At 65.5% G+C, this 56,565-nt stretch carries 50 protein-coding genes and 3 pseudogenes; 14 read left to right on the top strand and 39 right to left on the bottom strand.

Features of this window, described 5'->3' with window-relative positions; all coding sequences use genetic code 11:
• Nucleotides 1–186: pseudogene (locus AC5P9I_RS18195) on the top strand (hypothetical protein); the annotation flags it as partial.
• A gap of 13 nt (nucleotides 187–199) precedes the next feature.
• On the opposite strand, the gene AC5P9I_RS18200 reads toward AC5P9I_RS18195, so the two are convergent.
• Both AC5P9I_RS18200 and AC5P9I_RS18205 read right to left on the bottom strand, forming a co-directional pair.
• On the bottom strand, nucleotides 200–865 hold the full coding sequence (locus tag AC5P9I_RS18200) for an Ivy family c-type lysozyme inhibitor (RefSeq protein ID WP_049470839.1): 666 nt from the start codon (nucleotides 863–865) through the stop codon (nucleotides 200–202).
• Between the two features lie 133 nt (nucleotides 866–998).
• The gene (locus tag AC5P9I_RS18205; protein WP_130768354.1) at nucleotides 999–6,596 is read right to left on the bottom strand and encodes a putative Ig domain-containing protein; all 5,598 of its coding nucleotides are present in this window, start codon (nucleotides 6,594–6,596) and stop codon (nucleotides 999–1,001) included.
• A gap of 289 nt (nucleotides 6,597–6,885) precedes the next feature.
• Between AC5P9I_RS18205 and AC5P9I_RS18210 the strand changes: the two genes are divergently transcribed.
• The 4 genes from AC5P9I_RS18210 to AC5P9I_RS18225 are packed head-to-tail and all read left to right on the top strand — an operon-like array spanning nucleotide 6,886 to nucleotide 9,053.
• The gene (locus AC5P9I_RS18210; RefSeq protein ID WP_049470832.1) at nucleotides 6,886–7,389 is read left to right on the top strand and encodes a phage tail protein; all 504 of its coding nucleotides are present in this window, start codon (nucleotides 6,886–6,888) and stop codon (nucleotides 7,387–7,389) included.
• A 14-nt stretch (nucleotides 7,390–7,403) separates the two neighbouring features.
• Nucleotides 7,404–7,934: a phage tail protein gene (locus AC5P9I_RS18215; protein ID WP_049470828.1), complete on the top strand. Its 531-nt coding sequence runs from the start codon at nucleotides 7,404–7,406 to the stop codon at nucleotides 7,932–7,934.
• Between the two features lie 31 nt (nucleotides 7,935–7,965).
• A complete protein-coding gene (locus AC5P9I_RS18220) occupies nucleotides 7,966–8,499 on the top strand; it encodes a phage tail protein (RefSeq protein WP_049470826.1) in 534 nt (177 codons plus the stop codon).
• A complete protein-coding gene (locus tag AC5P9I_RS18225) occupies nucleotides 8,496–9,053 on the top strand; it encodes a GNAT family N-acetyltransferase (protein ID WP_049470823.1) in 558 nt (185 codons plus the stop codon). Before AC5P9I_RS18220 ends, AC5P9I_RS18225 begins: the two co-directional genes overlap by 4 nt.
• Here the strand turns inward: AC5P9I_RS18225 and AC5P9I_RS18230 are convergent.
• Nucleotides 9,046–9,339 (bottom strand): DUF6916 family protein, encoded by a 294-nt coding sequence (locus AC5P9I_RS18230; RefSeq protein ID WP_049470820.1) that lies wholly within the window; start codon nucleotides 9,337–9,339, stop codon nucleotides 9,046–9,048. The two genes, AC5P9I_RS18225 and AC5P9I_RS18230, sit on opposite strands and share 8 nt — an antisense overlap.
• Before the next feature lie 135 nt (nucleotides 9,340–9,474).
• Between AC5P9I_RS18230 and AC5P9I_RS18235 the strand changes: the two are divergent.
• A pseudogene (locus AC5P9I_RS18235) lies at nucleotides 9,475–9,935 on the top strand (YybH family protein).
• A gap of 100 nt (nucleotides 9,936–10,035) precedes the next feature.
• Here AC5P9I_RS18235 and AC5P9I_RS18240 read toward each other — a convergent pair.
• The 5 genes from AC5P9I_RS18240 to AC5P9I_RS18260 form a co-directional block, all read right to left on the bottom strand.
• Complete coding sequence (locus tag AC5P9I_RS18240; protein WP_021204061.1) at nucleotides 10,036–11,061, bottom strand: NAD(P)H-dependent glycerol-3-phosphate dehydrogenase; 1,026 nt, start codon at nucleotides 11,059–11,061, stop codon at nucleotides 10,036–10,038.
• A gap of 20 nt (nucleotides 11,062–11,081) precedes the next feature.
• On the bottom strand, nucleotides 11,082–11,600 hold the full coding sequence (gene secB, locus AC5P9I_RS18245; RefSeq protein WP_005407596.1) for a protein-export chaperone SecB: 519 nt from the start codon (nucleotides 11,598–11,600) through the stop codon (nucleotides 11,082–11,084).
• A gap of 100 nt (nucleotides 11,601–11,700) precedes the next feature.
• A complete protein-coding gene (locus AC5P9I_RS18250; RefSeq protein WP_005420930.1) occupies nucleotides 11,701–12,138 on the bottom strand; it encodes a rhodanese-like domain-containing protein in 438 nt (145 codons plus the stop codon).
• Nucleotides 12,139–12,195: 57 nt separating this feature from the next.
• A complete protein-coding gene (locus AC5P9I_RS18255) occupies nucleotides 12,196–12,621 on the bottom strand; it encodes a hypothetical protein (protein ID WP_049470818.1) in 426 nt (141 codons plus the stop codon).
• A gap of 32 nt (nucleotides 12,622–12,653) precedes the next feature.
• On the bottom strand, nucleotides 12,654–13,121 hold the full coding sequence (locus tag AC5P9I_RS18260) for a YiiD C-terminal domain-containing protein (protein ID WP_049470815.1): 468 nt from the start codon (nucleotides 13,119–13,121) through the stop codon (nucleotides 12,654–12,656).
• A gap of 35 nt (nucleotides 13,122–13,156) precedes the next feature.
• On the opposite strand from AC5P9I_RS18260, the gene AC5P9I_RS18265 reads away from it, so the two are divergent.
• The 3 genes from AC5P9I_RS18265 (at nucleotide 13,157) to AC5P9I_RS18275 (ending at nucleotide 16,350) form a co-directional block, all read left to right on the top strand.
• Entirely contained in the window at nucleotides 13,157–13,966 is an 810-nt protein-coding gene (locus AC5P9I_RS18265) for a uroporphyrinogen-III synthase (protein ID WP_049470812.1), read from the top strand.
• A 104-nt stretch (nucleotides 13,967–14,070) separates the two neighbouring features.
• A complete protein-coding gene (locus AC5P9I_RS18270; protein WP_049470809.1) occupies nucleotides 14,071–15,048 on the top strand; it encodes a uroporphyrinogen-III C-methyltransferase in 978 nt (325 codons plus the stop codon).
• A 6-nt stretch (nucleotides 15,049–15,054) separates the two neighbouring features.
• Nucleotides 15,055–16,350: a heme biosynthesis HemY N-terminal domain-containing protein gene (locus tag AC5P9I_RS18275; RefSeq protein ID WP_049470806.1), complete on the top strand. Its 1,296-nt coding sequence runs from the start codon at nucleotides 15,055–15,057 to the stop codon at nucleotides 16,348–16,350.
• A gap of 108 nt (nucleotides 16,351–16,458) precedes the next feature.
• Here AC5P9I_RS18275 and AC5P9I_RS18280 read toward each other — a convergent pair whose 3' ends face one another.
• Nucleotides 16,459–17,754: an acetyl-CoA C-acetyltransferase gene (locus AC5P9I_RS18280; RefSeq protein WP_005420942.1), complete on the bottom strand. Its 1,296-nt coding sequence runs from the start codon at nucleotides 17,752–17,754 to the stop codon at nucleotides 16,459–16,461.
• 93 nt (nucleotides 17,755–17,847) lie between these two features.
• Here AC5P9I_RS18280 and AC5P9I_RS18285 point away from each other — a divergent pair, with 93 nt between their 5' ends.
• A complete protein-coding gene (locus AC5P9I_RS18285; RefSeq protein WP_049470803.1) occupies nucleotides 17,848–18,735 on the top strand; it encodes a hypothetical protein in 888 nt (295 codons plus the stop codon).
• 492 nt (nucleotides 18,736–19,227) lie between these two features.
• Here the strand turns inward: AC5P9I_RS18285 and AC5P9I_RS18290 are convergent, their stop codons facing one another.
• From AC5P9I_RS18290 to AC5P9I_RS18345, 12 genes and pseudogenes are all read right to left on the bottom strand, one after another.
• Entirely contained in the window at nucleotides 19,228–19,854 is a 627-nt protein-coding gene (locus tag AC5P9I_RS18290) for a superoxide dismutase family protein (RefSeq protein WP_049439226.1), read from the bottom strand.
• A 37-nt stretch (nucleotides 19,855–19,891) separates the two neighbouring features.
• Nucleotides 19,892–20,461: a superoxide dismutase family protein gene (locus AC5P9I_RS18295; RefSeq protein WP_049466304.1), complete on the bottom strand. Its 570-nt coding sequence runs from the start codon at nucleotides 20,459–20,461 to the stop codon at nucleotides 19,892–19,894.
• Between the two features lie 93 nt (nucleotides 20,462–20,554).
• Nucleotides 20,555–21,997, bottom strand: coding sequence for a nitrogen regulation protein NR(I) (gene ntrC / locus AC5P9I_RS18300; protein WP_049466302.1), 1,443 nt, complete (start codon nucleotides 21,995–21,997; stop codon nucleotides 20,555–20,557).
• The gene (locus AC5P9I_RS18305; protein ID WP_053462608.1) at nucleotides 21,990–23,051 is read right to left on the bottom strand and encodes a two-component system sensor histidine kinase NtrB; all 1,062 of its coding nucleotides are present in this window, start codon (nucleotides 23,049–23,051) and stop codon (nucleotides 21,990–21,992) included. Before AC5P9I_RS18305 ends, ntrC begins: the two co-directional genes overlap by 8 nt.
• Nucleotides 23,052–23,347: 296 nt before the next feature.
• Nucleotides 23,348–24,309, bottom strand: a pseudogene (locus AC5P9I_RS18310) (IS5 family transposase).
• A gap of 351 nt (nucleotides 24,310–24,660) precedes the next feature.
• Nucleotides 24,661–26,022, bottom strand: coding sequence for a GlcNAc-transferase family protein (locus AC5P9I_RS18315; protein ID WP_187756880.1), 1,362 nt, complete (start codon nucleotides 26,020–26,022; stop codon nucleotides 24,661–24,663).
• 142 nt (nucleotides 26,023–26,164) lie between these two features.
• Complete coding sequence (locus AC5P9I_RS18320; RefSeq protein ID WP_080355537.1) at nucleotides 26,165–27,199, bottom strand: aldo/keto reductase; 1,035 nt, start codon at nucleotides 27,197–27,199, stop codon at nucleotides 26,165–26,167.
• Between the two features lie 512 nt (nucleotides 27,200–27,711).
• Nucleotides 27,712–28,947 carry a radical SAM protein gene (locus tag AC5P9I_RS18325; protein ID WP_049466298.1) on the bottom strand — a complete coding sequence of 412 codons (1,236 nt, stop codon included), beginning with the start codon at nucleotides 28,945–28,947 and terminating at the stop codon, nucleotides 27,712–27,714.
• A complete protein-coding gene (locus AC5P9I_RS18330) occupies nucleotides 28,944–30,572 on the bottom strand; it encodes a gluzincin family metallopeptidase (protein ID WP_130768352.1) in 1,629 nt (542 codons plus the stop codon). Before AC5P9I_RS18330 ends, AC5P9I_RS18325 begins: the two co-directional genes overlap by 4 nt.
• Nucleotides 30,565–32,715 carry a peptidase domain-containing ABC transporter gene (locus AC5P9I_RS18335; RefSeq protein ID WP_088476003.1) on the bottom strand — a complete coding sequence of 717 codons (2,151 nt, stop codon included), beginning with the start codon at nucleotides 32,713–32,715 and terminating at the stop codon, nucleotides 30,565–30,567. Before AC5P9I_RS18335 ends, AC5P9I_RS18330 begins: the two co-directional genes overlap by 8 nt.
• Before the next feature lie 13 nt (nucleotides 32,716–32,728).
• Nucleotides 32,729–33,934, bottom strand: coding sequence for an HlyD family secretion protein (locus tag AC5P9I_RS18340; RefSeq protein WP_239669062.1), 1,206 nt, complete (start codon nucleotides 33,932–33,934; stop codon nucleotides 32,729–32,731).
• A gap of 1,571 nt (nucleotides 33,935–35,505) precedes the next feature.
• Nucleotides 35,506–35,730, bottom strand: coding sequence for a hypothetical protein (locus tag AC5P9I_RS18345; RefSeq protein ID WP_130768351.1), 225 nt, complete (start codon nucleotides 35,728–35,730; stop codon nucleotides 35,506–35,508).
• A 41-nt stretch (nucleotides 35,731–35,771) separates the two neighbouring features.
• Between AC5P9I_RS18345 and AC5P9I_RS18350 the strand changes: the two genes are divergently transcribed.
• Nucleotides 35,772–36,086, top strand: coding sequence for a HigA family addiction module antitoxin (locus tag AC5P9I_RS18350; RefSeq protein WP_407617854.1), 315 nt, complete (start codon nucleotides 35,772–35,774; stop codon nucleotides 36,084–36,086).
• Here the strand turns inward: AC5P9I_RS18350 and AC5P9I_RS18355 are convergent.
• The 9 genes from AC5P9I_RS18355 to glnA form a co-directional block, all read right to left on the bottom strand.
• On the bottom strand, nucleotides 36,067–36,381 hold the full coding sequence (locus AC5P9I_RS18355) for a hypothetical protein (RefSeq protein WP_049466292.1): 315 nt from the start codon (nucleotides 36,379–36,381) through the stop codon (nucleotides 36,067–36,069). The genes AC5P9I_RS18350 and AC5P9I_RS18355 overlap by 20 nt on opposite strands.
• A 107-nt stretch (nucleotides 36,382–36,488) precedes the next feature.
• Nucleotides 36,489–37,655, bottom strand: a complete 1,167-nt coding sequence (gene mltA, locus AC5P9I_RS18360; protein ID WP_130768350.1) for a murein transglycosylase A — start codon at nucleotides 37,653–37,655, stop codon at nucleotides 36,489–36,491.
• Between the two features lie 67 nt (nucleotides 37,656–37,722).
• Nucleotides 37,723–38,469, bottom strand: a complete 747-nt coding sequence (locus tag AC5P9I_RS18365) for an N-acetylmuramoyl-L-alanine amidase (protein ID WP_049466290.1) — start codon at nucleotides 38,467–38,469, stop codon at nucleotides 37,723–37,725.
• A gap of 67 nt (nucleotides 38,470–38,536) precedes the next feature.
• Nucleotides 38,537–39,025, bottom strand: a complete 489-nt coding sequence (locus AC5P9I_RS18370; RefSeq protein WP_049466288.1) for a hypothetical protein — start codon at nucleotides 39,023–39,025, stop codon at nucleotides 38,537–38,539.
• A 51-nt stretch (nucleotides 39,026–39,076) separates the two neighbouring features.
• Entirely contained in the window at nucleotides 39,077–39,235 is a 159-nt protein-coding gene (locus AC5P9I_RS18375; RefSeq protein ID WP_160314610.1) for a hypothetical protein, read from the bottom strand.
• 138 nt (nucleotides 39,236–39,373) lie between these two features.
• Entirely contained in the window at nucleotides 39,374–39,964 is a 591-nt protein-coding gene (locus AC5P9I_RS18380; protein ID WP_214609810.1) for a hypothetical protein, read from the bottom strand.
• 80 nt (nucleotides 39,965–40,044) lie between these two features.
• A complete protein-coding gene (gene amt / locus AC5P9I_RS18385; protein ID WP_049466284.1) occupies nucleotides 40,045–41,475 on the bottom strand; it encodes an ammonium transporter in 1,431 nt (476 codons plus the stop codon).
• A gap of 22 nt (nucleotides 41,476–41,497) precedes the next feature.
• Nucleotides 41,498–41,836 carry a P-II family nitrogen regulator gene (locus tag AC5P9I_RS18390; protein WP_004134334.1) on the bottom strand — a complete coding sequence of 113 codons (339 nt, stop codon included), beginning with the start codon at nucleotides 41,834–41,836 and terminating at the stop codon, nucleotides 41,498–41,500.
• A gap of 346 nt (nucleotides 41,837–42,182) precedes the next feature.
• Nucleotides 42,183–43,592, bottom strand: coding sequence for a type I glutamate--ammonia ligase (gene glnA / locus AC5P9I_RS18395; protein ID WP_019661939.1), 1,410 nt, complete (start codon nucleotides 43,590–43,592; stop codon nucleotides 42,183–42,185).
• 222 nt (nucleotides 43,593–43,814) lie between these two features.
• On the opposite strand from glnA, the gene AC5P9I_RS18400 reads away from it, so the two are divergent.
• On the top strand, nucleotides 43,815–44,609 hold the full coding sequence (locus AC5P9I_RS18400) for an undecaprenyl-diphosphate phosphatase (RefSeq protein ID WP_057493697.1): 795 nt from the start codon (nucleotides 43,815–43,817) through the stop codon (nucleotides 44,607–44,609).
• A gap of 73 nt (nucleotides 44,610–44,682) precedes the next feature.
• Nucleotides 44,683–45,513 (top strand): META and DUF4377 domain-containing protein, encoded by an 831-nt coding sequence (locus AC5P9I_RS18405; RefSeq protein WP_057493698.1) that lies wholly within the window; start codon nucleotides 44,683–44,685, stop codon nucleotides 45,511–45,513.
• 157 nt (nucleotides 45,514–45,670) lie between these two features.
• On the opposite strand, the gene AC5P9I_RS18410 is transcribed toward AC5P9I_RS18405, so the two are convergent.
• From AC5P9I_RS18410 to AC5P9I_RS18450, 9 genes are all read right to left on the bottom strand, one after another.
• Nucleotides 45,671–46,282, bottom strand: coding sequence for a YbhB/YbcL family Raf kinase inhibitor-like protein (locus AC5P9I_RS18410; protein WP_049466278.1), 612 nt, complete (start codon nucleotides 46,280–46,282; stop codon nucleotides 45,671–45,673).
• Between the two features lie 10 nt (nucleotides 46,283–46,292).
• Nucleotides 46,293–48,362, bottom strand: a complete 2,070-nt coding sequence (locus AC5P9I_RS18415) for a tetratricopeptide repeat protein (protein WP_130768349.1) — start codon at nucleotides 48,360–48,362, stop codon at nucleotides 46,293–46,295.
• 56 nt (nucleotides 48,363–48,418) lie between these two features.
• A complete protein-coding gene (locus tag AC5P9I_RS18420; protein WP_049466306.1) occupies nucleotides 48,419–49,408 on the bottom strand; it encodes a YheT family hydrolase in 990 nt (329 codons plus the stop codon).
• Between the two features lie 52 nt (nucleotides 49,409–49,460).
• On the bottom strand, nucleotides 49,461–50,252 hold the full coding sequence (locus tag AC5P9I_RS18425; RefSeq protein WP_049466274.1) for a lysophospholipid acyltransferase family protein: 792 nt from the start codon (nucleotides 50,250–50,252) through the stop codon (nucleotides 49,461–49,463).
• Nucleotides 50,253–50,370: 118 nt separating this feature from the next.
• Nucleotides 50,371–50,805 (bottom strand): hotdog fold thioesterase, encoded by a 435-nt coding sequence (locus AC5P9I_RS18430; RefSeq protein WP_049466272.1) that lies wholly within the window; start codon nucleotides 50,803–50,805, stop codon nucleotides 50,371–50,373.
• A 10-nt stretch (nucleotides 50,806–50,815) separates the two neighbouring features.
• Complete coding sequence (locus AC5P9I_RS18435) at nucleotides 50,816–52,864, bottom strand: phospholipase D family protein (RefSeq protein ID WP_049466270.1); 2,049 nt, start codon at nucleotides 52,862–52,864, stop codon at nucleotides 50,816–50,818.
• Nucleotides 52,861–53,478 (bottom strand): YceI family protein, encoded by a 618-nt coding sequence (locus AC5P9I_RS18440; protein WP_049466268.1) that lies wholly within the window; start codon nucleotides 53,476–53,478, stop codon nucleotides 52,861–52,863. Before AC5P9I_RS18440 ends, AC5P9I_RS18435 begins: the two co-directional genes overlap by 4 nt.
• 4 nt (nucleotides 53,479–53,482) lie before the next feature.
• Entirely contained in the window at nucleotides 53,483–53,959 is a 477-nt protein-coding gene (locus AC5P9I_RS18445; protein WP_049466266.1) for a SixA phosphatase family protein, read from the bottom strand.
• A gap of 39 nt (nucleotides 53,960–53,998) precedes the next feature.
• Nucleotides 53,999–54,628, bottom strand: a complete 630-nt coding sequence (locus tag AC5P9I_RS18450) for a nucleotide-binding protein (protein WP_005420986.1) — start codon at nucleotides 54,626–54,628, stop codon at nucleotides 53,999–54,001.
• 123 nt (nucleotides 54,629–54,751) lie between these two features.
• Between AC5P9I_RS18450 and AC5P9I_RS18455 the strand changes: the two genes are divergently transcribed.
• Nucleotides 54,752–56,236 carry an AAA family ATPase gene (locus tag AC5P9I_RS18455; RefSeq protein ID WP_049466262.1) on the top strand — a complete coding sequence of 495 codons (1,485 nt, stop codon included), beginning with the start codon at nucleotides 54,752–54,754 and terminating at the stop codon, nucleotides 56,234–56,236.
• Nucleotides 56,237–56,565: the final 329 nt, after the last annotated feature.

Here is a 56,565-nt window from a genome sequence, read left to right on the forward strand (position 1 = left end):
CTGGCCGATGCGGACTGTGCACTGGCCGGCCAACGCGTGACGCTGGAGCTGCTGCTGGCGGCCGAGCGCGTGCGTCAGAACGGCGCGGAGGCCGAGTACGTGGGCGACCGGGTGATGGAAGGGCTGATCCTGGCGTGCCTGACCATGAACGCACAGGCCAGCGCGCGCATGCAGCCCGAAGGATGACGCGGGCACCACCTCACTCGCAAAGCGCGCTGTCTTCCTTCAACGCGGCATCCTGCAGTGGCTGGCGCAGTTCGATCTGCGCACGTTGTTCCGCCGTCGGTTCGCCCAGCCACCACACGCGGCAGCGTGCGGTAAGACGGCCGACCATCTTCGCTTCCGTCGGCGAATACAGCATCGCCAACGCGGTGCCGGGGCAGTCGTGGGCCTGGCAGGCGGTGTAGAACCACCACGGCTCACCCTGCAGCATCACCCGCTCGCCGGGCCCGCTGGGGCCGCTCAACAGCCGTTGGCGCAGCGAGGGAATCTCCTTGTCAGCGGATTCGGTTGCCGCAGTGCCCTTCATCAGGGTATTGAAGGCCGCCAGCACCTTCGGGTCCTTGCGACCGCAGTCGTCCACGGTGTTGCCACCGACCAGGGTGAAGAAGTGGGTCGCCAGCGGATTGTCCGCGCAGGTCAGTTCGCCGCCGGTGCTCGGGTCTTCCGGTTCGCCTTCGTTGTCCCACACCGCTGGGTCCACGCCGTCTTCGGTGGACGGTTCCTTCTCGGCCGCCGTGGCCGTGGCCGCAGGTGCTTCGGCAGTCGGTGCCGGTGCCGCCGGTGCTGCGGCCGGTGCGGGTGCCTGCCCGCAGGCAGCCAGCAATGCGACCGTCAGTGCCATCCCTGTGATTCGAATCTTCATTCCCTATCCTGTTCCATCCATTCGGGTTCCACGCCAGGTGCGGTCAGTGCACCTGCCGGGTCTGCGATTGTATGGGTGCCGGGTTGCGCCGCAGCACGCGGTGGCGGCACAACGGCCGCCATCGCGGGCACGGTCACGGTGGCAGGGTTTTCTGCACGCTGATCTGGATGCCCTGGTTGTCGCGGCTGCTGCTGTCGAACTGGCTCTGGTATTCGGCGCGCAGCGACCAGCCCTTCAGCGTCTGCAGGCCGATACCCGCGCCCAGCAGCGTGTGGTTGCGCGACTGCCGGCCCAGGGTGGTGCGATAGACCGGGCCGGACATCAGGTCGGCGTAGCGCATGAAAGCCTCGCTGGAGCCCTGCATGTCATGGCCGAACTCGGCGCGCAGCTGCGGCGTCCACATGCCGTAGTCGCGCTTCACCCACCACTGCGCCAGCACACCTGCGGTGGCGGTGCTGGTGTTCACCGTCTGCTTCCCGTAGTCGAGCGCGTACACCGCATCGCCGCGCTCGCGATAGCCATCCAGCGTTGCGCGGGCCAGGTCCAGGCGCCCGTACGGGGTCAGCAACAGGTTGTCCAGACGGTGCTGGAAGCCGGTGGAGAACGAGGCGAACCACTGCCTGCCATCGCGGCTGCCATAGGCGGTATTGCCGTTGTCGGTGATGAAGCGACGTGCATCGAAGGTCAGCCACTGATAGCCAAGCAGGCCATCCACATAGAACCCGCCTTCTGGATGGAAGCTGGCATAGCCGGCGATGCTGTAGCCATCGACCGTGCTGCGGCTGCCATTGCGACCGATATCCGACGCGTCGTGGCCATAGCCGATGCCCGCGCCCAGGCTCAACGACGGACCCAGCTGGCGGTCCGCACCCAGGCTGACGCCGGAGGTGGTGAAGTCGATGCCGTTGCTGCCTGCACCCGGCTTCAGCGTGCCGATGTTCACCGCACCGCCGGTCCAGAACGCGAAGCCATCGGCCGGGGTGGCCGCAGGCGCGGCATCACCCTGCAGCGCCGGTTCCTCGACCATCGACAGTGCCTCGCCGGTGGCGCCGATGCCCTTCTGCAGCAGCTCGGTCTGCTGCGCACGGCGCTGGCTGCTGGCCGAGCTGAAGGTGATGCCGTTGCTGAAGCCACTGCGGCCGCCGCCGGCGCGCAGGCTTTCCAGGCGCCGCTGGAAGTTGCCGATCTGGCCGATCGCCATGCGCCGCGCACCCTCCACCTGTGCGTCGAGCACGCCCAGCACTTCAGCATCGCGTGAGGGATCGCTGCGCGGCTTGACCATCACATCCACTGTGCCGGGCGCCGAGGTGGCGAAGGCATTGCTCAGCGTGTAGGTGATGCGCACCGCACCCCCGAACGTCGCCGCCGCGGTGAAGGCCAGCGTGTAGCCGGTGCCGCTGGCGGAGATGCTGGCGGTACCCGCTTCGGCCGGCGAGACCGACACCACGTTGGCGGCGGTGAACGGTCCGCCGCGTGCGGTCGTGGTCAGGTCCACGTTGACCACGGTGCCGGCAATCGCCGAAGCGTTCAGTGCCGGTGCCACGGGGCGTGGATTGACGTTGATGCTGATCCGCGCCGGGGCCGATGCGCCGAACGGGTTGCTGAGCGTGTAGTCGAAATCGACGACACCGGACGCATCGGCAGCGGCGTTGTAGACGATGCCGGTGCCCTGCACCACCGCAGTGCCTGACGATGGTGCCCGGGTAATGGTCACTGCTGTGAAGGGACCATTGGTCCCCCCGGCCTCGGCCTGCACGGTGACCGATTGCCCGGCCAGCACGGTGGCGCTGTGCGTCGCCGCCACCGGCACCGCCAGCGGCGTGACGGTGATGCTCACCGTGGCCGCCGTGGAAGTACCGCCGGGGCCGGTGGCGGTGTAGGTCAGGCTGTCGTTGCCGAAGTAACTGGTGGCCGGGGTGTACACCACGTCCAGCCCGCTGACCACCGCCGTGCCATGCGTGGGCGCCTGCACGATCGCGATGCTGGTGATCGGCCCGGTGTCGTTGGCGGAGACGTTGATGCTCACGGCCGCATTGGCCGGCGTGCTGGCCGCATCGTTCACCACCACCGGCACCGGCTGGTTGATGCCCAGCGTGTACGCCTGGCTGCCGGTAAAGCCGAAGGAATCGGTGGCGGTGACGGTGAAGCTGAAGTTGCCGGCAGTTGCAGGCACGCCGCTGAGGATACCGGCGCTGCTCAGCGCGATACCGGGAGGCAGCGCGCCTGTGGCCAGGCTGTAGGTGAAACTGCCACTCCCGCCACCGGCACTCACTGTCTGGCTGTAGGCCGTTGCGACCTGGCCACCGGGCAGCGTGGTCTGGATGAAGACAATGGCCGGTGCATTCACCGCCACCGTGTAGGCCTGGCTGCCGGTGAAGCCGAAACCATCGGTCGCGCGCACGGTGAAGGTGTAGCTGCCGACGGTGGTCGGTGTGCCACTGATCACGCCGCCACTGCTCAGCGCGATACCCGGTGGCAGCGCACCTGCAGTCAGGCTGAAGGTGTAACCGCCGTTGCCACCGCTGGCGGTCAGTGTCTGGCTGTAGGGAGTGCTGCCCGCCGCCGCAGGCAACGTGGCCGGCGTGAGCGTGATCGCCGGCGCAGTGACTGTGAAGCTGTAGGTCTGGCTGCCGGTGAAGGCGTGGCTGTCGATCGCAGTGATCGTGAAGGCGTAGGTGCCAGGGGTGGTGGGTGTACCGGACACAGCGCCAGCGCTGCTCAGGCTGATGCCCGGCGGCAATGCGCCGCTGGACAGGCTGTAGGTGTAGCCGCCGGTGCCTCCGATGGCACTGATGGTCTGCGCGTAGAGCTGGCCGCCAGTGGCTGCCGCCAGCGAGGAAGGCGCCAGCGTGATCGTCGGTGCCAACACGACAAGCGTGTAGCTCTGGCTGCCAGTGAACGGTGCACCGGTACCGGTACTGCTGTCGGTTGCCCGCACGGTGAAGTTGAACGTGCCCGCCACGGTCGGCGTACCGGACAACACGCCGGCGCTGGACAACGACAGGCCTGCGGGCAATGCCCCGCTCAGCAGCACGTAGGTATAACCCGGTGTTCCGCCACTGGCGGAGAAGCTGTGGTTGTAGGCGGTGCCGGCGCTGGCATCGCCCAGGCTTGCCGCCGGCAGCACGACGACACCGCCCGCCACGGCGCCCGAATAGGACTGGCTGCCGGTGAATCCGCCGCCATCGGTGGCGCTGATGGTGAAGCTGAAGGCGCCCGCCTGGGTGGGCGTGCCACTCAGCACTCCGGTGCTGGGGTTCAACGACAGGCCTGCCGGCAGCACACCCGCGTTGACGCCATAGGTGAACGTGGCCGGATGACCTTCCGAAGCCACGAACGTCTGGCTGTACGCGATGCCGATCGTCGGCGCGGGCAAGGTTGCCGGCGACAGCGTGATGGTGGGCGCGGCCACCGACAGCGTGTAGCTGCCCGACACAGTGAAGGGAGCGCCTGGACCGCTGGAACCATCGGTGGCGGTGAGGGTGAAGGTGAAGTTGCCGGTGGCACTGGGCGTACCCGACAGACTGCCGGTGGAGGCCAGGGTGACGCCAGGTGGCAATGCGCCCGCGGTGATCGCGTAGCTGTACGGTGCGGTGCCATTGGCGGCAGTGAAGCTCAGTCCGGTCACCGCTGCGCCGGCGGTAGCGTTGAGCACGCTGCCCGGTGTCGGTGTCAATGTCAGCGTGGGTGCGCCCACGGTGATCGCGTACGCTCGGGTGCCGGTATACGGGCCCGTGCCCGTGCTGCTGTCGGTGGCGGCAAGCGTGAAGTTGTAGGTACCGCCTGCAGTGGGCGTACCGCTGAGCACGCCGCCACTCGACAGGCTCAGGCCCGGCGGCAGGGACCCGGCGGTGACCGCGTAGCTGTAGCCGACGGTGCCGCCGGAAGCGGTCACGGTCTGCGAGTAGGCCGCGGCCACGGTGGCATTGGGCAGCGAGCTCGGCGCGATCAGGATCGTCGGGGCGTTCACGGTCAGTGCCAGCGCCGCGCTGCTCGCACTGAAGGGTCCGGTGCCACCGCTGCTGTCGGTGGCGGTCACCGTGAAGGTGAAGGTACCGCCCGCCGTCGGCGTGCCTGCCAGGCTGCCATTGCTGGTCAGCGTGATGCCCGCCGGCAGGCTGCCCGAGGTGACCGCATAGCTGTAGGGCGCGGTGCCGCCCGCTGCGCTGGCCAGCGAGCCACTGTACGCCGTGCCGACCGTTGCGGCAGCCGGATTGCCCGGTGCATAGGTGACGGTCGCGGCAGCGATGTTCAGTGTCAGCGTGCCGCTGGTGGCACTGAACGGGCCGGTGCCGGTGCTGCTGTCAGTGGCGCGGACGGTGAAGGAGAAGCTGCCGTTGGCGGTCGGCGTGCCGGACAGGCTGCCGTTGCTGGCCAGGGTCAACCCAGGCGGCAGGCTGCCCGAATTGAGCGTGTAACTGTACGGCGTGGTGCCGCCACTGGCACCGGCCAGTGACTGGTTGTACGCCACGCCGACGGTTCCTGCGGGCGGGTTGGCGGGTGCGTAGGTGATCGTTGGCGGCGAGACCGTGAGGGTCGCGGTCGCCGGGCTCGAGGTCCCACCGGCATTGGTGGCGGTATAGGTGAAGCTGTCCGGCCCCGCATAGCCCGGCGTGGGGGTGTAGGTGATCGAGGTTCCCGAGGCGGTTGCAGTGCCATGCGCGGCCTGGGTACCGACCGCAACCGATGCCGGGACGCCACCGGTGATGTTCAAGGTGATCGGGTTGCTGGTACTGCCGTAGGCAACCGTCGCGCTGACCGGATTGGCGACCGGCGGCACCACGTTCTGCACGTTGATCGACAGGTTGGTCGCCGAGAAGAAAGGCGTAGGCGTGCTGCTGTCGGTGACGCGCACGCTGAAGTTCGTCACCCCCAATGCGGTGGGCGTACCTGAGATGGCCCCGTTGCTGGCCAGCACCAGTCCGGTCGGCAAAGTAGTACCGGCGTCGAGCGCAAAGCTGTAGGGGCCATTGCCACCACTGGCGGTCAGCATGAAGGAGTACGGCGTATTGATGGCTGCTGCGGAAGGCACATTGGTGACCGTGATGGTCGGCGCAGCAACGCTGATCGAGTAGCTCGCCGTGCCCGTCAACGGTGTGCCGGCACTGTCGGTGGCGGTCACCGAGAACGCGAACGTTCCCTGCGTGGTCGGCGTTCCGGACAGGAGGCCAGTGCCACTCAACGTCATTCCGGCCGGCAGTGCACCGGAAGTGACGGCATAACCGTAGGGCGCGGTGCCACCGCTGGCGCTGAGTGTGACACCTGCATAGGACACGCCCACCGTTGCGCCGGGCACGGTGGCCGGCGAAATCGTGATCGGCGAGGCCGCTGCCTGGATGTACACGGTGACCTGCACATTGTGCGAGCCGGTGCCATCATCGAAGGCGAAGGTATCGATCGTCGATCCGTTGCCGCTGTGGGCATAGGAGATTCTCGAGGCCGCATGGCTGGTGATGGTGGCAGTACCGTTGCCGGCCGGCGTGGTCACATTGCCGATGCCGAAACCGGGCACGCCCTGGCAGCTCGAGGCGTCGATGGTAATGGTGCTGCCGGCGGCCATCGGTGAGCCCGCGCTGGCATTGGCCGGCGTGAAAACCGAGCATGCTGCATATGAAATCGCGGGCAGCGCGAGTGTGGCGCCCAGCAGCAGGATTGCCCCAAGGCGGCCCCAAAAACGACGGCCGAGCCCATAGCGCATCGCGTCGCGATGCATCGACTCTGCGTGCCACATGTTTTGCCCCCTGCTTGCCCGGCTTCCCGACGGGCGCTGCGCCTTGTTGCGCGAGTGAGAAAACCGCCGTGGCAGCCGGTCGGGCAGCCGCGGTTCCTGACCTCCCCACCCGGCAGACTCCCTGGCCCTGCCCGGCGGTCCTGCCCCTCGAATCCCTGAATCACGTGGGCAGGCAGCGCGATATTCTTGCCCACAGCCACCGACACTTGTCAAGGATCCCGATAATGCGCCAGAGTTATATCGCCGGCCGGGGGCCAAGTGCCGGCGCCTATCCCAGGGGGAAAATCGTATGTCGGAACCCTTTCTCGGGCAGATAATGCCCGTGGCGTTCAACTTCGCGCCGAAGAACTTCGCTTTCTGCAACGGTCAGTCGATGTCCATCCAGCAGAACACCGCGCTCTTTTCGCTGTTGGGTACGTTCTACGGTGGCAACGGCACGACCAATTTCCAGCTTCCGGACCTGCGTAGCCGCACGCCCCGGGGATCCACCAATGGCAGCAACATGGGTGATCGCCAGGGGCTGGAGAGCGTGACCCTGCTGACGTCACAGATTCCCCAGCACGCACACGTTTTCGGCGGCACCACCGCCGACGGCTCAACGCGTATCCCACAGGGCAACGTGCTGCTCGGCAAAACCGGCACGCAGAATGTCTACGGTGCTTCAAGCGGAGCGCAGGTGCCCTTGAACGTGCTTGATGCCAGCGGGCAGACGCAGCCACACGCGAACCTGCAACCGTATCTGGTCATCAACTTCTGCATCGCACTTTATGGAATCTACCCTTCGCGCGGCTGACCGGAGTTTCTGCCATGTCTCAACCCTTTGTTGGCGAAGTCCGTCTGTTTCCCTACAACTTCGCGCCGGCGGGCTGGTTCGATTGTGATGGCCGACTGCTGCCCATTTCCGAATACGACGTGCTGTACACCTTGCTGGGCACCACCTACGGTGGCGATGGTGTGAACACCTTCGGCCTGCCCAACCTCTGCGGGCGCGTACCGGTTCACCAGGGCACCGGCATTGGCCTCGGCACCTATGTGCTTGGCCAGGCAGGCGGCAGCGAATCGGTCACCCTGACCACCGCGCAGCTGCCCGCGCATACCCATGCGTTCAATGCGGTGAACTCGGCAGCCACGTCGGCGGCACCCGGGCCGGCACTGCAGCTCGGCGCGGTCAGTGGCGACACGCTGTATACCGACAGCACCACCGACCTTGGCAGTGGCACCCTGGTGGCAGCATCGGTGAGCGCGATCGGCGGCGGCCAGCCACACGACAACACCATGCCCTCGCTGGTCGCCCGCTACTGCATCGCATGGGCAGGCGTCTTCCCATCGCAAGGCTGACGATCATCGACCGCCTACCAGGACCCCTATCATGAGCGATCCCTTTACCGGCGAAATCCAGATCTTCGGCTTCAACTTCGCCCCTTACAACTGGGCGATGTGCCAAGGACAGCTGATGCCGATCCAGCAGAACACCGCGCTGTTCTCACTGCTGGGAACGACCTTCGGTGGCAACGGCACCAGCAACTACCAGCTGCCGAACTTCACCAACAACATCGCATGCGGCCAGGGCAGCGGCCCGGGCCTGTCGCAGCGCGACATGGGCGAGACCTTTGGCAGCGACAATGTCACCCTGTTGATCAACGAGATGCCCAACCACACCCATGGCGCACGCATCTACAACCAGCCCGACACTGCGCATCGCAGTGGCATACCTGCCAATGGAAATGCACTGATCACGCCGGAGTCGAGTCCGATCCTGGCCGTGACACCGACAGTCAACAGTACCTTCCCGCTGACGACGGTGGGCGTCGCGGGTGGGAGCCTGCCGCATGAGAACCGGCAGCCCTATCTCGCCCTGAACTTCTGCATCTGCCTGTCGGGCGTCTTCCCGCAGCGGCCATGACGTCGAACGTGGCACTGGCCTTTCCCTCGCTGCGGGCAGCCTGGCTGCCCGCAGCGAGGGACGGTCTTCCCGCAGGTGTGAGCGTGCGCGAAGCACAGGATGGCGACCTGCCCTTCCTGCAGCGGCTCTATGCCGAATCACGTGCAGCCGAGCTGGCCAATGTGCCGTGGCCGGACGCCTTGCGCCAGGCGTTCCTCGACAACCAGTTCGCGCTGCAGCACCTGCACTACACCCGGCATTACCAGCCTGCGCACTATCTGCTGGTCGAGCAGGCCGGACAGCCGATCGGGCGCCTGTACCTGCATTGCGACGAACACGAAGCCACCCTCATCGATATCGCCCTGCTGGACGCCGTGCGCGGCCGTGGCATCGGCTCGGCCCTGGTGCGCTGGGTACAACGCGCGGCGCATGCGGTGCCGCTGCACAGCGTCGTCCTGCATGTCGCCTGGGAGAATGTGGCCGCGCGCCGGCTCTACGAACGGCTCGCGTTCCACACCGAAGGCGATACCGGCAGCCACCTGCGCATGCGCTGGGTGGCGACAGCAGTCAGTTGAACAGTGCCTGGTAGATGAAGCCGGTCCGGTCGCGCGCGATCGGCACCAGGAAAATGCCGAACTCGCCGAGCCCGTGGTGGCGCATGGTGTAGGTGCGCTGCGGGAACAGCACCGCCGATTCATTGCGGAACAGCAACGAGAACGGTGCGCGCATCTGGCCGGCAATCTGCCGATCAGGCATCGGCGCGGCTTCCACCAGCACGAAGGGGACACCGGTGTTCTCGATGTCGGCGCTGAACGTTTCGTTGAGATGACCTGCGAACTGGTCCAGCTGGAAAAAGTGCATGCGTCCCCTCCCCCGGTTGACGTCGAGCATGCCGAAGCGTCCGTGCGCTTTCAATGGGGTCCGCGCCACCGCCTGCCGGGCGCGGATGGGGGATACTCGCCCTTGCGCTCACCGGCGCGCCCAAGGACTGAGCCGATGCGTATCTGCCTGCTGCTTCTCGCCCTGTCCGGACCGCTGCTGGCCGCCGATGGCCCGCCATCGGCGCCGGCTGCCACTGCGCTGCCGGATGTACCGCTGCCCCCTTCGCTGGATCGCGTACTGCACGACTACGAGCAGGCGTGGCGCACGGGTGATGCCAAGGCACTGGCTGCGCTGTTCGCCGAGGATGGCTTTGTGCTGCAGAGCAACCACCCCCCGTGCGCGGGCGCGACGCGATTGCAGGCGCCTACGCCGGCCAGGGCGGCAGTCCGTTGCGGCTGCGTGCGTTGGCGTACGCGGTGGACGGGAATGCGGGCTACATCATTGGTGCCTACCGCTACGGCAACAACGTGGGGGACACCGGCAAATTCACGCTGACGCTGAAGCGCGTGGGCGATGGGCCGTGGTTGATCTTCTCGGACATGGACAACACCAGCGCGCCGCCACGGGCGCGGTGATTGCTGCCGCCGGGCGAAGCGGGTTCGGCAGTAGATCCACGCCATGCGTGGATAGGGCGCGCACGTAAAAAACCCCGGCACGTGGCCGGGGTTTTTCGATTCACTTGAACAGCGTGTCCGGATATTCCGGTTTCTGTTCCCGCGCCAGCAATGCACGCAGGCCTTCTTCCGGCGTCTGCTCGCCGTGCAGCACGGCACGCACGCGGTCGGAGATCGGCAGGTCGATGCCATGGCGGCGTGCCTGTCGCATCACTTCGTCGGCGGTCTGCACCGACTCGACCACCTGGCCGATTTCGCGCACGGCATCCTGCAGCGTCTGGCCGCGGCCCAGGGCCAGGCCCAGGCGACGGTTGCGCGACAGGTCGCCGGTGCAGGTCAGCACCAGATCGCCGAGGCCGGCCAGGCCCATCAGCGTTTCCGGCTTGGCGCCGATCGCAGCGGCCAGGCGCAGCATCTCGTTCAGACCTCGGGTGATCAGGCCGGCACGGGCGTTGAGGCCCAGCTGCATGCCATCGGCCACGCCGGTGGCCACCGCCAGCACGTTCTTCATCGCGCCGCCCAGCTCGGCACCGACCATGTCGTCGCCGGTGTAGGCGCGGAACGCCGGGCCATGCATCGCCTCGGCCACCGTCTGCGCGAACTCGGGCACGTCGCCATGCACGGTGATCGCGGTCGGCAGGCCCTGGGTCACTTCCTTGGCGAACGACGGCCCGGTGACGACGGCCAGCGGCACGTCCTCACCCAGCACTTCGCGCGCCACTTCATGCAGGAAGCGGCCCGAACCGGGTTCGAAGCCCTTGGTGGCCCAGGCCACGCCGGCACCGGCCGGACGCAGCGGCGCCAGCGCGCGCACGGTTTCACCGAAGGCATGCGACGGCGTCACCACCAGGATCCAGGCCGCGCCCTCCACCGCCGACGCCAGGTCGGTGGTAGCCCGCAGGCTGTCCGGCAGCGGGATGCCCGGCAGGTAACGCGGATTCTCGTGGCGCTGGTCGATGGCGTCGACCACGGCAGCATCGCGGCCCCACAGCACGGTCGGGTGACCGTGCCGTGCGAGCAGGCTGGCCAGCGCGGTTCCCCAGGAACCGGCGCCAAGCACGGCGATCTTGTCAGCGGGAGTGCTCATCCGTGACGTCGCGGCAGGAATCAGGCGTTGCCGGCCGGCTCGGAGTCAGCCAGCGACGGTGCGTCGCCCTGCTCCTGGCGCTGGCGCAGGGTTTCTGCGTACAGGCCTTCGAAGTTGATCGGCTGCAGGAAGAACGGCGGGAAGCCGCCGGCCTGGATCAGGTCGCTGATCAGCTGGCGCACGTACGGGAACAGGATGTTCGGGCACTGGGTGCCGAGCAGCACGTCGATCGACTGCGGGTCCAGGCCGACCAGGCCGAACACGCCGGCCTGCTTCACTTCGGCCACGTAGGCGGTGCGCTCACCGGCCTGGCAGGTCAGGGTCACGGCCAGCACGACTTCGAAGGCGTTCTCACCCAGGCGCTGCACCTGCTGGTTCAGATTCAGCTGCAGCTCCGGCTGCACCTGGTCATTGAAGATGGTCGGCGCGTTCGGCGACTCGAAGGAGACGTCCTTGACGTAGATCTTCTCGACGGTGAAAGCGGGGCCGGTAGCGGCATCGACCGGCGCAGCGGCGCCGTTGGTGATCTCTTCGGACATTTCCAGTAACTCCAGGTGAATGCAATGAAAACGATGGTCGAACTACTGCGATGGGGGCGGGATCAGGCCCAGACAAGGCCGGATCCGCCACCTGCGACAATCAGTTACGGCCCTTGACCAGCGGCAGCTCGGCCTGCTGCCAGGCGGGGATGCCGCCGTCGAGCACGTAGACCTTCTCGAAACCGGCCTTCTTCAGCGCCTTGGCGGCGGTTTCCGAAGCGTTGCCGCTGCGGCACACCAGCACCACCGGCGACTGCTTGGCGTTGGCAACCAGCTTGTGCTCCGGGCCGAAGGCACTGGCCTGGGCGTTGCGGCTGCCGGCAATGTGGCCCTTCTCGAAGTCACCGCTGGCCGACAGGTCGACCACCACCGTGCCGCCCGCGTTCATCAGCTGGGTCAGTTCGGCGGGCTTGATGCCCTTGAAGCCCCGGAACAGGCGGCGGATCTCGGTGACGATGATGGCCACGGTCAGGCCGACCAGGGCCGCGGACAGCATCGGGTTTCGGCCTGCAAAGGCCAGCAACTCTTCGTAATTCACTCAGGTCACGGGTCGATTAAGCGGGCGCCGATTGTCGCACAAGCCGGACGCGGCCCGTCACTGCCCCTTCCACAGGTCCGGCAGGCCGGCGGTCTGCCACCAGCGCTTGGCCTCCGGGTCCCAGCGCCAGCGCTCGACCACCACCACCGTGCGCTCGGCCTGGGTGTTCTGGTTGATCACCCCGATTTCGACCCGGCGCTCGACCAGGCCGCCATCCAGCGCGGCACTGCTGCGCTCGCGGTAGGACGACACGCGCAGCTGCGCGTAACGGTTGAGCTCGAACTCGGTCGGCGGCTTTTCCTTGCGCAGCTTCGGGTCCAGGTAGCCGATGGCATCGTCCATGCTGCCCCAGCGGATGGTGGCGCCGTAGGCGACCTGGGTCTCTTCCAGCAGCTTGCGCTGCTTGCGGCTCAGGTCGTCGGCCGAAGCCACGGCGCTGACCAGCAGCAGGGAATACATCAGGAACTGGATGAGGCGGCGCATCGGTGGTTTCCCCAGGACGTCAGCCTGCCATCCTACCCTCTGGCGAAGGCAACAAAGCGACCGCTGAACTCGGCCGCAGGCTTGCCATCGGCACCGGGCTGGGTGGCAATGATGCTGATCCGGGCCTTGCGGCGCTGGCGGAAGGTGTTCAGGAAGGCATCCCAGCCGGTGGCTTCGGCCGCTTCGGCGTGGGCATGCAGGTCCTCGTAGACCGGCGCCAGGTAGCGCAGGTTGCTGTCGGCCACGTAGACCTCGGCATCGTGGCCGGCCAGGCGCAGGCGCAGGCTGACCAGGGCCCAGCCGGACAGGGTCAGCACCGAGGCCAGGCTGCCGCCGAAGGCGTTGCCCTTGTCGTTGACGTTGGCGGCCAGCGGCGCGGTGATGCGCAGCACGCCGTCAGCATAGCCGTCGAGGCGGATCTGCATGGCGCGCACCGCCGGCATGCAGTCCAGCACGTCCTGCAGGGCGGCCAACGAGGAAGTCAGGGCATCAACGGACATCGGAGCAGCGACCACGACAACGAAGGGCCCGCATAATGCAGGCAATGGTCGACCATACGATACCCACTGGCGCCACCCGTTCCGGCGCGCGCTGGACCCTGATCTCGCTGCGCCCACAGGGCCAGCAGGCGGCGCTGCGCCGCGCCGTTGCGGGGCGGGGCGGACAGGTACTGGCGCTGCCGCCGTGGCGGCTGCAGCGCCTGCACGGCACGCCCGTGCTGCGCCAGCTGCAACGCGCGCTGAACTGCGACCGGGTGGTGTTCACCAGCCCCGCCGCCGTCACCGCCGCAGCATCGCTGCTGGCGCTGGCCGAAGCGCAGCGCAGCCCTTGGCTGACCGTGGGCGAAGGCACCGCGCGCGCGCTGCAGGCGCACGGCGTGGCCGAGGTGCATGCGCCGCAGCGGATGGACAGCGAAGGCCTGCTTGCACTGCCGGTGCTGGCGGACGTCCACGGCCTGCGCATCGGCCTGGTGACCGCGCCCGGCGGGCGCGGCCTGATCGCCGCGCAGTTGCAGGCGGCGGGCGCCACGATCGAACGCGCCGACGTCTACCAGCGCCGCCTGCTGCGCCTGCCTCGGCGCACGCTGGCCCGCTTGGCGCATTCAGCCCAGCCGTGGGTGCTGGCCGTGAGCAGTGGCGAAGCGCTGCAGCACGTCTGGCAGCAGCTTCCGCCGACCTGGCAGCAGCGCCTGCGGGCAGAGGGCCGCGTGGTGGTTGCCAGCGACCGCCTCGGCGAACAGGCACGGTCACTCGGCCTGCGGCACATCTCACGCAGCGCCGGCCCCACCGCTGCGCAGCTGGTGGCCGCTGCACACGCCACGCTCACCGTCCCGGCAGCGACCTGAACAGGGACGTGGATCACGCTTGCCGCTGTCGTCGGCAACAGTGATGCTGTGCACAACGCGGCCAGCCGGACTTCCACCGGCGACGCTGCCGACAAGGAAGCCCGATGAACGACACTCCGCCCGCTCCCCCACCCCATCGACCCGTGCGCTGGCTGCTGCCGCTGGCCGCTGTGGTCGTGCTCGGCGCGGGCGGCTATGCCGGCTGGTACGTCTGGCAGCAGCAACAGCATGAGCAGGAAGCGCAGGCACAGACCACGGCCGTCCAGCTGAAGGGCCTGGAGGCCACGCTGGATGCGCTGCGTCGTGACCAGCGCGCGACCAGCCAGCGCCTGCAGGACGCAGCGACCACCAACCGCGTGCTGCGCGACGAGATGCTGGGCCTCTCCCAGCGCAGCGCGTTGCTGGAAGAGAACCTGGCCAAGCTGGCCGACAGCGCCAACCAGGGCCGCCAGGCAGTGCAGCGCGACGAGGCCGAGCTGCTGCTGACCCAGGCCGCACAGCGCCTGAACTACGCCGACGACGTAGACGGCGCACGTCGCCTGTATGCGCAGGCGGCCACCGCACTGGCCGAACTGCCCGACACTGAGGGACTGAACCTGCGCCAGGCGCTGGTGCAGGAGCGCGAGGCACTGGATGCACTCGGCAGCGGCCCGCGCGTGCAGGCGCTGCAGCGCCTGGATGCTGTGGCCCAGGCGCTGCAAGGCCTGCCCTCGCAGATCACCGGCACGACCGGCAGCAACGCAGCCAAGCCCTGGTGGCAGGCCACGCTGGCGCCGTTCGTGGACATCACCCCGAGCCGCCAGAACGGCCCGCTGACTGCCGCCGAGCAGCGCACTGCCGACGATGCGCTGCAGCTGGAACTGACGTTGGCCCGTGCCGCCATCGAGCGCGGCGACCGGGCCGGCCGCAATACCGCCCTGGACCGCGTGGAGCACTGGGCACAGCGGCGCTGGCCGGATTCACCAGCCCTGCGCGCGCAACGTGCTGAACTGAAGGCCTTGCGCGAACTGCCGCTGCAGGCCAACGACGCTGTCCTTGGCAGCACCCTGCAACAACTGCGCACCCAGACCGACCGGAGGTAAGCCCGCATGAAACCCCTGCAATCCCTGGTCGTGCTGTTGCTGGCCGTGGCCATCGGCGTGGTGGCCGCGCAATGGCTCGGCGCCGATGACCTGAACCGCTTTGGCGAGGTGACCCTGCGCTACGGCGGCTACGACTACCACAGCAACCTGCCGAAGGTGGCGCTGCTGGCGGTGATCACGGTGCTGGTGCTGTGGCTGCTGTGGAGCCTGATCGCTGCACCGTTCCGCGCCTGGGGCCGCTACCGCCGCAAGCAGGGCCGGGTGCGCCTGATCGACGGCCTGCAGGCCTATGAGCATGGCCAGTGGCAGCGTGCCGAAAAACTGCTGGACGGTGCGGCCAAGGACCCGGAAGTGAGCGCGGTGGCGCTGGCCAATGCGGTGCGCAGCGCACAGGCACGCGCCGACGGCCCCGCCGGCGAAGCACTGCTGCAGCGCCTGGGCGAAAGTGACGCCACCCTGCAGGCGCTGCTGCGCGCCGAACAGCTGCTGGCGCGCGACCTGCCGGTGGATGCGATCAACGCGCTGGACGTGGCGGCGATCCAGCCGCTGCCGCCACGCGGCCTGTGGCTGCGCACCGAGGCACTGGCACAGGCCGGCCGCGCCCACGAGGCGTATGGCCAGCTGGGTGCACTGCGCCAGAGCAAGGTGCTGCCGGCCGAGGCCAGCAGCGAACTGGAAGCGCGGCTGGCTGCGCAGGCGCTGCTGGAAGCGGCCGACGTCAACGCACTGGCCGCGCAGTGGGAAGCCACGCCGAAGGCGTTGCGCCCGACCCCGGACGTGGTGGGCGCCTATGCCAGCCGCGCCGTGGCGCTGGACTGGGACGAGCCGGCGCTGCTGGCGCTGGAACAGGCCCTGGACCAGCGCTGGGATGACGAACTGGTGGCGCTGTATGGCCGCCTGCCGGCCGAGCGCCTGGCCACCCGCCAGGCCAACCTCGCTCGCTGGCGCAACGTGCATGACGGCTCGGCCGCGCTGCGGCTGGCGCAGGGCCGCGTGGCCCTGGCCCAGCAGCAGTGGGAGGCCGCCGATGCGTTCCTGCACGAGGCCATCGCCGCGGGCGCCGGTGCACCGGCGTGGGAAGCACTCGGTGAACTGTTCGCCCAGCGTGGCGAACACGCGCTGGCCGCACAGTGCCTGGCCAATGCGCTGCGCCTGCAGCGCGGCGAGGACAGCGTGGCGCTGGTGCGCGGCAGCGAGGCGCCACTGCGTGCCACCGTGGAAGAGCAGCCGATCGCGGTGCAGCCGCCGGTGTATGACGCCAACGAAGAGCGCGACGAGTTCGGTAATCCGCGGTTGCCGTGAAGCGTGCCGACCAACGGTCGGCACCCACCGATGCAAAAAAGAACGCCGCCCATTGGGCGGCGTTTTCGTACCCGCGCTGCCGGCCAGCAGCCGGCACTACCGTGATGCTCAGCGTTCGACGATCGCCACCACGCCCATGCCGCCGGCGGTGCAGATCGACACCAGCGCGCGGCCACCGCCGCGTTCGGCCAGCTGCTTGGCGGCGGTGGCGATGACGCGGGCGCCGGTGGCGGCGAACGGATGACCGGTGGCCAGCGACGAACCCAGCAGGTTGATCTTGTCCGGGTCGATGCGGCCCAGCGGTGCGTCCAGCCCCAGGCGGTTGCGGCAGTAGTCCTCGCTCTCCCACGCACGCAGGGTGCACAGCACCTGCGCGGCGAAGGCTTCGTGGATCTCGTAGATGTCGAAGTCCTGCAGGGTCAGGCCATTGCGCTTGAGCATTTCCGGCACCGCGATGGTCGGTGCCATCAGCAGGCCTTCGCCATGCACGAAGTCCACTGCCGCCACGTGTGCGTCACGCAGGTAGGCCTGCGGCTCATGGCCATGCGCGCGCGCCCACTCTTCGCTGGCCAGCAGTACCGCAGCGGCACCGTCGGTCAGCGGGGTGGAATTGGCAGCGGTCAGCGTGCCGCGGCCGGAAACCTTGTCGAACGCCGGCTTCAGCGTGGCCAGCTTTTCCAGCGAGGTGTCCGGGCGCAGGATGTTGTCACGCTCGACGCCACGGAACGGTGCGATCAGGTCGTTGAAGAAGCCACGCTCATACGCGGCGGCCAGCTTCTTGTGCGAGGACACCGCCCACTCATCCTGCGAGTCGCGCGAGATGTTCCATTCCTTGGCCATGTCCTCGCAGTGGTCGCCCATGCTCTTGCCGGTGCGCGGCTCGGCCACGCCCGGGAACTCGGGCTTGAGCTCGGAGAACTTGAAGCCGGCGGTGAGCGCGCGGATCTTGTCGCCGGTGCTCTTGGCGCGGTTGGCGGCCAGCAGGCGTGCACGCAGCTTCTTGCCGTAGACGATCGGCACGTCGGAGGTGGTGTCCGAACCGCCACCGATGCCCGATTCGATCTGGCCCAGCGCGATCTTGTTGGCCACGGTGATGATGCTGTCCAGCGAAGTGCCGCAGGCGCGCTGCAGGGTGATGCCCGGGGTCAGCGGCGACAGGCCGGAGGACAGCGTGGCCTCACGGCCCAGGTTCCAGTCGCTGGAGTGCTTGATCACCGCACCCATCGCCACTTCGCCCAGCTGCTGGCCGTGCAGGCCGAAACGTTCGACCAGCGCGCCCAGCGTACGGACCGACATGCCGAGGTTGCCGACATCCGAATACGCGGTGTTCTGGCGGCAGAACGGAATGCGGACGCCACCGAGGATGGCGACGGGACGAGCGTTGGGCATGGAGATACCTGGCATGGATGAGGGTGTCTGCAACATGGCCTGCACGGCGGAGCAGGCATAATGGAGCCAAGTGTAGCTGCCGCCCTGTGATGGGCCAACCGTGGAACCATGAGCAAACCCGACCCCGCGATGAATGCCCTTGGCGTGCTGGCCCTGGAACTGGCCGGCGGCGAAATCCCCCGCCAGGCGGTACTCAGCGCTGAACAGGCCGGTGAACTGGCCGAACGTGTCGGCCGTGACCTGTCCAAGCTGGTGCCACAGGTCGCCGAACTGGACCTGGTGTTCGCCGCCGCGCATTTCGACCCGGCCGAAGTCCTGCGTCCGGGCTGGCCGATCCATCGCCGCCTGGAAGAACTGCAGATGCGTGCCCCGGGCCGCAACCAGGGCCCGCGCCTGCTGGCCTTCGGCAGCGATGCCGCAGGCGATGTGCCGCTGCCGTTCCAGGCCGATGCGACCCTGGTGGGGGGCGGCCTGCGCGTGGTGCCGTTCCTGCTGACCGGCAGCGACGTGGCCACCACCCATGCCGTGGCCGAGGCGCTGGAAGACACCCTGCTGGCCAACGGCATGGCGCATGCCGATACCGCGCTGATGGCGCAGAACGCCTTCGGGGCCCGCATCGAGCACGCGCGCTATTTCACCGTGAACGACCTGGCCGCGATGATGTCGATGCAGTACGACAACCAGGGCCTGGCCGCGCTGTGGCCGCTGATCGAGACCGCGATCATGGCGCCGGGCGAAGATGAGTGGCTCAATGCCGCGCCCGAGCCGTTGCTGCGCTATACCCATGGCGAGGCACGCATGGCGCTGTTCGATCCGGCCGGTTGGTGCGCGTACTACAACCACAGCAAGAACGACTGCGACCGCCTGCAGGGCATCTACGAGCAGTTCCTGATGCGCCAGCGGCAGATGGCCGCGGTGCTGGAAGCGCATGGCGTGCCGGTGCTGTTCGTGCACTGCGAGGCCGGCCAGGACGCGCGCGAGCTGCTGGCGCGCTGAAGGCGGGTAGTGCCGGCCGGTGGCCGGCAACGTCCGGATCTGCGATTGCCGGCCAGCGGCCGGCACTACCGATAAAGAAGAACGAACGCCGGCTTGCGCCGGCGTTTTCCGTTTCCAGCAGAAATGGCCGCAGTGCTGTTCGTGCACTGCGAGGCCGGCCAGGACGCACGCGAGCTGCTGGCGCGCTGAAGGACGGGTAGTGCCGGCCGCTGGCCGGCAACGTCCGGATCCGCGATGGCCGGCCAGCGGCCGGCACTACCGATAAAGAAAGAAAGAACGCCGGCTTGCGCCGGCGTTTTCCGTTTCCAGCAGAAATGGCCGCAGTGCTGTTCGTGCACTGCCAGGCCGGCCAGGACGCACGCGAGCTGCTGGCGCGCTGAAGGACGGGTAGTGCCGGCCGCTGGCCGGCAACGTCCGGATCTGCGATGGCCGGCCAGCGGCCGGCACTACCGATAAAGAAGAACGCCGGCTTGCGCCGGCGTTCCTTGATGCTTACGGGGCCTTCTGGATCACCGCGCACGCCAGGCGCGCGCCGGCGTTGCCGGTCGGCTGGGTCTTGTAGTCGTCTGCATCCGCGTGGACGATCAGGCCACGGCCGATGATGTCGAAGTCATCGCCCTTGCCGATGTTGACGTTGCTCGACACCGGGCCGTCGATGGTGGCCACGCCCTTGTCGTCGGCCTTGATGTTGGGCATGTCGCCGCCGTGGTGCGGATCGGTGGCGACGTTGCCGTGATCCTGCTTGCCGGGATTGAAGTGGCCGCCGGCGCTCATGCCGTCCGGCGCGCTGCAGTCGCCCTTCTCGTGGATGTGGAAGCCGTGCTCGCTGCCCGGCTTCAGGCCGGTGATCTGGCCGGTCACGTGGACCTTGCCGTCAACCACCTTGAAGGTGACGCTGCCCTTGGCTTCGTTGCCCTGGGTCGGTGCCAGCTCGGCGGTGGCCGAAGCATCGGCCGCCGGTGCGGCAGCCGGCTGCGGGGTTGCAGCGGGTTCGGTGGTGGCGCCGTCGGCCGGCGTGGCCGGCGGGGTTTCCGCCTGCGGCGCGGCCGGTTGCGGGTTGCAGGCCGCCAGGCCCAGTGCGGCGATGGCCGCAAACAGCGAAGTGTGGATCAGACGCATTGGAATCTCTCCCTCGATGATGCCTGCAGTGAAGTGATCAGCGGACGACCCGGATCACGCCACAGGCGATGCGGACGCCGGCATTGCCGGCGGGCTGGCTGCGATAGTCGTCGGCGTTGGCATGCACGACCAGTGCACGTCCGGCGATATCGGTGGCGGCGCCTCCGCCAAGGGTAACGCCCTTGAGGTGGATATCGACGTTGGCGCGGCCCTGGGCGTCGGCACGCAGGTTGTCCATGTCGCCCAGGTGGTGCTTGCCGGTGCCGGCGCGACCGTGCGCAGCCCCGGCGGGGTTGAAGTGGTTGCCGGCGCTGCTGGCATCCACCGCGCTGCAGTCGCCACGCTCGTGGATGTGGAAGCCGGCCTGCTGCATCGGCTGCAGGCCACCGACCAGGCCGGTGATGTGGATGCCGCCAGGCTCAACCATCAGTGCGATGCGGCCACTGACGATGCTGGCCGAGGCCGGCGCGAGATTGGCCTCGCCCTGCCGTGCAGCGCTGACCACGGTGGGCGGCGGCGGCGTGGGTTCGGTCTTCTTCGGCGCACTGCCACAGGCAGACAGCAGCACGGCGGTTGACAACGACAGGATGGCAAAGGACAGGCGCATCAAAGACTCCTTGCAGATGACACTAAGCGTTGCATCGTCCATGAACGATCAACAGTTCGGCAAGCGGGTGCGAGGATCGCGTGCAGGGGCCGTTCAATGGCCGCCGCGACGACGTCCCGCGCCCAGCTTGCGGGTCAGGGTATTGCGGCCAAGACCCAGTCGTGCCGCGGCTTCGGCACGGCGGCCATGGGTGATCTGCAGCGCGGCGTCCAGCAGAGCATGGTCGACCCGCTCGCGCACCTGTGCGTGCAGTCCTTCCACGCCTTCAGCCAGCTGCCGGCGCGCCCATTCGGCCAGCAGCGCTTCCCACTGCCCCGGATCGGCACTGCTGCCGCGACGGCTCCGTGCGCGGTTCAGCGCGGTATCGACGTCGGCCACGCCGATGGTGTCAGCAGCGGCCAGCGCGGCCATCCGCCAGCACACGTTTTCCAGCTCGCGCACGTTGCCCGGCCAGTCGTGCTCGCGCAGTGCCTGCAATGCGGCCGCCGTCAGGCGCTTCGGCGGCGTGTCCAGCTTGCGTGCGGCGGCGGCCAGGAACGTGCTGGCCAGCTGTGCGATGTCCTCGCGGCGCTCGCGCAGCGGTGGCAGCTGCAGGCGCACCACGTCCAGGCGGTGCAGCAGATCGGCGCGGAACTTCCCCTGCGCGACCAGGCCTTCCAGGTCCTGGTGGGTGGCGGCGACCACGCGCACATCGACGCGGATCAGTTCGCGGCCACCGACGCGGAAGAACTCGCCCTGCGCCAGCACGCGCAGCAGGCGGGTCTGCAGCGGCAGCGGCATGTCGCCGATTTCGTCCAGGAACAGCGTGCCGCCGTCGGCCTGCTCGAAGCGCCCGGTATGGCGGCGCTGCGCGCCGGTGAACGCGCCGGCTTCATGGCCGAACAACTCGCTTTCCAGCAGTTCGGCAGGAATCGCGGCGGTGTTGAGCGCAACGAACGGCCCGTGCGCACGCGGCGATTCGCGATGCAGCGCATGGGCCACCAGTTCCTTGCCGGTGCCGGTCTCGCCGGTGATCAGCACCGCCAGCGGCGCCTGCGCCAGGCGACCAATGGCACGGAACAGCGCGCGCATCGCCGGTGTATCGCCCACCAGTTGCGGCGGCTGGTCGCTGGCGGTTTCGACTGCCGGGCTGGGCGCGGCCAGGGTGGGTGCCACCGCCGGCAGCACCCGCTGCGCCAGTGCCACCGCATCGTCCAGATCGAACGGCTTGGACAGGAACTCATGCGCGCCGCCGCGGAACGCACCGGCGGTGCTGGCCACATCGGTGTAGGCCGACATCACCACCACCGGCAGCTGCGGCAAGGCGGCCTTGAGCTTGTCCAGCAGCACCAGGCCGTCGTCGCCGGGCATGCGCACGTCGGTGAACAGCAGCGCCGGTGGCGGCCCCTCGCGCAACGCCTGCAGGGCGGGGGCGGCGCTGTCGAAATCGACGACCTGGTAGCCCGCCTCGCGCAGCGCGGTGCACAGCACGAAGCGCACGGCACGATCATCGTCGACCACCCAGATGCGCTGTGCGGCGGAGGAAGATTCAGACATCGCGCGGGGCCTCCTCGGCCGGGGCGGCGCCGTTGCCGATCGGCAGCAGCAGGGTAAACACGGTGTGGCCCGGGCGTGAGCGGTAGGTCAGCGTGCCGCGATGCTCGCGCGCCACCTGCTGGGCCAATGCCAGGCCGAGTCCAGTGCCTTCGGCGCGGCCACTGACCAGCGGCAGGAACAGGTGTTCGGCCAGTTCCTCGGGCACGCCACGGCCGTCGTCGGCGATTTCCAGGCGCAAGGCCAGCGTGTGCAGCTGTTCGGCGATGCGCACGCCATGCTCCACGCGGGTGCGCAGGGTGATGCTGCCGGCACCGGCCTGGATTGCATTGCGCACCAGGTTCCACACCGCCTGGGTGAGGCGGTCGGCGTCGCCGTGGAATTCGGGAATGCTGGGGTCGTAGTCGCGCTGCAGGCGTACCGCCCAGCCGGCCTCGTTCTCGGCCAGGCGCAGCACGCGCTCGAGCGCGGCATGGATGTTCAGTTCGGCGTGCGGTGCGGCCGGGGCCGGCGACAGCAGCTGGTCGAGCAGGCCGTTGAGACGTTCGATCTCCGAGCCGATCAGCTCGATCAGTTCGCGTTCGCTGGCGTCGCGCTGTGCGGCCCGGCGGGCCAGCAGCTGGGCCGCCCCCTTCAACCCGGCCAGCGGGTTGCGCAGCTCGTGGGCCAGGCCCTTCAGCGCCGCGCTGAGCGCGCTGGGCAGGGCCTGGGTCGGGTCCAGCCCGGGGAATTCATCGACCGGATGCGCCTCCAGCAACCAGCCGCCATCGTCGCGCCGGCTCATCCAGCCCTCGGCGAAGCGCGGCGCCTCGCCGGGCACCGCCAGCGCCAGCCGGTTCAGGCGCAGGCTGTCGCGCTCATCGCGTGCCAGGAAGTGGGCCAGGGCTTCGCCCTGCACTTCCAGTGCGGCCAGTGGCTGGCCCAGCAGGCGGCGACCGCTGACGCCCAGCCAGCGCCCGAAGGCCGGGTTGCAGCCGATGATGCGGCCATCGGCCCCGGCCCAGGCCAGCGGCGTGCCCAGGGCTTCAAGGGTCGGCGGCGGTGCGGGGTCGGACATTGCACCAATGTAGTGCAAAACGCGGGGTTCGGGGTCAGAGCCCTTTCCGTCAGGAAAGTGGGCGCATGGCCAAAGTAGGTCCAACCGAGACGTCATTGATTGTGTGATCCCTGGGCTTCGGTCCGTGCATTGCCAGTCCTTGAACAACAAAAAATGTGTACTAAGGACACCCTGAACAATCGGTGCGGAGTGCTGAATTTCCAGCTCCTGAGTCATTCAAAGCCCAGAATGGGCGAAGCCTTGCGCGTTTTGCCGCGCTCCAAGTGCCTATAAGGCACCTGGAGGCGGGTTGACCCCTATGCCGGCAGCAGCTGTCGGCGCACCATCCACAGGTCGGACAGCGCGAACAATGTCAGCACCTGTGCGGTGTTTTTGGCCAGGCCACGGTAACGCACCTTGGTGTAGCCAAACTGCCGCTTGATCACCCGGAAAGGATGCTCGACCTTGGTCCGAATGCTGGCTTTGAACCTCTCCCAACGCTCAGCCTGCTTGCGCTCGCGCGCACTTCCGATAGCCTTGAGCTTTGAGCGTTTGGCGGCGATGAAGAAGGCTGCTTTGCAGTCGACCAACTCCGCCCGCTTGTCCGCGCCGGCATAGCCACTGTCACCGAACACACAGGCTTCTTTGCCGTGCAGAAGCTCATGCGTGACCGTAACGTCGCCGGCATTGGCTGCCGCGTACTTCACGTGGTGTACCAGCCCGGAGAACTCATCAACGCCAATGTGCGGCTTCATCCCGAAGTACCACTGGTTGCCTTTGCGGGTCTGGTGCATTTCCGGGTCATGCGCCTTGTCCGCGTTCTTGGTCGAACTGGGTGCGTGGATGATCGTGGCGTCCACGATCGTGCCGGCACGCAGACATTGACCTTTGCGTGCAAGGTGCGCGTTGACCGCCTCCAGCATCTTCGCCGCTAAGCCATGCTTTTCCAGCAGACGTCGGAAGTTGAGAATCGTGGTCTCATCGGGAATGGCATCAAGGCCGCTGAGCCGGGCAAACAGACGCATCGAAGCGATCTCGTGCAGCGCCTCTTCCATACCGGGATCACTCAGCGCATACCGCTGCTGCAGCAGGTGGATGCGCAGCATCGTCTCGATCTAATACGGCGGCCGACCCACACGGCCCGAGCGCGGGTAATGCGGCTCGATCTGAGCAAGCAGCGTCTTCCACGGCACGACCTGCTCCATTTCCGCCAGGAAGATCTCGCGTCGGATCTGCTTGCGCTTTCCCAACCTTCGGCGTCGCCAAATGTCAGCTGCATGGATCGCTCCTTAACATGTCCCGCCATCGTCGCTCAGGCTGTCTGCCGGTGGGCGGTGCTACTGGGGGATTGTTCAGGGCATCCCTAACGCTTTTCGCGCTGTCCAATGTGTGGATAACACACCGGCAGCTGACACCGGCGCTGGAGCAGAACCGTCCGGAGGGGCCTGCTGGCACCTCCAAAATGACAAAGCACCACGCATCTAGCGCATCTGCTGGCCACTGATCGAACCGGACCAGAAATGCACTGCCCACCGCGAGCTGTTCAAACCATCCTTAGCCCAAGATTTTTCCGCTTGCTTGCCCCCCTACCTGCACGCCCATAAATCACCAACCAAGCAGCACGAGCGCTCTATAAATAATGAACTTCCGACACACCATCCGAAACAACCACTTCACTCCCCGTGCCGGAGCTTGTAGCAACGACGTGGAAATCACGCCAATTCGCAAAAGGACTAACATCTAGCTCGACCAAGCAATAGTCCTGCTCGCCCGACACAATTTCGTTAAACTTATCTGAAGGCAGTTTCAATCTAGCGCCATCCGAATCAAAATCGCCGTTAGCGATCAAGGCGACACCATCGTACTCTTCCGTCAAGCGCCGCAGCCGGGCTCCATTCAACATTACATGCAAGACCTTCGTATAAACAAGCCCCTGCCTCCATTCATCATCCGACGTATAAAAATGCGTCTCATCGGGCTCGGTCCCTTTGATTGCCTCGGAACGAGCGCTTCTGTGTTCAAAGCTCAAGCCGGCATATCTTTCGTACTGCCTAACAGTCCGCAGTGAACCAAGCCCGAAATCACCGAAGTCTTTATCAGTACTCCCGCCGCCCTCAAGAAGAGAAATCGCCCGCTCATATGATTCTTTCGCGAGCAGAGTCGAATCAATTCCAGCCTCTCGCCCTTCGCTCCTCTCCCGGCGATGGTCATCCCATATCCTCACTGTCTTGTCATTATAGTAATGCCAAAGCAGCACTTTATGCGGGTGAAAGAAATCGTACCCACTTGTATAGGCCCTCACGGACATAATTATTTCCTCAGTGGCGAAAAAATGCCCCGGGTCATTCGTCACTTCAGTAACAATGCTTCCATCCGCGAAGATGAAGCCTCCGCTTAGAAAACGCGCCCGCATGGGCATAACGCGCTCATCCCAATCGGTCATGCGGGATGCCTTGAATGAAACCAATGCGCGCAGTGAAAAACGCCTAAACATCATTTTTATAGGGAAATCCTGCCGCCGCGCCGGATAAAACTCCGGATCGAAAGACGGCGGATATCCGGTTAGCACCGGCTTTTCGTACCGAGCCCGTAATGACTCGAGCATTTCGATCATATCCCTGTCCCAGCTCTGCACAAAACGGTGATGCGCATCTATTTGCAGACTGTACCTTTCCCCGCCGTAAAGTCGTTGAGCTGAGTATCTAGCCCACCCACAACCCTTGGCAGACAGGTAACTCAAATCAATCACCTTGATCGAAGCAAGATCCTTTATGAAGCAATGCACCACGCCGACATCGTGCCGGACACTGTGTGACAGGTGGAATCCCGCACCGATAAAATCGTCGACCACTTCGTCGTCGCCATGCTGCCAGCAGACGGCGACCCTTAAATTGGCTGGATTCGCAGCGTTTTTTATCAAGTCCAAAAGCGTAGGAATCAACTCCTTGTCCCGATAGCTTGGAACTTGAACAAATATGCTTTCAAGAGACATGATCGCACCTCAATTCAAACTCGCCAGAACAAACCAGCCGGCCCGGCACGAACCGCCATAGTCCAGGCTCCACTTGAAATTTCTGTCCTATCCGCAATATAAACTGCAGATCCTCCGTACTCTGCCAGCTGCGACGCCGGATTCATCCAACATTCCGTTGTTCTTCCAAGGATATCGGCGCTTCAGCATCACCATGTTCTATTCGCCGAAGCTCATGCAATTGAAGCCAAATTTCAGAACTCATGCGCGAGCTGATGGAAACAGCCTGCAAGCACTCCATTAACTGGCTCGCACTGGAGCAGCCAAGCAGCACGCTGCTGAGCAAGCGATTCTTCAAGCACCATGCGATCGCAAGTTGCGCCGTAGACACTCCTAGCTGTGTTGAAAACTTCTCCATCCGTCTAGCAAAATCCAGCCAAGAATCGAACTGCGCCTCCGGCACCTGATCTTTCAAAGTCCTGATGTCTGAAAACGAGAAGCGCGAGCCAGCGGCAATGCCACTCCCGTAGCGCCCGGCCAAGATGCCTTGTTTGAGCGGCGACCAACTAATAAGGCCGATGCCGCAACTGTCGACCAGATCCGCCAGATCATTTTCGACGACCTCGGTAGCGACCAAGTTGTATTCCGGCTGCTCGACAACCGGCGCAATCAAGTTGTTTCGGAACGCGATGTCGCGCGCTTCCTGGATCTGCGCGGCGGTCCACTTCGAGGTTCCCCAGTGCAGTATTTTTCCCTGCATTATCAACGAATGCATTGTCCATACGATCTCGCTGATATCGACCCGCGGGTCGTAGGCATGGCACAAGTACAGATCGATATAATCGAGCCGCAGACGCGCAAGCGCGTCGTTGCACGAATCCACCAAGTGCTTCCTGGATAGACCGCGCTGTGTCGGATGGAACCGATCGTCGCGCCTGCTTCCGTAGAATGCCTTGCTGGAGATGATGTAGGTGTCGCGCGGCCAGCCCAGTGCGCGAATGGCGGAGCCCAGACTGATCTGAGCCTCTCCCCAGCCGTAATTTTCCGCGGTGTCGAAGAGGTTGACGCCGTTGTCGTAAGCCGTCGAAAGCAATTTCAAACTTTCGGCGCTGTCCAGCCTCTGCCCAACATTCAACCAGGTTCCGAGCGCCAACGCAGATACTTGAAGCCCGGTATTACCAAGATTACGAAACTGCATGCCGCCTCCGAATTAAAGCCGGGACGATCAAAGATCGGCCGTCCCGGCTGCAAATGCTATATAAAGACGGAGTGATTAATTAGAAGGCCGCGTTGGACATACCTGATCGTAGCCGCCGCTTTTCTGGTCGAACTTGCAGTATCCGCCTCCAGATTGCGCGTACGTCGTAAATTCGCCGCCCGCCACCGAATCAGCTTCTTGAGGAGTCAGCAGTCGTGCGACCAATTCCTCTCCGTGTGACTTCTTATCCTTCGAATCCATAAGGGATTTTCCTTGTCGTAGATGGCCATCAAACGAATATGTCCACCAAGGATGGCCTGCTTGGTGAGGCTGATTTTCCCTGCTCCCATCAAAACCATTAGGGAGTGTCTGAAAAATTCGAGTGATATGCTGTGAATCGGGTGTCTGCTGCTCACGGGCTCTGCAACCCATTGATTGCTGGTTGTACTGGCCGCCATCTGGCATGGATATGAAACACGCGCCGCACCAATCTGGATTTGTTCGGAACATCCTCAGATGGCGAACGTGGGTTGGTAGGCGCCCTCGATCTTCAGTTTCTCGTCGAGAACGTCCCTCGGGTACCCGTTGCTGACCAGGCAATCGCAAATATGTGAGAAATACTTTTTCAACCCGGCACAATAGACACTCGAATTGTCAAACTGGCGCGCCTTGCTGAATCGATTCTCCAACGCGCCACCGCCGCAGATCTTCACCCATTCGCACTGCTTACAGCCCTCTGGAAGCTTTGATCGCGCCAGGTCGAGACTGACCAAGCCAGGATCGTTGACAAAATCGCGCAGTCTGGAGTTGAAGACCGAGTACCGCCTTTGTGAGTTTCGCCAATCGAGCGCGGGGATCAGCGAGTCGTCACAATTAACTTCACCGGTACTCTGTATGACGACGACGTGCGTGCCCTTGTCGAATACATCGGCAGCCCGCGCGTTTGATTCCGCAAAGCTCTGGAAATAGCGCAGCACCTTCGTGACTTCTCGTACAGAAACGTGTTGATGGCGGAGCCATTCCTGGAAAAGCTCTATTAGTTGATCACCGTAGGCTTCCGCCGAATCACCTTCGACGAACGGCTCATCGTGACTTCGATCCGGCAGCAAGAAGCCGATATAGCTGAATTGCAGATCGCTTACGAAGTGATCAAAGGTTTTCTGGACAGGCAAATCGCGTCCAAGCACGCTTAATACTCCGATATTGTTAATCTTCTCTTCGCGCTCCAGCTCGTGCAGACGCTCGATCGTCTGCACTATCTTCGCATGCGACCCTTTACCCTTATGGGTAACGCGAAAGCGATCGTTGTACTCCGCCGGCCCATCGAGACTGATTCCGACGGAAATATTGAAATCCGAAAATATCTCCTCCCATTCCCGATTCAGGTGGTAGCCGTTGGTCTGTATTCCGAAACTTAATCGACAATTCGGCGCCAGCGCCTCGCGCAGATTTTCCGCCAGCAGGCGGAAATCGCGCGGGCGCATCAGCGTCGGTTCGCCGCCGTGGAATACGACGTTGACGTTTCTTATGCCCAAGTCGATCACACCCTCACGCAGGTACTCGGCGATCTCGCCGAACTTGTCCTGCTTCATAATGGGATCGCGATCTTTGTACGACTCATCCCCCATAAAGAAGTAATAGCAATAACTGCATGCCAAATTGCAGCGTTCGGCGATCTTTATGATGACCTGCAGTTCCTGCAGCTTCTGGATAGTCGTGACTAGCGGAGTATTGAGGCCGTTGATCATGGGAGCGTTTCTCGCTGCGGGACGCGGAGTAAGCGAAGAGGCGTGAACATGTTCTTGGGTTTGGACGCGCAGGCGACAGACGTCGCTTCGAGATCGGAGTCTTTGTAGGCGACCGGCACGGTGCCGCCAGCGTCGCAAGCGCTAAGCCATGCCGCGCGCGCCTGTAGTGGAGCGATATAAATGTCGAAGCCGCCGACGTTTAAAGGCTTGCCACCGGCACGCAGGTGTTGGCATTGCGTCAAATTCGGATCGATGACGATCTCGTCAGCCCCCGTAAAAAGACCGTAGCTGCCTTGGCAGTCATTGCGGGATATCTCACGAAGCAGTTCGACGGCAACCTGGAATCGTTCCCCCTTGGTCAGCTCTTTGGCGGCGACCAATTGATACCCGGTTGCGGAGAAAAGCTCGTTCGCCGTCGGCAGTGACGAAATCCTCGCGGTGAAGGCCGCATCGACAAATGGGACGCGGCTCCGAATCGGCTTATCGGGCGCGACTAGCACAGGTTTCCAGAATCGCGCTAAGGCATCCAAAGGCTTGCGCCCGTCAGGCGCCATGCTCAGGAACGCATAGACTGCGCCGCACGAGTACGCGTATTCGTTGTTGCTGTTGACAAGCTCGACAATCGACTGCTGCCGGCCCAGGGCCGCATCGACACAACCTTTAGCCGCGGCTCCAAGATAGCGTTCCGTGACATCGTCACCGGCGGCTTTCGTCTGCGCATTGAACAGCACTGCGGCCAGCTCCGCGCCGCCTTCGAGCAGCATCAGCCGAAACGCCTGCGCGGTGGGATCGCGTTCGACACCTGAGATCGTGTAATTCCACTGATGGAATGTTTCGTGCGCGACGAAATGACGAAGGTCGCCGGGCGGCTCTTGCCTGCCCGTCAGACATCCGGGCCGCAGCCCAATCAGAAGTAGACCCGGTAGCGCGCTACCGGCGTACCGACATCCGCTCTGTTGGCCCTCCTCGTCTTGGTCTACGAGAAAAAGAACACTATTGACCTCGCGCGTCTCCCTGCCAAGCGCGGACCGATAAAATTTCCGCGAGCGGTGGAACCAATCTGTGTAGCTATCCACGAAGTGGCGCGGTATGCGATCGTCGGAAGTGATAGAAGACACCTGCGTGGGCAAGCCATTCTTGAAGAATGCGTAACCTCCGAAAGTCGTGGACTGCAGTTCGTTTCGCTCCCCTCCTGCCACCGTAAGAGCAACTGTTTCGCAGATCCTGTCCGCATTCTTCGTTGCTGGCCCTGACAGCTGCCGCAAGTTGATGGCCGCGCGGTCTGGGTCCATCCGGACGACCAATGGATACTCGCGACCTTCTGGCAACACGCTGCGACGGATATCTAGCGTGTAGTCGAAGAATCCGGGCTGCTGAACGCCGCTGAGCTTCCAATCCGGCGAGCCGAATTCTGGAGGGCGCTCGGCTGCGACGCGCAACTTCGCCGTTGTCATCGCAGCGTCGACTTCCAAACTCGCCTTCAAGCACGGAGCAACCTCGGCTGCCTGCGACTGTCCGGGAAGCAGGATTCGCGCCAGTAGCGCAATGCAGAATACCTGCCTGATTGCGTTCGGAGAATCCAAGCACTCGACGACCTTCAACGCTACTTTGCCGACATTAAGCACGACATGCGCTCCCCTCAGGCATGGACATATCGAATCTGGCTCCGGCACTCATCACGGTCTCGAGTCGGTGAGCAATCACGATGCGTGTTACACAGAGCTGGCTGATGGCGCCATTGACCAATTTTTCACGTTCGACATCGAGGTGGCTGGTAGCTTCATCCAGGACCAGAAGCCTGGGTTGCCGGAACAGCGCCCTCGCCAGAATCACTCGTTGCTTCTGCCCACCGGACAAGCTCGAACCCATGTCACCGACCAAACTGTTGTATCCCATCGGCATCGCAGCGATATCGTCGTGAACGGCCGCAAGGCGGGCTGCTTCAACGACACGCTCCACTCCCTCTATGGGAGCACCGAAGCTAATGTTGTGCGCGATCGTTCCACTGAACAATTGATCGTCCTGCATGACTGCGCTGATCAGGCTTCGGTAGCGGTGAACACCTAGTTTTCTGATCGGGACCCCGCCGAATAGCACCTCGCCTTCGGTAGGCTCCAGCAAGCCTAGAATAACTTTGGCTAACGTCGTCTTACCGCAACCCGAACCGCCAGTGATGGCGATGGACCGGCCCGACTCGACGCGCAGATTGCAGTTCTTGAGTATCCATGGCTCGTCCTCTCCGTAGCGAAAGCTGACATCTCGAAGCTCGATGCTCGCATTCGGCAAATCGCTCTCCCAAGCTTCATCGTCGTCACCGTCCTCTTCCGGCCGACTCAAGGTGATGTCCGCCAGACGTTCCGCATGCAGTTTCAGCATCCTGAAATCCACCCACTTATCGGTCAGCGCGGTCGTGCGAGCGATGAACTGATCCGCGAAAGCGGTGAAAGCAATCATCATACCCACCGAGAAGCTCTCCTTTAGAACCAAGACGGCGGCTACCCAGAGCAACGCCACACGGCCCACACCGAAGAGGAGCTGGTTGGTCGCCCCAAAGGAAATGTTCAGTTGCTGGATTCTTACATCGCGATTGATAACCTGCACCATGGCATTCGCATAGCGCGCTCGCCGGCTGTCTTGTTGATTGGCCAGCTTGATCGGCAAGATGCCGCGGATCGATTCGAGCAGTTCGCTCTGCTGGCGCGCGACATGCACGATTTGGTCCTCGTTGGCGCGCCAAAGTGGCATGAAGAAGGCCCAACGCAAGGCTGCATACATGCCAAACAAGGCGACTACGAAGGCAGCCAGATGAACACTGTAGAAGCACATGACGACGAAGATCACCAGCGACATCAAGCCATCGAGCAATGAGGCAATGAACTTCGTGGTGAAAGTGTTTTGAATTACCTGGATCGAACCCAGGCGTGAAACGACATCTCCCACATGACGCTTCTCGAACCAGTTCAATGGCAGTCTTAACAGATGCCCAGCTATGTTGCTGGCCCACTGCATCATTGTGGTCGCGCCCATCCAGACGATCAACCAAGAACGCATGGCGGTGATTGCGGTTTGCATCAGGACGACGGCAGCAAACCCTACGCTCAGCAGAGTCAGCAGGTCGCGATCGGCAGAGACCAGAACCTGGTCCATTGTCCACTGCAAATAGAATGGGCCGGCTAGGGTAAAAACCTCCAAGGCCAGGGCCAGGATGAAAACCTGCACCGCAGTTGGGACTACTCCGCGCACGGAACCAGCCAGGGCGCGCAGCGAAATGGGCTGTCGTGCCTTAACTGGCCGGAATTCAGTCGTGGGAGTAAGTTCGAGCGCTACCCCGGTGAAGTGCTCTGAGGCCTCCTCAAGGCTGAGCCTACAGATGCCGCGGGCAGGATCGTGAATGACAACCCCTCGCGCGTCGACCTTACTCAGCACGACGAAGTGGTTCATATCCCAGTGTAGGAGGCAGGGTCGCCTGAGCTTGCCAAGCTGCGGCAAGTCCAGCCGGAGCGGTCGCCCCTCGAATCCGAGCTTCGCGGCGATAGCCATGATTCGCGTCAGAGAGGCGCCCTTGAGCGACAGGGGGAAATGCGCACGCAGCGTCATCGTGTCGATATCATGGCCGTGATATGACGCAACCATTGCAACACACGCTAAGCCGCATTCTGCTGCTTCCGCCTGCAGGATCATCGGCAGCGTCCGCTTCCAGCTGAAACGCAGTCCGCGCGAGAGGTCCCGGCGCTTGAGGGGCATCAGCACTTTCTCGTGAGTGGTCATTCCATCAGCCATCTCAGCCCGCTTCCTTCAGTCGTTCTCTGATGCCATACAAGGGCTCGAACAGCCATTCGACGAGTCTGCGCCTTTCGATCAGCACGTCTGCTTCGAAAGCAGCGCCCGGTTTAATGGGCTCCTGTTTACCGAACACCAGAACATACTGACGGTCCAGTGCCACCTGCACGCGATAAAGAGGCCCTTCGTTCTCCGGCGGCACCTGACCTGTCAACGTGGTCACTTCAGCAGGGGATAGCGCGCTTCGCGAGATCTCCATGACCCTGCCGCGCTGCTGACCGAATTTCTGATAAGGGAATGCGGCGTAGCGCAGCATCACTGGGGTACCGGGCGAGATGAAGCCAATCGCGCGGCCAGGAACCAGGATTTGCGCCTGCAAGGTAGCGTCAGCGGGCAGTAGCGACAGCATTGGCTGGCCGGCACTGACCATTTGACCAGTCTTGATAAGTACAGTCGACACCACACCATCGGCCTGAGCTCGAAATAGAACTGCACGCTCCATTTCGTTTTGTGCCAGTGATTCCGCAACATCAGAGATCTCGCGAGCGATCTGGTTGTGCTGGACGGCTGCATCCAAGGGCAACTTGGACAACTGCTCCTTGGCATCGGCTAACTGCTGACGCAAATCCAGACGCAGCCGAACCAAGCCGTTGTACTGCAAGTGTGCGTCACGCACGGCCGATTGCTGCCGTTCGATCTCGAAAATTGAGATGTAGCGATCCTTTTCGAGGGGCTGAATGCGATCAAGCAGATTTTGCGCGCTTTCGACCTGCTGCCGCTGGATCACGATCTGCAATTCGGCCTGCTGTAACTGTCCATACAGTAGTTCTATCTTCTCCTGGAGGGCTTGCGTCTGTTGCCGCGCTGCGACCTGCTGCGTGCGGAAATCAGCCTCAAGACGACCACGTTTGTCCGCCAGCTTTTTCCCAATCAGGGCATGGACATCGCCAAGATCCGTGCTGTTTCGCTCGCTTGAAACCTCCAGCAACGGATCGCCGCGGCGAACGACCTGGCCGTCACGTACGTATAGCCGCGCCACCGCGCCAGTACTGACGGCGGCGACGTTAAGAAGCCCTGAACTGGGCACGACCTGACCGACGACCCGCTCGCGCCGCGTATATTGACCAAACAGGAGGAACAGGACGAAGCACAGCGCAATCAAGCCAGCGAAAGCCCCCCAGAGCCAACGCGATGGAGGCGAAATCATCACGATTTCACCAAGCCACGCTCGATTTCTAGATTGCCTCGTCTCTTGGCGGAACAAACCTTGTTCGGACACTAACATTCCCTGTTGAGCTACAGTGAATCATGACCTCTAACAAGAAGCCTACCTCGCATGCACACACAACTCAGCGGCGTGGTCGGCTGGCACAGACCATCTGTACATAATCGATGCCCCTGCTCCGGATCATGGTACTGACGATCCTAAACGTCAAGCATTTCGACGGATTATGTGCCGGCTGCACATACCACACCTTCAGAGAACCTCAAACAACCGATGATTTGCGGCGCAATGCACTCATGACGGCACGGCCGCCCCGCGATCTTCGGCTCAGCAGGTCGCTCAGGTCATTATTCGCCGCCCACCGGAGTCTTCTTGGCACCGAATCCCCTTCATTCAGACACAATATGCCTGTGTTGCAGCCGTGCCATTCGCGTCAGGTTGTGACTGGCCACCTTCAACCCGGTTTCTACGTAGGCGCTTGCCAGCCCGATCGTGCGCAAGCTTTTTCCGACACTTTGAGTTTTGAGTGGATGTTGTCCTGCCGGCTTCCCGTGTAGCCAAGAAGCCCGGCAATGCACCGCAAACTGTTTGAAAAGGTGCTCTTCGGAAGGTCTGATCAATGTACGCGGGCGGCTTATTGGGGTTGCAAGCTTGAACCGCCGGTTCTTCCGTCAACCATCGCAACGCCGACACTGGCGCAGCTTATCGTCAAATATCTGTTTTCCGACGCAGACGCATCGCAGACCGGAACGTCCCGGCGGGGCGGCCAACAGATGCACGGCAAACCCTGTCGGGAAGGTAAGCGTCCGCACCTACACGATTAGATTCGGACGCTTATTCGGGAGGTTTCAATAGCCGAAAATCTTGCCTGGAGGGTCGCGCCGGTGGTGCCATAGGCCCGCCGGGTACGGGAGGTGGCCAACGCGATGGCGTCTTGCCACTCCGGGTTCAGCCGAGTACCCCCCGTCTGGTAGCGATGCAGCAGCTCGTTTGGCTCAGACTACCTGATCGTTGGCGCCGGCCGCGCCTGAATGTCCGCCAAGGTCTGCTCAGCACGTTCCAGGGAGGGCTGGCGAATCTGCCGCGTCGCCTCCAACTCCAAGGCCTGGTTGTCTCGGGCGAGGTGGCCTGCATGCGACCACCAGCCAACCTCATCGCGCTGGTAGAGCTGATTGTCCGAGCCGCGCACGCTATCCGATCTGGCCCGGGCCATCTCTACCGCGCTTGGCACTGCTGGGACATAGTCTTGCCAGCGTAAGGTGGCGTAACTCTCCAGATAGGAAGCAGCAATGGATTCCTGTCCCTGGGCAATGTTGCCCTCGATCCGGGCGAGCGCCTATTGGTTCAGTCCGCGGGAACGCTCCGGAGTGGCCACCTCCGTGGCGTAGACGCCCCGCTCATTGACGCCGGCCAGCCCGGCTTTTACCTGGCGCTGCCACTGCTCACTCTGAGGGTCGCGCCGCCAGCTGGGGCTGCCCAGCGCATGCTGATCGCTGGCGCAGGCCGGAAGGTTAAACGGATCCAGCGGTGCTGACGCCTTGCCCAGGGCCTGTTCAACGGCCACACGGCTGGCATTGGCGCCCAGTTCGCGGTCCCTCTCGCAGCTGGCCCCACAGCATTTCGAGCGGGATCGTCCACGCCCTCGGGCGTGCGGTCATTGTTTCCTGACGCTCCCAATTGCGCCCGCCGAATTTCCATCCCACCCCGGCCTTGTCGACCCGCTGGTAGATATTCCGGTTGTCCAGCAGATCGGCGCCCTTGTCGAACGCCTTGTTCATCAACAGCGCATCGGCAGCTACACTGGAGGTGCCCACCAGGTATGCAGTGGCCGTTGCATGAATTCCTGGAGCCTCTGGGCATCACCCAATACCGGCTGGCCAAGGCAAATGGCGTCTCACAACGCCGTATCGGCGAGATTGTTTCCGGTGATCACACAGTCACTGCGGACACTGGGCTGCGCCTGTCCCGCTACTTCGGCGTTTCCGACAAGTTCTGGATTGGCCTGCAGGCCGACTTCGATGCCGCGATGACCAAGGAAAAGCTGGCCGACCAGCCTTGGCCCGGGGGCGGAGCCCTTTCCCTGCGGAAAGGGACCCGAGCCCGGGCGGGCAGCGCTACACCGGGTAACCGGTAGCTTCCCGTGCCTTCTTCCAGGCGGCTTCGAATTCACGCGCGGAGATTTCGTCGTCCTCGTCGAAATCCAGGAACGACACTGGCTGGTCGGCCAGCAGGAAGCGGTCGTCGCTGTGGGCGTGCTCGTCGGCCCAGACCATCTTGGTGCCGTAGATTTCCACCTGCCGCACGATCTTCTCGCCGCGCGCTTCCATCAGCACGTTGCCCTTGCCCAGGCCCGATTCGGCCCAGTGCTTGTAGTACTTCTTTGCGGCGGATCTCGCGCCGGATTTTGCGTTGTGCTTTGCGTAGGTCATTGCAGGAGCCCTGGCCGCAGGCGCGGCCGGAAAGTACGGAATGGCGCCATTATCAGGCATCCGGGGTCAGAGCCCTTTCCTTTGGAAGGGATCCGACCCTTGCCGGTTCAGTTCGGCAGGGGCACGCCCTTCGGCCACAGCATCCAGATGTTGCCCTTCTGCTTCATGTCGCCAGCCAGCTTGCCGGCGGCATCGCCGCTGCCCCAGTACAGGTCGGCGCGCACTTCGCCGGCGATGGCGCCGCCGGTGTCCTGCGCAGCCACCGGGCGCACCACCGGGGTGCCGTCCGGGCGCGTGGTGGACAGCCACAGCAGGCTGCCCAGCGGCACCACGGTGCGATCCACCGCCACGCTGTAGCCGGCGGTGAGCGGCACGTTCAGTGAACCCCGTGGCCCCTCCGGGCTGTCCGGGTTGCGCACGAAGAACACGTAGCTGGGGTTGCTGCGCAGCAGTTCCGGCACGCGCGCGGGGTTGGCCCGTGCCCAGGCGCGGATCGCGTCCATGGTGACGTCTTCCTTCTTCAGCTGGCCCTGGTCCACCAGCCAGCGACCTATGGCGCGGTAGGGATGGCCGTTCTGTTCCGCGTAGGCCAGCCGCACCTGCTTGCCATCGGCCAGGCGCACGCGGCCGGACCCTTGGATCTGCAGCAGCTGCAGGTCCATCGGGTCGGTCAGCCAGGCCAGCACCGGGGCCTTGGCGCCCTTGGCCGCGATGGTGCCGGCGTCGTCATAGGGCTTGAGCACCCTGCCTTCGACGCGACCGCGCAGGCGCTTGCCCTTCAGTTCCGGGTAGAGGCTGTCCAGCTGCACCACGATCAGATCATCGGGCGTGCCGTACACCGGTACCGTGGCCTTGTCGGTACGGGTCAGGCTGCCGGGGTAGATCGGCTCGTAGTAGCCGGTAATCAACCCGTCGGCCTGATGGCCACCGGCACGCAGCGCGTAGGCATCGAGGTCGCGCTGCAGGAACTGGCGGATCGCGGCCGGGTCCTTGTCTGACACCGCTGCGGCGGTGGCGCAGGGTTTGGCCCAGACAGCGTCGTTTTTCAGGCGGGCGCAGCTGCTGCGCCAAGCCACGAAGCCGGCCTGCAGATCAGCGTCGGAGACTGCGGGCAGGGCTTTCCAGTCGACCTTGGCGTAGGTGGCCGCCGGCGGCGAGGGCGGCGTGGGCGCTTCGGAACCCGTGCGGGGAGCGGTGGTTGCGCAACCGGCGAGCACCGCCGCTGCCAACAGGGTCCAGTGCTTGCGCTTGAAGAAGGTAGCGGAATCGATCATGCCGCCATGGTGGAGTGCCGGCCGCTGTGCGGCAACCCAGCGCGGGGTCAAGCGTTCATGCGCGGGGTCACGGCATCTGCAGCAGCAACGAATGCAGGATGCGGGTGTCCTCGGCATCCAGCGTCTTCGGCAGATCGTCGCGGCCACGGAACCGGCGGTGGAAGGCGGCGACGGTGGCTTCGCGGTTGTCGAGCGGATAACCGAAGCGGGCCAGCGCATTCCACGCGTCGAAGCCTTCCGGTGCCGCGCCGTCGGCCGCGCGCGGCCACACGCCGAAGCCGGCCTCGGCCAACTGCTGCCATGGGAAGAAGCGACTCGGATCCTGCTTACGCGTCGGCGCCAGATCGGCATGGCCGATCACCTGGCGCGGCGGAATGTTCAGACGCGTGGTGAGATCGCGCAGCAGCACGATCAGCGATTCGATCTGCGCTGCACTGAACGGGCTGCGGCCATCGTTGTCGAGCTCGATACCGATCGAAGCCGAGTTGAGATCGGTGATGGTGCCCCAGCGCCCGGCGCCGGCGTGCCAGGCGCGGCGCTCATCAGCGACCAGCTGGTAACGATGGCCATCGGCGCCGATCAGGTAGTGCGCACTGACCGGTCCACCGCTGTTGGCCGTGCGCAACGTATGCAGGCTCTGCTGCGCCGACTTCTGCTCGGTGTGGTGGATGACGATGATGACCGGCGTGCGCGCGTTCTGGTTGGGTGATGGCACCCAGGTGGCGAGCGGGTTGTGCTGAACCGGCGCGGTGGCGGTGCAGGCCGAAAGGGCCAGCACTGAGAGGGCGGACAGCAGCAGGCGGGGGACACTCATGGTGTGATTCTAACCACAGGCGATGAAGAGTCGCGGTCGCGATATCCCGGACCAGCACGTCCCGACTTCAGTGTTCGGGGTCGAAGCAGCCGCCGGCCTGAGTGAACCTTTGGACGGCGTCCTCCCCCTCTGCCTCGTACTCGATGGCGAACGGCATGGGCGGACGATGCTTCTTCTGCGGATTCATGCTTCGAAACACTGCATAGCCCTCAAGCACAGCCAATATCTGGGGTCGCGTCAGCAAGACAACATCTTGGGAGTTCCATCGCGAATACACCAGGAGGAAATCGGCTGCCCGCAGGACGACATGCCCCTCTCCATAGTGGACGCATGCGCTGCCCTCGTCACCCTTTGTGGGCGCAACAAAGGCACTGCGGGTCCGCAGTTCGCTGCCGCAGCCGAGATGGCCGAAGTCTCCATCCAGCCATGCTGCGATTTCACCGACACCCCGTCCCTGCCCATGGTGGACGACCGGCGCGTCACCGATCTTCTCTTCTCCGGAAGGAACGTGGCAATCGCCGGTCCAGTAGGGGAAAAGAACTGCACGGATAGTCATTCGAAACCCATTCCCTGGTGCCGCAACGGAAACCCCTGTCCCACTTCCGGTCTACCCGACCTGATCAAAGATCACGTCAGTCACGCCTGCCCGCTCAAGGCGTGACTTCACTTCCTCACTGACGATCAGTGCAGCACCGAAGTTGTCCACATGATCCAGCACCCATTTGCTGCCAATGCCGATGCATGGACGGAGTGTGAAATAGTTCACGCCTGCCCCTTGCGCACTGGTCGCCGTTCGGAATCTGGGACGACACCCGCCCCGACAACGGGACAGGTCGTCCTGATCCAGAGCATAGCTTGAAGGAAAAAGGCATCTTCTACGAGCAGCCGTTCCGCAAAAGGCGCTTCAGCCGATGGGGAACAACGGCCCACGGCCCCAAGGCACTCCGGCATCGGAGAACAGCCGTTCGATCTCATCCTGGAATCCTGGATGAAATGTCGTCTCAACACTCGACTGCGAGCGCAGGTAACGCGAGACCAGATCCAGGCACAGCTCCGTCGCTTCCATGTAGGTATCCAGCCACAGCACCTGCCCCTCGTCGGAAAGCTGATCCGGACGGACAACCGAGAGCTTGTGGCAGAAGGCATCGATGCCGGAAAGCCCCAGCTCCGCAGGCAGGCCGTAGGAGAGTCGCCACAGACCGGAGGAAAGGCAGCGATAGGTGAGCTCCACCGCGAAGCTCCAGTGTTCTCGATCTGCTGCGCCCGCCACACTACGCACCAGCGCATGCGGACTGTAATCGTCCAGGGTCAGCAGGTAGACATACCATTCGATGTCTTCCATCACTGCTGCGGAAGTCGCCTGAATCACGCCTACTCCGTTCTGTAATCCATCGAAGTCGTTGGTGGCGCGTACACGCACACCTGCAGACAACCATTGAAGCAGGAACGGTAGAGCCACGCCATGCGTGGCTGAGTCGCCGACAGTGCCAAGCAAGCTTGGCACCCACCAGGACAGTAGAAGTGCCGACCAACGGTCGGCACCCACAACATCAATGCAGTAGCTCCGCCGCTACTTCAGGCCTCGTACGCCGATTCGCCGTGCGAAGTCACATCCAGGCCGGTGCGTTCGGCCTCTTCGGTCACGCGCAGGCCGACCACGACCTTGACCACCAGCAGGATGACCGCGGTCACCACCGCCGACCACAGTACGGTCAGGCCGACGCTGACCACCTGCACCCACACCTGGTGGGCGATATCCAGATCGGCCTTGGTACCGCCCAGCGACTGTGCACTGAACACGCCGGTGAGGATCGCGCCGACGATGCCGCCGACACCATGCACACCGAACACGTCGGCAGTGTCGTCCACCTTCAGCAGGCGCTTGAGACCGGTCACGCCCCACACGCAGACCACGCCGGCGACGAAGCCGATCACGATCGCGCCAAGCGGCCCGACGGTGCCACAGGCCGGGGTGATGCCGACCAGCCCGGCCACCGCACCCGATGCCGCACCCAGCGCCGACGGCTTGCCCTTGCCGATCGCCTCCACCAGGGTCCAGCCAAGCACGGCAGCAGCGGTGGCCAGCACGGTGTTGAGGAAGGCCAGCGAGGCCACCGTATCGGCGGCGGCGGCGGAACCGGCATTGAAGCCGAACCAGCCCACCCACAGCAGCATGGCGCCGATATAGGTAAACGGTACGTTGTGCGGCTTCAGCGCGGTCTGGCCGTAGCCCAGGCGCTTGCCGACGAACCACGCGCCGACCAGGCCGGCCACGCCCGCATTGATGTGCACCACGGTGCCACCGGCGAAGTCGATCGCGCCCAGTTCACCCAGGTAGCCGCCGCCCCAGACGATGTGTGCCATCGGGATGTAGCTGAGGGTGAACCACAGCGCCGAAAACAGCAGCACCGCGCGGAACTTGATGCGCTCGGCGAATGCGCCGACGATCAGCGCGGTGGTGATGCCGGCGAAGGTCGACTGGAAGGCGACGAACAGGTAATCCGGCAGGCCCTTGATCGGCGTGTTGCCCACGGACTCCGGGGTGAAGCCCTTGAGGAAGGCGAATTCGGTGAACGAACCGAAGAACGGATTGCCGGCGCTGAACACCGCGCTGTAGCCATAGGCCACCCACAGCAGCAGCACCAGCGAGAACACCACCAGGATCTGGCTGAGCACTGACAGCACGTTCTTCGAACGCACCAGGCCGCCATAGAACAGGGCCAGGCCCGGCACGACCATCAACAGCACCAGCAGGGTGGAGGTGAGCATCCAGGCGACGTCGCCACGATCATAGGCGGCGGCGGCTTCGGCCACGGCCGGCGCAGCGGCGGTGGCGGCCGCGTCGTGCAGCGGCTCGACCGCCACGCTTTCGCTGGGCAACGGCGAGACCTGGGCCTGGGCGTGGGCGCTGCTAGGCCAAGCGCCGGCGGCCAGCGCGCTGAGCAGCATCAGCAGGCACACCAGGTGGAACCGGGCTTGCCACCCGGTGAGAAGGCGCATCTTCATGGGGGGAGTCTCCGGAAGGGGGTTACAGCGCGTCGGCACCGATTTCGCCGGTGCGGATGCGGATGACCTGTTCAACGGCGGTGACGAAGATCTTGCCGTCACCGATCTTGCCGGTGCCTGCCGACGACTGGATCGCTTCGATCACCGCGTCGGCACGCTCGTCGGTGACCACCGTTTCGATCTTGATCTTGGGCAGGAAATCCACGACGTACTCGGCGCCGCGATACAGCTCGGTGTGGCCCTTCTGGCGACCGAAACCTTTCACTTCGGTCACGGTGATGCCCGACACGCCTGCATCGGACAGGGCCTCGCGGACCTCGTCGAGCTTGAACGGTCGGATGATGGCGGAGATCAGTTTCATGCGCATGTCCCGATGGTGGATGGGGCCAGCGCGCCAGCGCGCGTTGGCATCAGGCAACCACGGGTCATCAGGATGATGACCGTGGCTGTTGCACCGGACACATACAGGGCCGGGACGGCCGTGCCTCTCTCCTTGCACGACCGACGCGGGAGGGAGGGCGGCCCTGGTCGCGTATCCGGTCTCTCTCTTGCCCCTGGATAAGCGGGCCAAAGGCCCGCGTTCCAATGCAGCGGACTGACAGTCCGCTCTACAACGGCGGGCCTGCGCCCGCCTTGCGGCTCCCCAGCCGCGAAAACGGAAGCGATGGCGGCGGGTGGGAGGGGGAACCCACCGCCATCGCGCCCGGTCAGCTGGCGTAGTACAGCTGGTATTCCAGCGGGTGGGTGGCCGCGCGGAACTTGGTCACTTCCTGCATCTTCAGCGCGATGTAGCCGTCGATGAAGTCATCGCTCATCACGCCGCCGGCCTTCAGGAACTCGCGGTCCTTGTCCAGTGCTTCCAGCGCCTGGTCCAGCGAGGAGCAGACCTGCGGGATCAGCTTCTCTTCTTCCGGCGGCAGGTCGTACAGGTCCTTGTCGCTCGGTGCACCCGGGTCGATCTGGTTCTTGATGCCGTCCAGGCCGGCCATCATCAGCGCGGTGAAGGTCAGGTAGCCGGACTGGATCGGATCCGGGAAGCGCATTTCGATGCGGCGTGCCTTCGGGTTGGACACCCACGGAATGCGGCACGAGGCCGAACGGTTGCGGGCCGAGTAGGCCAGCATCACCGGCGCCTCGAAGCCCGGCACCAGGCGCTTGTAGCTGTTGGTGCCCGAGTTGGCGAAGGCATTGATGGCCTTGGCGTGCTTGAAGATGCCGCCGATGTACCACAGCGCCAGCTGGCTCAGGCCACCGTAGCCGTCACCGGAGAACAGGTTGGTGCCGCCCTTGGACAGCGACTGGTGCACGTGCATGCCGCTGCCGTTGTCGCCGACGATCGGCTTGGGCATGAAGGTGACGGTCTTGCCGTTGCGGTGCGCGACGTTCTTGATCACGTACTTCATGCGCAGCAGTTCGTCGGCCTTCTGCACCAGGGTGCTGAACTTGGTGCCGATCTCGCACTGGCCGGCGGTGGCCACTTCGTGGTGCTGCACTTCCACCTCGATGCCGACCTGTTCAAGGGTCTTGCACATCTCAGCGCGCAAGTCGTGCAGGGTATCGGTCGGCGGAACCGGGAAGTAACCGCCCTTCACGCCCGGGCGGTAGCCGCTGTTGGCGCCGTCGTACTTGGCGCCGCTGTTCCAGGCGGCTTCTTCCGAATCGACCTTGAAGAAGGTGTTGCCCATTTCATTGGCGAAACGGACCGAGTCGAAGATGAAGAACTCCGGCTCCGGGCCGAAGAACGCGGTTTCGGCGATGCCTGAGGACTTCAGGTAGGCCTCGGCGCGCTTGGCGATGCCGCGCGGGCAACGGCCATAGGCCTGCATGGTGGCCGGGTCGAGGATGTCACAGCTGATCACCAGGGTCGGATCGGCATAGAACGGATCAACATAGGCGCTGGACGGGTCCGGCAGCAGCACCATGTCCGACTCGTTGATGCCCTTCCAGCCGGCGATCGAGCTGCCATCGAACATCTTGCCTTCTTCGAACAGCGACGGCTCGACGATGCTGACCGGGAAGGTGACGTGCTGCTCGACGCCACGCATGTCCACGAAACGCAGATCGACGAATTCGATCTGGTTGTCCTTGATCAGCTTCTCAACGTTTTCCACGGACATCGGTACGACCTCGGATGGGGATGAATGCCTGCTGAGGTACAGCAATGACCGTGCCAACTTTTTGCGAACCGCAAGTCGTTGATTTCACTAAGCCCGCCCCGCACCAGTGCAGAACGGCGCGCACCAAACGGGTGCGCGGGGTACCGCACGCACCCGTTTGGTGCAGCGGGATCGTCTATCCTCTCGACCTTCTTCCTTCCGCCGCGCGTGCACGCACCGTCCATGTCCGACCTGCTCTCCGCCCTGCTGCTGGGCATCCTCGAAGGCTTGACCGAATTCCTGCCGATCTCCAGCACCGGCCACCTGCTCATTGCCCAGCATTGGCTGGGAGCCCGCTCGGACTTCTTCAACATCGTCATCCAGGCCGGCGCCATCGTGGCCGTGGTGCTGGTGTTCCGCCAGCGCCTGCTGCAGCTGGCCACCGGCTTCAACCAGCGCGAGAACCGCGAGTACGTGTTCAAGCTGGGCGCTGCGTTCCTGGTCACCGCGGTGGTCGGCCTGGTGGTGCGCAAGGCCGGCTGGTCACTGCCGGAGACGGTCAGCCCGGTGGCCTGGGCGCTGATCATCGGCGGCGTCTGGATGCTGCTGGTGGAGGCCTACACCGCACGCCTGCCCGACCGCGACCAGGTGACCTGGACGGTGGCCATCGGCGTGGGCCTGGCGCAGGTGGTGGCCGGCGTGTTCCCCGGCACCTCACGTTCGGCCTCGGCGATCTTCCTGGCCATGCTGCTGGGCCTGAGCCGCCGTGCCGCCGCGGCCGAGTTCGTGTTCCTGGTGGGTATTCCCACCATGTTCGCCGCCAGCGCCTACACCTTCCTGGAAATGGCCAGGGCCGGGCAGCTGGGCAGCGAGAACTGGGCCGACGTGGGCGTGGCCTTCCTTGCCGCAGCCGTCACCGGCTTCGTCGTAGTGAAGTGGCTGATGGGCTACATCAAGTCACACACGTTCACCGCCTTCGCCCTTTACCGCATCGCGCTGGGCGCGGCACTGCTGCTGTGGTTGCCATCCGGCAGCTGAACAGCGCCGGGGCGTGGCAACCCCGTTGCCGGCCCCGCTCCGTTTCCCCCACGGTTCCCCAAGGAGAATCACCATGAACCGCAAGCTCACCCTGCTCCTTCCGCTGGCCCTGATGGCCGCCTGCAGCCAGACCCCGGCCCCGGCCCCGGCCGGCACCGGCGGCGACGACGTGGCCCCGGCCGCGGCCAAGGCAGCAGACCAGCAGACGCTGGCGCACCTGGATGCGCAGCGCCTGCAGAGCCAGCACTGGCGGCTGCAGCAGGCCACCGGCGCCGACGGCAAGCGCATCGACGCGCTGTTCGCCCGCGAAGACAAGCCGGTCACCCTGGACTTCGCTGAGGGCCGCCTGTCGGTCAGCAACACCTGCAACCGCATGGGCGGCGGCTACACCTTCGACGCTGGCAAGCTGAGCGTCAGCGCGATGGCGTCGACCATGATGGCCTGCACCGACAAGGCGCTGATGGCGCTGGACGAGGCCGTGTCGAGCCGCCTGCAGGGCGAGCTGAAGGCCGAGCAGGGTGCCGATGGCACGCTGACCCTGACCAACGCCAAGGGCGACGTGCTGGTGTTCAACCCGGAACCGACCGCTGAAACCCGCTATGGCGGCGCCGGCGAGACCGTGTTCCTGGAAGTGGCGGCCAAGACCGAGAAGTGCTCGCACCCGCTGATCCCGGACTACCAGTGCCTGCAGGTGCGCGAAGTGAAGTTCGACGACAAGGGCCTGAAGCAGGGTGAGCCGGGCAAGTTCGAGAACTTCTACGGCACCATCGAGGGCTACACCCACGAAGACGGCGTGCGCAACGTGGTGCGCGTGAAGCGCTACGAGGTGAAGAACCCGCCGGCCGATGCGCCGTCGCAGGCGTACGTGCTGGACATGGTGGTCGAGTCGGCCATCGAGAAGTGATGTAGAGCCGACTGCCAGTCGGCTGACGGGTGGAGGGCGGCCGCAAGGCCGCCCTTCTTCGTTGTGGGTGGAGCCGGCCGCTGGCCGGCTGCCCTGCGCGGATCCGGCAGCACACGGGCGTTGCCGGCCAGCGGCCGGCACGACCCGTCATGCCGCCTCAGCCCAGCGCCGGATTCAACGTGTAGGTGCCGTGCAGCGCCGCTTCGGCCAGCACGTGGCCGTGCATGGCCCGGTAGGCGTCGGCGGCGGTGAAGCGTTCCGGCAGCTGCAGCGACGCCACGTCCAGCGCGAACACGCGGAAGAAGTAGCGGTGCACGCGTTCGTCGTTGAACGGCGGGTAGGGGCCGTCATAGCCCAGATAATCGCCGGCCATGTCCGGATTGCCTGCGAACCAGCCGGTGAAGTCATTCAGGCCCTGGCGGCTGCCGGCCGGGCCGGCCGGTGCGGACTTGCCCTTCACCACGAAGCCGTCGCTGCAGCTGCCTGCGGCAATCTCGCGCACCGAGGCCGGGATATCGGCCATCACCCAGTGCACGAAATCGCAGCGCGGCTGGTCGCGCGGCACGCTCATGTCGGTACGCCCGACCGTTTCCGGCACCGTCGGCACGTCCGGGTCGACGCATACCAGCAGGAACGAACGGGTGCCCTCCGGCACCCCGCTCCAGGCCAGGTGCGGATTGCGGTCCGGTGCGAAACCTGCGGCATCGCCGGCGGCGAACTCACGGTCGATCGGCGCACCATTGGCCAGGCTGTGGCTGCTCAGCTGCATTGCATTCTCCTCACTCTTCCGGATAGCCCAGGCGCACCGCGATCGGGGTGAGCTTGGCGAAGGCGGCGCTCATCACGTCGCGGTAGTTGCGCCAGTGGCCCGGCGGGAACCGCGGCGCGCCCAGCTGCGCGGCCGGCGGCATCGGCCGTTCGAACAGGCGGCCCAGCAGATCGGCCATCGCCTGCGGATCGTTGCCGATCTGGTCGATGCGCAGCAGCACCTGCGGATACAGGTCGTCCTCGTGCAGGGCGGCAACCTGGGCCAGCGCGCGCGCCAGCCATTCGCTGGCTTCGGCCAGCGAGGTCATCGCCAGCGGCGCGGCCGCACCGTAGGCCACCCAGTCCAGCAGCATGTCGCGCGGGTCGCGCAGCACCACCAGCAGGCGGCCCTGCGGCAGCTGCGGGCGCAGCGCCCACAGCAGCGCGTTGTCCCACCACAGCAGCCAGTCGATGATCGCGTCGTCCTGCACGCCGCGCGACGGCAGCTGTTCGCGCCAGCGCTGCACCAGCCGCTCCGGGGTCAGCACGCCGGAAGCGAGGTCCTGCAGCGTGTGGTAGTTCTGGAACGCGTCGTCGGGTGCGCTGGAGGTGTAGCGGTCGCTGCGCAGCACCGGGCTGGCGGCGGCCAGGCCGGTTGCCACGCGTTCCACGCCCGACCCCGGTGCCCCCCACAGGAAGATCGGCGCGGAAGTGGCCTGCGCATCGATCTCGCCCTTGTCCGGCCAGCTCGGCGGCGCCTTGGCCTGCGGCGGCAGCGGCAGGCGCTGCGGTGCCTGGTCGGCCTGCAGCGCCAGCCAGGTCTGCAGCGCGTCTTCGTGCTGCCCCGCGCGATCCTGGATCTCGCCCAGCCAGGTGCGCAGGTCGGCGCGGTGGCCTTCGGGGGCCATCTGGATCAGCGCCTGCACGCGGGCGATGGCGGCGGCCGGATCGCGCTGCAGCAGGCCTTCGACCAGGCGGGTCTCGCCGCTGACGCGGCCCGGCTCAAGGCTGACGATGCGCTCGGCGATCGCTTCGGCCTGGGCGTGTTCGCCCACCATGTCGTGCAGCCGCAGGCGCGCTTCCAGCGCCGGCAGGTGGCCCGGCATCGTGTCCATCCAGCGCTCGACCGTGGCGGCAGCAGTGGGACTGCCGACCTCTTCCACCGCCAGGCGCGCCAGCCACAGGTCGTGCAGCTGCGGGTGCTGCTCCAGCGCGGCATCCAGACGTGCGCGTGCTTCGTCTTCGCGGCCCAGGCGCTGCCAGGACATCAGCAGCAGCTGCAGCACCTCGCGGTCGTCGGGCGCCGATTCCAGCAACGGCAGCAGGTGTTCCAGCGCCTGCAGCGGCTGGCCGCTGCGCAGCGCCAGTTCGCCAGCCAGGCGGCGCATCGACGGCGTATCCATGCCCTGCTGCTGCAGCGCGACCTGCATGGCTTCGGCGGCGGCTTCCAGGTTGCCCTGGCGCATGGCCAGCTGCACCACCAGGCCATGCAGCGAGGAGATCGCCGGGTTCAGCTCCAGCACGCGGCGGAATGCCTGTTCGGCGAAGGCCAGCATGTTCTTGCCCAGGTAGGCGAAGCCCAGTGCGTAGAGCACGCGGGGGTCGTTGGGCTGGGCCTGGTTGGCGGCCGACAGCAGCCTCAGCGCGCGATCGGGGTCATCGCGGCGCAGCGCGATCATGCCGTCGATGGTCAGCAGTTCCGGGTGGTCCGGTTCGACGCGCGAAGCCAGGGTGGACAGTCGCTGTGCTTCGTCGAAATCATTGCGGCCGATCGCCAGGTGGGCCTGCATCAGGTACGCGGCAAACGCGTTCGGGTCCAGCCCGGTGGTGCGGGTCAGGGCCTCGCCGGCGCCCTCGAACTGGCGCAGGGCCAGCAGCAGGCCGGCGTGCTGCAGGTGCAGCTGGGCATCGTCCGGGGCCAGCTGCAGCGCCTGCTGCAGGGCGTCCATCGCGTCCTCGGCCCTGCCCTGCTGCTGCAGCGCAAGCGCCAGCCAGCGGTGGGCCGCGGCCTGGCCGGGTTCATCGTGGGTCCATGCCTGGGCCAGCTGCACGGCTTGGTCGGCCTCGTTCTGGCGCAACGCTTGGATGATCTGGTCTTGCATGGCGGTCCGGTTCAAGGGCAAACCCGCATTGTAGCGGCCTGCGCGCCCGTGCCGGTTCAGCCTTGCAGCACGCGCCGCAGCCGCTGCGCCACCCAGCGTTCGGAGAAGCCATCCCCCCGCCAGTTTTCCAGGAAGCCGCAGTGGCCTCCCCAGCAGGCGGTTTCCAGGTGCGCCTGGCGCGGCAGCTGCCAGTCGCTGAAGGTCGCGTACGGGATCACCGGATCGTCCTGCGCCATCAGGATGTCGGCCGGCACCTGCAGCGTGGCCAGGCGATCGCCGGCGATCGAGTAACCATCGAAATAGGCCTGCAACGAGCCGAAGCTGGTGTGGCGCTCGACCAGCCAGGCGGTCAGCGCGCGGATGTCCAGCTTCAGCACGCGGTCGTCGCAGTCGCTCAGTTCGGGGAACAGATCGCGCTTGCGCCGCAACGAACCGGCCCACTTGCGGCGGAAATACCAGTCGTACATCGCCGGACCGTTCTCGATGTTCTCCATGGTCAAGCCCGGGTCCAATACCGGGCATACCGACGCCACGCGCAGCAGCGGCACGCCGGCCGCCGGCGCGCGCAGGGCCAGGCGCAGCACGAAGTTGCCGCCCAGCGAGTAACCCGCGGCCACCAGTGGCAGCTGCGGCCAGCGCTGGGCGATGTCGCCCGCGGCATGCACCACTTCGTCGATCAGGTTGGAGTGGAAGATGCCGGGGTTGAGATGATGGGTATTGCCGTGGTCGCGGAAGTTCAGCCGTACCACGTCGAAGCCCTGCTCGAGCATGCGCGCGGCCGCCATGCGCATGTAGCTGGATTCGGCGCTGCCTTCCCAGCCGTGCAGCAGCAGCGCCATGCCCTTGGGCTCGCGGCCTTCGATATGGCTGTGCCAGCCCTGCAGGCGCACGCCATCGCCGCCATCGAGAATCAGCTCTTCGCTGACCGCGCCGGTCGCGGCCAGCAACAGCAGGCCGCGCTGCAGGCGCATGCGGCTGGAGCTGAGCATCGATTGCAGGTGCGGGTTGCGCAGCCAGCGCGGCGGCTGGTAGTCAGCCGCGTGCAACGTCGGCGTGCCGGCGTCCAGGACGGGTGGCGGGATCAGGGCCACCGCACCCTCACCCGGTGCTCATGGCCGCCACGATGCGCGCGCGCGACGTCTCCGCGATGCGCCGACGGCCTTCCAGGTCCTGCGCACCGATGGGTGCCAGGAAATGCACTTCCGCACGCCGCGCCGGCTCGCCGAGCAGGCGCAGGAAATTGGCGAAGAAGCTCTCGCCGGGGCCGAAGGCGACAATGGTCTGCGCATCGCCGTTGGCCCCGTACACCAGCGCCACCGGCTGCACCGGCACGCCGGTTTCCACCGCAGCCTGGAAGATGCGCGCATGGAACGGGCCAACTTCGTGGCCCCCGCGGGTACGCCCTTCCGGGAACACGCCCACCGCCTTGCCTTCGCGCAGGCGATCGGCCATCACCTGCATCACGCCACCGAGCGATTCGGTGTTGCCGCGCTGGTGGAAGATGGTCTGGCCACGCGCGGCCAGCCACCCGACCAGCGGCCAGCTGGCGATCTCGCGCTTGGCGACGAAGCCCATCATGCGCTGGCTGTGCAGGATGCAGATGTCGACCCAGCTGACGTGGTTGGCGACGAACAGCACGGCGCCGGGCAGCGGCGTGCCGATCTGCACCAGGCGGAAGCCGAAGATCCACATCAGCCCCCCCTGCCACCAGTTGACCACTTTGGCCCCCAGGGTCGCCTCGCCCACGCGCAGTTCGCCCCACGGCCGAAGCATGCCGATCAGGATGAGCGGCAGGAACACGATGATGTGGACCAACAGCAGCGGTACGCGGTACAGGTAACGGCACACACGCGCCACGCCGCCGCGGGGGGCCGGAGTGGGGGAAGTCATCCGCGCACGATACCGGAGGGCCGTCATCGCTGCCAGCCGATTTAGGCCATAACTGCCATTGACCGGGGCAATCGGCAGGGAACGCTGGGTTCTGCTGCCGTCACCGGCCTTCCGGGGCTCAGCCGTGGCCGGCCGCCACCACCGCCAGGGTCAGCCGCGAGATGCATACCAGCCGGCCCTGCTCATCTTCGATGCGGATCTCCCACAGCTGGGTGCTGCGGCCGACGTGCAGCGCGCGCGCGGTGCCGGTGACGGTGCCCGAGCGCACGGCGCGCACATGGTTGGCGTTGATTTCCAGGCCCACGCAGACCTGCTGCGCCGTATCCACGCACAGGTTGCCGGCGCTGCTGCCCAGGGTTTCGGCCAGCACCACCGACGCGCCGCCGTGCAGGATGCCGTAGGGCTGGCGGGTGCGCTCGTCCACCGGCATGGTGGCCTGCAGCCAGTCGTCACCGGCCGCGCTGAAGACAATGCCCAACGACGCGATCGCGGTGTTGCGGCTCAGCGCATTGAGCTGCTCGAGGGAAACGGCTTCGCGGAACACCTGGGTCATGCGGGCACCTTCAGAGGATGGGAACGAGGCCGGCACCGAATGCGGTCAGCATGCGGACCAGCAGCCACTTCGGGCCGACATTGACCTCGGGGAAGTCGCCCACGGCAACGTAGCAGCGGTGGAAGTCCGGGTCCTGCCGGGGCAGCGGCTGCGGGCAGTCCGGGCCGGGCTTGAACTCGTAGTCGGTGGCATAGCGCCACGGCCAGAAGTCGAGGATCGGCAGCGCTTCGGAGGCCTTGCCGACGCTGTAGTTCAGCCCGGACAGCACCGGCGGCTTGGCCCGCGGGGCCACCGTCCACGAATTCTGCGGGTGGGTGTCGCGCAGGATGCTCTCGGCCAGCTGCTCGGCGAAGGCCGGGTCATCGATGATGACCGCGCCTTCGGTGTTGTAGTTCTCGCTGCGCGGATCGAAGTTGTGGGTGCCGACCACGCCGATGCGGCGATCGACCACCAGCGACTTGGCATGCAGGCCCATGCGCGCGCCCTTGCGGGTGACCGGCAGCGGCTTGTTGACCGCCTTGCTGCCCAGGAACGAGGGCCGCGTCTCGGTGCGCAGCAGGCGGGTCTCGACCTCGCTGCCGGCCGCGCGGCGACGTTCGCGTGCGTTCTGGTACGCGCTGCCGGTGCGCGGATGGTTCACCGGCGCCTGCCTGGCAGGCGCCGCGGGCGCGTCGCGGCGGTCGCCGGCATTGCTGCCGGCGGCGCTGCCGCCGATCAGCGGGTTGCGTCCACCGTCGTCGTCGCCCCCGGGTGCGGCGATCGGATCAGGCAGCAGGTTGCGGTAGTCGACCGGGGCATCCAGCGGGAACGGCTTGTACTCGAAGATGTTGAAGCCCAGTTCGCGCATGTTGCGCCGCTTGTACTTGTACGACAGCGCATACACGATCGGGTTGTCGGTGGCCGCCAGGCTGTTGCTGGACACCACCACCCGCGGCGGCTGCGGTCGCTTGCGCAGCTCGCGGAACAGCGCCTGCGCCGGCTTGGACAGCACCAGGTACGGGGTCTGCAGGATCACTTCCTTCTGCGCGCCAGCGATCAGCGCATCCAGCTGCGGCTCGGTCACGTGCTGGCCGGCCAGTGGCGCATCGGCCTTCTGGCGCCGGTGCTTGCGTGGCAGGTCGGCGACATAGCGCACCGACGCCACCGGCAGCGCGGTATCGACGAACGCGCGGGTGACGAAGTCCATGTCGTTGGCCTCGGCACTGACCCGCTGCACCCGCTCGGGGCGGCGGAAGCTGGCCGGTGGCAGGGCCGGCACGCCTTCGCGCAGCAGGGTCCGGCCGACATCGTTCAGGCGCTCGGCCGGCACGCTACGCTGGGCACGCCAGAAGGCATCGAAGTTGGCTGCCATCGCACGCGCCTCGGGGCCGGCAATCAGCACGTCGCGGTCGCGGAAGTTGTACTCGCGGTCCCAGTCGTAATAGTCATCCTGGTAGTTGCGGCCTCCGACCACGCCGATCGCATCGTCGATCACCAGCAGCTTGTTGTGCATGCGCTGGTTGAAGCGGCGGAAGCAGCACAGCACGCTGCCGGCATAGTCGAAGTAGTTCAGCCGGGCCTTGCCGAAGGTCGGGTTGTAGACCCGCAGCTGGAAGTTCTGGTGGGCGCCGGACAGCGCGCCGAGGATCTGCAGGTCGGAGATCGCCGAGAGCTGGTCGATCAGCACCCGCACCTTCACCCCGCGCCGCGATGCGGCCAGCAGCTCGTCGATGACCAGCCGGGCGCTGTCGTCCTTGTCGAAGATGTAGGTCTGCAGGTCGATGCTGCGGGTGGCGCTGCGCAGCAGGTTCAGGCGCGCAACCAGGGCACCCTCGCCCTCGTCGAGCAGGGTGGCGTAGTGGCGCGGCTGCTGCGGGGTGGATTCGGTGAACGCCCGGCCGGCCAACGCGCGCAGCGGCGAGTCCTGAGCGCAGCGGTCGGCGCGCTGGCAGTCCACCTGGCTGGAGCGCGCCTGCACGGCGATCGCCTCGGCGCGATCGCGTTCGGCATGCGAGAGGGATGCACAACCGCTGCCCAGCAACACGGTTGCCAGCGCCAGTACACGCAGCAGGAGGTTCACGGTTTCGGCGCCTCGCTCAGGCGCGCACGCAATACGAAGGTCACTCGGTCACTCAAGGCAAGCTGCCAGCTGTCCATTCCATACCGGCCTCGCTGCACGGTACCGCGGCTGACGACATCGCAATCATAGCCGGGTCGGGCGCACTCCGCTTTCTCGACCCGCAGCGACTCGGGATGGCTGATGCCGCGCAGGGTCAGCCGGCCCTGGATGTCGCCGCCCTGCTCCACGGTCTCCGGCCAGTAGGGCAGCGAGTCGAACTCGACCACCGGATGGCGCCCGGCATCGAAGAACTCCTCGCCGCGCATCCAGCCGGTATAGCGCGCCTTGCCGGGGATCTCCACCGAGCGGGTGAACATCTTCAGGTGCACCTGGTGGCGGCCGTCGGACAGGATCTCGATGCGCCCCTCGAAGTGCGGGAACACGCCTTCGATGCGCTGGCCGAAGCGGGTCCGCACTTCGAAACCGATCCGCGAGCGCTGGGTATCCAGGCGCAATGGCCGGGGTGCTTCGGCCGACACCGCCGGCAACGGGGTCGGCGGGGGCGCCGCGGCCCAGGCCGGGCCGAGCGCCAGCAACGCGGGCAGCAGGAAGCGGCCGCGCCGCACCCGGCTCATCGGATCACGGCCACCAGAACGCGTTCAGGCTGGCCACGCCCGGTTCGATCGTGGCCTCGCGCGGGAAGCCCAGCACGGCGATGCCGGCCGGCGGCATGCCACGGTAGTCGCTGCTGGTGCCCTCGGTCATCAGCGCCACCAGGCGCTCCAGGCCCGGGTTGTGGCCGACGATCAGCACCCGATCGAGGTCGCGGCGCTCATCCACCAGTGCCGCCAGGGTGCCCGGGGTGGCCTCGTAGATGCGGTCTTCCAGGCGCTTTTCCACATACCCGATGGCGGCCAGCACCGCCTCGAGGGTCTCGCGCGTGCGCCGCGCCGGCGAGCACAGCACGCAGTCAGGCAACAGGTTGTTGTCCTTCAGCCACTTGCCGGCGGCCTCGGCTTCGGCCAGACCGACCGGCGACAACGGCCGGTCGAGGTCGGCCTGGCCGGGGGTGGCCGGTTCGGCATGGGCATGGCGCAGCAGGATCAATTCACGCATCGCGGGTTTCCATGAAAAAGAGGATGGAGACGTGCAGCCTTACAGCTTCAGCCAGGACAGCAGCGGCTCCCAGTCGGCCTGGTGCTCGCGCACCTGGGCCGAGCGGTAGTCGAACAGGCTGCGGCCCAGGCCGGTCATGACCACGTAGCTCTGGCTGTCACGCAGCTGCGCGACCACCGGGTACGGCCACTCGGCCAGCATCTGCAGCGCCTGCTGCGAGGTCTGGGTCCAGGGTTTGGTACGGTTGAGCACCAGCCCCACCGGCAGCTTGCGGCTGTGCACGCGCGGGTTCTGGGCCAGGCTGTTGAGGAAGCCGACGATGGCTTCGATATCCAGCGCCGAGGGCAGCACCGGCACCACCACGGCATCGGCCGCGTCCAGGAAATGGGGGATATCGTCGGCGAGCGCACCGGCCGGCGCATCAATGATGACGGTATCGGTACCGTCGGGCAGCTTCTGCGCCCACTGCTTCTTCCGATACACGTCGATGGGAAGCACCGCGCTCTCCAGCCCGGCACGCCGTTGCGCCCAGCGGGTGCTGGAGCCCTGCGGGTCGGCATCGGCGATCACCGTGGCCTTGCCCTGCAATGCCGCGTACGCGGCCAGGTGGGTGGCGACGGTGGTCTTGCCCACCCCGCCCTTGGAACCGGCCACCAGGATCGTCTTCATGCCAGCCTCGCTTCCGGGTACGTGCCCCGAGCGTACACCGGCGGTGGTGACGGGAGGTAGCACCGTGCTGAACCGGTGGCCATCGCCTTTGCTATCGTGGCGCCCCCGAAGGATCGAACCGCCATGAGCGAACTGCAGGACCTGAGCGCACTGATCCGCGCCAACACCCCCCTGATCGTGATCGAGACCCAGGACGAGGGTCGCATCGTCGAGCTGTTCCGGCAGACGCTGATGCATGTGTGGCGGGCCCTGCACCGCTGGTCCATCACCGAGGGCCTGCGCCGCATCGACCTGGACCGCGAGGACGCGGCGGTCGGCCCCCCCGATGCCAGCGCTGCGTTGCAGATGATCCGCCAGGCCGACCAGCGTGGCGTCTACCTGCTGCTCGATTTCCACCCCTACCTGGGCTATGCCAGCCACCAGCGCGCCCTGCGCGACCTGATCCAGCGCCGCCACAGCGAACCGCATGTGCTGGTGCTGATCGGCGCCAAGGTCGAACTGCCGGCCGAGCTGGAAGCGCTGGCGGTGCGCTTCAACCCGCGACTGCCCGATGCCAACGCGCTGCTGAAGATGCTGCGCGAAGAGGCCGACGCCTACGCCCGCGAGCACGGCGGCCGCCGCGTCGAGGTCGACAGCGAGGCAGTGAAGAAGATCCTGAAGAACCTGCAGGGCCTGAGCCTGGTCGATGCCCGCCGCATCGCACGCCAGTTGATCTACGCCGACGGTGCGCTGCGCGATGACGACCTGCCGCAGCTGGCGCGGCTGAAGTTCGAGCTGCTCAACCGCAGCGGCCACCTGTTCTTCGAGCATGACAGCGCGCGCTTCGGTGACGTGGCCGGCGCCAACCGGCTCAAGCGCTGGATCAACCAGCGCCGGGTGGCCTTCATCGCCGGTTCGGCACCGGCCGGCCTGGACCCGCCGCGCGGCATGCTGCTGCTGGGCGTGCAGGGCTGCGGCAAATCGATGCTGGCCAAGGCCACGGCCGCCGGCTTCGGCGTCCCGCTGCTGCGCCTGGACGTGGGCGCGCTCTATAACAAGTACCACGGCGAGACCGAGGCCAACCTGCGCCAGGCCTTGGCCTCGGCCGAGCAGCTGGCGCCCTGCGTGTTGTGGATGGACGAGATCGAGAAGGGCCTGGCCAGCGGTGGCGAGGACGGCGGCGTGTCGCGCCGCGTGCTCGGTTACCTGCTGACCTGGATGGCCGAGCGCAAGGCGCCGGTGTTCATCGTCGCCACTGCCAACCAGGTGCACGAGCTGCCGGCCGAGCTGCTGCGCAAGGGCCGTTTCGACGAGATCTTCTTCGTCGACCTGCCCACGCCTGAGGTGCGTGTGGAGCTGCTGCGGCTGCACCTGGGCCGGCGCCAGCTCAATGGTGACGACTTCGCGCTGCCGGCGCTGGCGGCCGCGGCGAATGGCTTCTCCGGCGCGGAGATCGAGCAGGCGATCGTGGCCGGGCTGTATGCAGCGCATGCGGAAGGCCGGCCGCTGGACACCGAGCTGCTGATGAACGAGATCCGCGCGACCCGACCGTTGTCGGTGCTGATGGCCGAGCAGGTCGAGGCCCTGCGGGCATGGGCGTCGGGGCGGACGGTTTCCGCGGACGATTAAAGTGGAAGCGCAAAAACAAAAGCGCTTGGCTGGCCGCTCTTGAGCGCATGGGGTCAGATCCGTTTTCCTCTGGGAAACGGATCTGACCCCAGTTCGATTTCTATCCCGGGCAGATCGCATCCACGCATGGCGTGGATCGACCGTGCCGACCAAGGTCGACACCTACCAACAGACGCTGGAACCTGTCGGAGGCGGGGTACTGTGGGTTTGCGGGGTGTGAGCCGCATGGATGCGGCGACCAAGCCCCATGGATGGGTTTACGGCGGCCCCGCAAACCCACAGTGCCCCGCCATCCCTCAGGAAACCCACTTTGGCTTTGGCTTTGGCTT

This window comes from Stenotrophomonas sp. YJH_SMC_29 (genome assembly GCF_059371235.1).

Bases quoted from the DNA above. Each gene is read 5' to 3' on its own strand.
- AC5P9I_RS18225 (WP_049470823.1), top strand. From the start codon at position 8,496: ATGACGTCGAACGTGGCACTGGCCTTTCCCTCGCTGCGGGCAGCCTGG.
- AC5P9I_RS18285 (WP_049470803.1), top strand. From the start codon at position 17,848: ATGAGCAAACCCGACCCCGCGATGAATGCCCTTGGCGTGCTGGCCCTG.
- AC5P9I_RS18255 (WP_049470818.1), bottom strand. From the start codon at position 12,621: ATGCGCCGCCTCATCCAGTTCCTGATGTATTCCCTGCTGCTGGTCAGC.
- AC5P9I_RS18260 (WP_049470815.1), bottom strand. From the start codon at position 13,121: ATGTCCGTTGATGCCCTGACTTCCTCGTTGGCCGCCCTGCAGGACGTG.
- AC5P9I_RS18200 (WP_049470839.1), bottom strand. From the start codon at position 865: ATGAAGATTCGAATCACAGGGATGGCACTGACGGTCGCATTGCTGGCT.
- AC5P9I_RS18445 (WP_049466266.1), bottom strand. From the start codon at position 53,959: ATGCGTGAATTGATCCTGCTGCGCCATGCCCATGCCGAACCGGCCACC.
- AC5P9I_RS18455 (WP_049466262.1), top strand. From the start codon at position 54,752: ATGAGCGAACTGCAGGACCTGAGCGCACTGATCCGCGCCAACACCCCC.
- AC5P9I_RS18345 (WP_130768351.1), bottom strand. From the start codon at position 35,730: ATGAACAAGGCGTTCGACAAGGGCGCCGATCTGCTGGACAACCGGAAT.
- AC5P9I_RS18370 (WP_049466288.1), bottom strand. From the start codon at position 39,025: ATGACTATCCGTGCAGTTCTTTTCCCCTACTGGACCGGCGATTGCCAC.
- mltA (WP_130768350.1), bottom strand. From the start codon at position 37,655: ATGATCGATTCCGCTACCTTCTTCAAGCGCAAGCACTGGACCCTGTTG.
- AC5P9I_RS18270 (WP_049470809.1), top strand. From the start codon at position 14,071: ATGAACGACACTCCGCCCGCTCCCCCACCCCATCGACCCGTGCGCTGG.
- amt (WP_049466284.1), bottom strand. From the start codon at position 41,475: ATGAAGATGCGCCTTCTCACCGGGTGGCAAGCCCGGTTCCACCTGGTG.
- AC5P9I_RS18325 (WP_049466298.1), bottom strand. From the start codon at position 28,947: ATGATCAACGGCCTCAATACTCCGCTAGTCACGACTATCCAGAAGCTG.
- AC5P9I_RS18425 (WP_049466274.1), bottom strand. From the start codon at position 50,252: ATGACTTCCCCCACTCCGGCCCCCCGCGGCGGCGTGGCGCGTGTGTGC.
- AC5P9I_RS18350 (WP_407617854.1), top strand. From the start codon at position 35,772: ATGCAGTGGCCGTTGCATGAATTCCTGGAGCCTCTGGGCATCACCCAA.
- AC5P9I_RS18315 (WP_187756880.1), bottom strand. From the start codon at position 26,022: ATGTCTCTTGAAAGCATATTTGTTCAAGTTCCAAGCTATCGGGACAAG.
- glnA (WP_019661939.1), bottom strand. From the start codon at position 43,592: ATGTCCGTGGAAAACGTTGAGAAGCTGATCAAGGACAACCAGATCGAA.
- AC5P9I_RS18205 (WP_130768354.1), bottom strand. From the start codon at position 6,596: ATGTGGCACGCAGAGTCGATGCATCGCGACGCGATGCGCTATGGGCTC.
- AC5P9I_RS18305 (WP_053462608.1), bottom strand. From the start codon at position 23,051: ATGTCCGACCCCGCACCGCCGCCGACCCTTGAAGCCCTGGGCACGCCG.
- AC5P9I_RS18275 (WP_049470806.1), top strand. From the start codon at position 15,055: ATGAAACCCCTGCAATCCCTGGTCGTGCTGTTGCTGGCCGTGGCCATC.
- secB (WP_005407596.1), bottom strand. From the start codon at position 11,600: ATGTCCGAAGAGATCACCAACGGCGCCGCTGCGCCGGTCGATGCCGCT.
- AC5P9I_RS18405 (WP_057493698.1), top strand. From the start codon at position 44,683: ATGAACCGCAAGCTCACCCTGCTCCTTCCGCTGGCCCTGATGGCCGCC.
- AC5P9I_RS18240 (WP_021204061.1), bottom strand. From the start codon at position 11,061: ATGAGCACTCCCGCTGACAAGATCGCCGTGCTTGGCGCCGGTTCCTGG.
- AC5P9I_RS18430 (WP_049466272.1), bottom strand. From the start codon at position 50,805: ATGACCCAGGTGTTCCGCGAAGCCGTTTCCCTCGAGCAGCTCAATGCG.
- AC5P9I_RS18390 (WP_004134334.1), bottom strand. From the start codon at position 41,836: ATGAAACTGATCTCCGCCATCATCCGACCGTTCAAGCTCGACGAGGTC.
- AC5P9I_RS18335 (WP_088476003.1), bottom strand. From the start codon at position 32,715: ATGACCACTCACGAGAAAGTGCTGATGCCCCTCAAGCGCCGGGACCTC.
- AC5P9I_RS18230 (WP_049470820.1), bottom strand. From the start codon at position 9,339: ATGCACTTTTTCCAGCTGGACCAGTTCGCAGGTCATCTCAACGAAACG.
- AC5P9I_RS18320 (WP_080355537.1), bottom strand. From the start codon at position 27,199: ATGCAGTTTCGTAATCTTGGTAATACCGGGCTTCAAGTATCTGCGTTG.
- AC5P9I_RS18440 (WP_049466268.1), bottom strand. From the start codon at position 53,478: ATGAGCCGGGTGCGGCGCGGCCGCTTCCTGCTGCCCGCGTTGCTGGCG.
- AC5P9I_RS18400 (WP_057493697.1), top strand. From the start codon at position 43,815: ATGTCCGACCTGCTCTCCGCCCTGCTGCTGGGCATCCTCGAAGGCTTG.
- AC5P9I_RS18280 (WP_005420942.1), bottom strand. From the start codon at position 17,754: ATGCCAGGTATCTCCATGCCCAACGCTCGTCCCGTCGCCATCCTCGGT.
- AC5P9I_RS18290 (WP_049439226.1), bottom strand. From the start codon at position 19,854: ATGCGTCTGATCCACACTTCGCTGTTTGCGGCCATCGCCGCACTGGGC.
- AC5P9I_RS18450 (WP_005420986.1), bottom strand. From the start codon at position 54,628: ATGAAGACGATCCTGGTGGCCGGTTCCAAGGGCGGGGTGGGCAAGACC.
- AC5P9I_RS18210 (WP_049470832.1), top strand. From the start codon at position 6,886: ATGTCGGAACCCTTTCTCGGGCAGATAATGCCCGTGGCGTTCAACTTC.
- AC5P9I_RS18215 (WP_049470828.1), top strand. From the start codon at position 7,404: ATGTCTCAACCCTTTGTTGGCGAAGTCCGTCTGTTTCCCTACAACTTC.
- AC5P9I_RS18340 (WP_239669062.1), bottom strand. From the start codon at position 33,934: ATGATTTCGCCTCCATCGCGTTGGCTCTGGGGGGCTTTCGCTGGCTTG.
- AC5P9I_RS18415 (WP_130768349.1), bottom strand. From the start codon at position 48,362: ATGCAAGACCAGATCATCCAAGCGTTGCGCCAGAACGAGGCCGACCAA.
- AC5P9I_RS18365 (WP_049466290.1), bottom strand. From the start codon at position 38,469: ATGAGTGTCCCCCGCCTGCTGCTGTCCGCCCTCTCAGTGCTGGCCCTT.
- AC5P9I_RS18220 (WP_049470826.1), top strand. From the start codon at position 7,966: ATGAGCGATCCCTTTACCGGCGAAATCCAGATCTTCGGCTTCAACTTC.
- AC5P9I_RS18410 (WP_049466278.1), bottom strand. From the start codon at position 46,282: ATGCAGCTGAGCAGCCACAGCCTGGCCAATGGTGCGCCGATCGACCGT.
- ntrC (WP_049466302.1), bottom strand. From the start codon at position 21,997: ATGTCTGAATCTTCCTCCGCCGCACAGCGCATCTGGGTGGTCGACGAT.
- AC5P9I_RS18265 (WP_049470812.1), top strand. From the start codon at position 13,157: ATGCAGGCAATGGTCGACCATACGATACCCACTGGCGCCACCCGTTCC.
- AC5P9I_RS18355 (WP_049466292.1), bottom strand. From the start codon at position 36,381: ATGACCTACGCAAAGCACAACGCAAAATCCGGCGCGAGATCCGCCGCA.
- AC5P9I_RS18295 (WP_049466304.1), bottom strand. From the start codon at position 20,461: ATGCGCCTGTCCTTTGCCATCCTGTCGTTGTCAACCGCCGTGCTGCTG.